The sequence below is a fragment of the Methylobacterium sp. HJ2 genome, from assembly GCF_056431005.1.
The window spans coordinates 1-50,788 of the sequence record NZ_JBWJYM010000005.1; the positions used below are offsets into that span (position 1 = coordinate 1).

68 protein-coding genes, 1 tRNA gene and 4 pseudogenes (1 of these 73 cut by a window edge) are annotated in these 50,788 nt (G+C 69.3%); 29 read left to right on the forward strand and 44 right to left on the reverse strand.

All coding sequences use genetic code 11. From position 1 onward, the window contains the following. A pseudogene (locus ACS5RC_RS13345) lies at positions 1 to 116 on the forward strand (IS5/IS1182 family transposase); the annotation flags it as partial. Positions 117 to 264: 148 nt separating this feature from the next. Here the strand turns inward: ACS5RC_RS13345 and ACS5RC_RS13350 are convergent. The 3 genes and pseudogenes from ACS5RC_RS13350 to ACS5RC_RS13360 all read right to left on the reverse strand — a co-directional run bounded on the left by ACS5RC_RS13350 (position 265) and on the right by ACS5RC_RS13360 (position 1,479). Continuing rightward, entirely contained in the window at positions 265 to 444 is a 180-nt protein-coding gene (locus tag ACS5RC_RS13350; protein WP_478344366.1) for a hypothetical protein, read from the reverse strand. 229 nt (positions 445 to 673) lie between these two features. After that, a pseudogene (locus ACS5RC_RS13355) lies at positions 674 to 1,114 on the reverse strand (hypothetical protein). 140 nt (positions 1,115 to 1,254) lie between these two features. Then, positions 1,255 to 1,479: a hypothetical protein gene (locus tag ACS5RC_RS13360; RefSeq protein ID WP_478344736.1), complete on the reverse strand. Its 225-nt coding sequence runs from the start codon at positions 1,477 to 1,479 to the stop codon at positions 1,255 to 1,257. Positions 1,480 to 1,890: 411 nt separating this feature from the next. Between ACS5RC_RS13360 and ACS5RC_RS13365 the strand changes: the two genes are divergently transcribed. Both ACS5RC_RS13365 and ACS5RC_RS13370 read left to right on the forward strand, forming a co-directional pair. Further along, positions 1,891 to 2,133 (forward strand): hypothetical protein, encoded by a 243-nt coding sequence (locus tag ACS5RC_RS13365; protein WP_478344367.1) that lies wholly within the window; start codon positions 1,891 to 1,893, stop codon positions 2,131 to 2,133. Between the two features lie 43 nt (positions 2,134 to 2,176). Next, a complete protein-coding gene (locus ACS5RC_RS13370; RefSeq protein WP_478344368.1) occupies positions 2,177 to 2,593 on the forward strand; it encodes a DUF1236 domain-containing protein in 417 nt (138 codons plus the stop codon). A gap of 96 nt (positions 2,594 to 2,689) precedes the next feature. Here the strand turns inward: ACS5RC_RS13370 and ACS5RC_RS13375 are convergent, their stop codons facing one another. After that, positions 2,690 to 3,415, reverse strand: a complete 726-nt coding sequence (locus tag ACS5RC_RS13375; protein WP_478344369.1) for a sigma-70 family RNA polymerase sigma factor — start codon at positions 3,413 to 3,415, stop codon at positions 2,690 to 2,692. Between the two features lie 1,511 nt (positions 3,416 to 4,926). Between ACS5RC_RS13375 and ACS5RC_RS13380 the strand changes: the two genes are divergently transcribed. After that, positions 4,927 to 6,162, forward strand: coding sequence for an MFS transporter (locus ACS5RC_RS13380; protein ID WP_478344370.1), 1,236 nt, complete (start codon positions 4,927 to 4,929; stop codon positions 6,160 to 6,162). Positions 6,163 to 6,610: 448 nt separating this feature from the next. Here the strand turns inward: ACS5RC_RS13380 and ACS5RC_RS13385 are convergent, their stop codons facing one another. Then, positions 6,611 to 6,760 carry a winged helix-turn-helix domain-containing protein gene (locus ACS5RC_RS13385; protein WP_478344371.1) on the reverse strand — a complete coding sequence of 50 codons (150 nt, stop codon included), beginning with the start codon at positions 6,758 to 6,760 and terminating at the stop codon, positions 6,611 to 6,613. 335 nt (positions 6,761 to 7,095) lie between these two features. On the opposite strand from ACS5RC_RS13385, the gene ACS5RC_RS13390 reads away from it, so the two are divergent. Then, positions 7,096 to 7,521, forward strand: a complete 426-nt coding sequence (locus tag ACS5RC_RS13390) for a hypothetical protein (protein ID WP_478344372.1) — start codon at positions 7,096 to 7,098, stop codon at positions 7,519 to 7,521. Positions 7,522 to 7,738: 217 nt separating this feature from the next. Here ACS5RC_RS13390 and ACS5RC_RS13395 read toward each other — a convergent pair whose 3' ends face one another. The 5 genes from ACS5RC_RS13395 to ACS5RC_RS13415 form a co-directional block, all read right to left on the reverse strand. Continuing rightward, a complete protein-coding gene (locus ACS5RC_RS13395; RefSeq protein ID WP_478344373.1) occupies positions 7,739 to 8,521 on the reverse strand; it encodes a hypothetical protein in 783 nt (260 codons plus the stop codon). A gap of 468 nt (positions 8,522 to 8,989) precedes the next feature. Beyond that, positions 8,990 to 9,211, reverse strand: coding sequence for a hypothetical protein (locus ACS5RC_RS13400; protein ID WP_478344374.1), 222 nt, complete (start codon positions 9,209 to 9,211; stop codon positions 8,990 to 8,992). Between the two features lie 7 nt (positions 9,212 to 9,218). After that, positions 9,219 to 9,413, reverse strand: coding sequence for a hypothetical protein (locus tag ACS5RC_RS13405; RefSeq protein ID WP_478344375.1), 195 nt, complete (start codon positions 9,411 to 9,413; stop codon positions 9,219 to 9,221). A 5-nt stretch (positions 9,414 to 9,418) separates the two neighbouring features. Further along, positions 9,419 to 9,616, reverse strand: coding sequence for a hypothetical protein (locus tag ACS5RC_RS13410; protein WP_478344376.1), 198 nt, complete (start codon positions 9,614 to 9,616; stop codon positions 9,419 to 9,421). A gap of 294 nt (positions 9,617 to 9,910) precedes the next feature. Next, positions 9,911 to 11,422 carry a sensor domain-containing diguanylate cyclase gene (locus tag ACS5RC_RS13415; RefSeq protein ID WP_478344377.1) on the reverse strand — a complete coding sequence of 504 codons (1,512 nt, stop codon included), beginning with the start codon at positions 11,420 to 11,422 and terminating at the stop codon, positions 9,911 to 9,913. Between ACS5RC_RS13415 and ACS5RC_RS13420 the strand changes: the two genes are divergently transcribed. Next, positions 11,319 to 11,588 carry a hypothetical protein gene (locus tag ACS5RC_RS13420; protein WP_478344761.1) on the forward strand — a complete coding sequence of 90 codons (270 nt, stop codon included), beginning with the start codon at positions 11,319 to 11,321 and terminating at the stop codon, positions 11,586 to 11,588. The two genes, ACS5RC_RS13415 and ACS5RC_RS13420, sit on opposite strands and share 104 nt — an antisense overlap. On the opposite strand, the gene ACS5RC_RS13425 is transcribed toward ACS5RC_RS13420, so the two are convergent. After that, positions 11,589 to 11,903: a hypothetical protein gene (locus ACS5RC_RS13425; protein WP_478344378.1), complete on the reverse strand. Its 315-nt coding sequence runs from the start codon at positions 11,901 to 11,903 to the stop codon at positions 11,589 to 11,591. Positions 11,904 to 11,973: 70 nt separating this feature from the next. On the opposite strand from ACS5RC_RS13425, the gene ACS5RC_RS13430 reads away from it, so the two are divergent. The 3 genes from ACS5RC_RS13430 (at position 11,974) to ACS5RC_RS13440 (ending at position 13,661) form a co-directional block, all read left to right on the forward strand. Then, complete coding sequence (locus ACS5RC_RS13430; RefSeq protein ID WP_478344379.1) at positions 11,974 to 12,198, forward strand: hypothetical protein; 225 nt, start codon at positions 11,974 to 11,976, stop codon at positions 12,196 to 12,198. Between the two features lie 487 nt (positions 12,199 to 12,685). After that, positions 12,686 to 13,213: a DUF4142 domain-containing protein gene (locus ACS5RC_RS13435; RefSeq protein ID WP_478344380.1), complete on the forward strand. Its 528-nt coding sequence runs from the start codon at positions 12,686 to 12,688 to the stop codon at positions 13,211 to 13,213. Positions 13,214 to 13,436: 223 nt separating this feature from the next. After that, positions 13,437 to 13,661, forward strand: a complete 225-nt coding sequence (locus ACS5RC_RS13440; protein WP_478344381.1) for a hypothetical protein — start codon at positions 13,437 to 13,439, stop codon at positions 13,659 to 13,661. Between the two features lie 141 nt (positions 13,662 to 13,802). Here ACS5RC_RS13440 and ACS5RC_RS13445 read toward each other — a convergent pair whose 3' ends face one another. After that, positions 13,803 to 14,006, reverse strand: a complete 204-nt coding sequence (locus ACS5RC_RS13445; RefSeq protein ID WP_478344382.1) for an Rmf/CrpP family protein — start codon at positions 14,004 to 14,006, stop codon at positions 13,803 to 13,805. 279 nt (positions 14,007 to 14,285) lie between these two features. Here ACS5RC_RS13445 and ACS5RC_RS13450 point away from each other — a divergent pair, with 279 nt between their 5' ends. Next, positions 14,286 to 14,438: a hypothetical protein gene (locus ACS5RC_RS13450; RefSeq protein WP_478344383.1), complete on the forward strand. Its 153-nt coding sequence runs from the start codon at positions 14,286 to 14,288 to the stop codon at positions 14,436 to 14,438. Positions 14,439 to 14,726: 288 nt separating this feature from the next. Here ACS5RC_RS13450 and ACS5RC_RS13455 read toward each other — a convergent pair whose 3' ends face one another. The 3 genes and pseudogenes from ACS5RC_RS13455 to ACS5RC_RS13465 form a co-directional block, all read right to left on the reverse strand. Next, positions 14,727 to 15,722, reverse strand: a complete 996-nt coding sequence (locus ACS5RC_RS13455) for a hypothetical protein (protein ID WP_478344384.1) — start codon at positions 15,720 to 15,722, stop codon at positions 14,727 to 14,729. Between the two features lie 205 nt (positions 15,723 to 15,927). Further along, positions 15,928 to 16,107: pseudogene (locus ACS5RC_RS13460) on the reverse strand (YrrC family ATP-dependent DNA helicase); the annotation flags it as partial. A 763-nt stretch (positions 16,108 to 16,870) separates the two neighbouring features. After that, a protein-coding gene (locus ACS5RC_RS13465) for an IS3 family transposase (RefSeq protein WP_478344385.1) occupies positions 16,871 to 18,053 on the reverse strand; the annotation gives its coding sequence in 2 pieces (ribosomal slippage) (positions 16,871 to 17,782 and positions 17,784 to 18,053; 1,182 coding nt in all). Between the two features lie 243 nt (positions 18,054 to 18,296). Between ACS5RC_RS13465 and ACS5RC_RS13470 the strand changes: the two genes are divergently transcribed. Both ACS5RC_RS13470 and ACS5RC_RS13475 read left to right on the forward strand, forming a co-directional pair. Continuing rightward, complete coding sequence (locus tag ACS5RC_RS13470) at positions 18,297 to 18,794, forward strand: Ros/MucR family transcriptional regulator (protein WP_478344386.1); 498 nt, start codon at positions 18,297 to 18,299, stop codon at positions 18,792 to 18,794. Positions 18,795 to 18,957: 163 nt separating this feature from the next. Then, a complete protein-coding gene (locus ACS5RC_RS13475; RefSeq protein ID WP_478344387.1) occupies positions 18,958 to 19,206 on the forward strand; it encodes a hypothetical protein in 249 nt (82 codons plus the stop codon). Positions 19,207 to 19,309: 103 nt separating this feature from the next. Here ACS5RC_RS13475 and ACS5RC_RS13480 read toward each other — a convergent pair whose 3' ends face one another. From ACS5RC_RS13480 to ACS5RC_RS13490, 3 genes are all read right to left on the reverse strand, one after another. Continuing rightward, positions 19,310 to 19,801, reverse strand: a complete 492-nt coding sequence (locus ACS5RC_RS13480) for a Ros/MucR family transcriptional regulator (protein ID WP_478344388.1) — start codon at positions 19,799 to 19,801, stop codon at positions 19,310 to 19,312. Between the two features lie 357 nt (positions 19,802 to 20,158). Continuing rightward, positions 20,159 to 20,542 carry a hypothetical protein gene (locus tag ACS5RC_RS13485; RefSeq protein ID WP_478344389.1) on the reverse strand — a complete coding sequence of 128 codons (384 nt, stop codon included), beginning with the start codon at positions 20,540 to 20,542 and terminating at the stop codon, positions 20,159 to 20,161. Positions 20,543 to 20,840: 298 nt separating this feature from the next. Further along, positions 20,841 to 20,917 (reverse strand) — tRNA-Arg (locus tag ACS5RC_RS13490). Between the two features lie 27 nt (positions 20,918 to 20,944). On the opposite strand from ACS5RC_RS13490, the pseudogene ACS5RC_RS13495 reads away from it, so the two are divergent. Beyond that, a pseudogene (locus ACS5RC_RS13495) lies at positions 20,945 to 21,388 on the forward strand (GGDEF domain-containing protein); the annotation flags it as partial. Between the two features lie 63 nt (positions 21,389 to 21,451). Here ACS5RC_RS13495 and ACS5RC_RS13500 read toward each other — a convergent pair. After that, positions 21,452 to 21,760: a hypothetical protein gene (locus ACS5RC_RS13500; protein WP_478344762.1), complete on the reverse strand. Its 309-nt coding sequence runs from the start codon at positions 21,758 to 21,760 to the stop codon at positions 21,452 to 21,454. Positions 21,761 to 22,688: 928 nt separating this feature from the next. On the opposite strand from ACS5RC_RS13500, the gene ACS5RC_RS13505 reads away from it, so the two are divergent. Continuing rightward, positions 22,689 to 23,372 carry a TetR/AcrR family transcriptional regulator gene (locus tag ACS5RC_RS13505; protein ID WP_478344390.1) on the forward strand — a complete coding sequence of 228 codons (684 nt, stop codon included), beginning with the start codon at positions 22,689 to 22,691 and terminating at the stop codon, positions 23,370 to 23,372. 138 nt (positions 23,373 to 23,510) lie between these two features. Here the strand turns inward: ACS5RC_RS13505 and ACS5RC_RS13510 are convergent, their stop codons facing one another. Both ACS5RC_RS13510 and ACS5RC_RS13515 read right to left on the reverse strand, forming a co-directional pair. Beyond that, complete coding sequence (locus ACS5RC_RS13510; RefSeq protein WP_478344391.1) at positions 23,511 to 23,924, reverse strand: hypothetical protein; 414 nt, start codon at positions 23,922 to 23,924, stop codon at positions 23,511 to 23,513. Positions 23,925 to 24,033: 109 nt separating this feature from the next. Continuing rightward, a complete protein-coding gene (locus ACS5RC_RS13515; RefSeq protein WP_478344392.1) occupies positions 24,034 to 24,267 on the reverse strand; it encodes a hypothetical protein in 234 nt (77 codons plus the stop codon). A gap of 207 nt (positions 24,268 to 24,474) precedes the next feature. On the opposite strand from ACS5RC_RS13515, the gene ACS5RC_RS13520 reads away from it, so the two are divergent. Then, positions 24,475 to 24,855: a TonB family protein gene (locus tag ACS5RC_RS13520; protein WP_478344393.1), complete on the forward strand. Its 381-nt coding sequence runs from the start codon at positions 24,475 to 24,477 to the stop codon at positions 24,853 to 24,855. A 153-nt stretch (positions 24,856 to 25,008) separates the two neighbouring features. Here the strand turns inward: ACS5RC_RS13520 and rfbA are convergent, their stop codons facing one another. The 5 genes from rfbA to ACS5RC_RS13545 form a co-directional block, all read right to left on the reverse strand. Next, the gene (gene rfbA, locus ACS5RC_RS13525; protein WP_478344394.1) at positions 25,009 to 25,893 is read right to left on the reverse strand and encodes a glucose-1-phosphate thymidylyltransferase RfbA; all 885 of its coding nucleotides are present in this window, start codon (positions 25,891 to 25,893) and stop codon (positions 25,009 to 25,011) included. A 13-nt stretch (positions 25,894 to 25,906) separates the two neighbouring features. Further along, positions 25,907 to 26,806 carry a dTDP-4-dehydrorhamnose reductase gene (rfbD, locus tag ACS5RC_RS13530; protein WP_478344395.1) on the reverse strand — a complete coding sequence of 300 codons (900 nt, stop codon included), beginning with the start codon at positions 26,804 to 26,806 and terminating at the stop codon, positions 25,907 to 25,909. A 7-nt stretch (positions 26,807 to 26,813) separates the two neighbouring features. Then, positions 26,814 to 27,893, reverse strand: coding sequence for a dTDP-glucose 4,6-dehydratase (gene rfbB, locus ACS5RC_RS13535; RefSeq protein WP_478344396.1), 1,080 nt, complete (start codon positions 27,891 to 27,893; stop codon positions 26,814 to 26,816). A gap of 29 nt (positions 27,894 to 27,922) precedes the next feature. After that, positions 27,923 to 28,474 (reverse strand): dTDP-4-dehydrorhamnose 3,5-epimerase, encoded by a 552-nt coding sequence (gene rfbC, locus ACS5RC_RS13540; protein WP_478344397.1) that lies wholly within the window; start codon positions 28,472 to 28,474, stop codon positions 27,923 to 27,925. Between the two features lie 179 nt (positions 28,475 to 28,653). Continuing rightward, entirely contained in the window at positions 28,654 to 29,817 is a 1,164-nt protein-coding gene (locus tag ACS5RC_RS13545) for a mandelate racemase/muconate lactonizing enzyme family protein (RefSeq protein ID WP_478344398.1), read from the reverse strand. A 204-nt stretch (positions 29,818 to 30,021) separates the two neighbouring features. On the opposite strand from ACS5RC_RS13545, the gene ACS5RC_RS13550 reads away from it, so the two are divergent. The 4 genes from ACS5RC_RS13550 (at position 30,022) to ACS5RC_RS13565 (ending at position 33,023) form a co-directional block, all read left to right on the forward strand. Then, positions 30,022 to 30,921, forward strand: a complete 900-nt coding sequence (locus ACS5RC_RS13550; RefSeq protein ID WP_478344399.1) for a LysR family transcriptional regulator — start codon at positions 30,022 to 30,024, stop codon at positions 30,919 to 30,921. 45 nt (positions 30,922 to 30,966) lie between these two features. Continuing rightward, positions 30,967 to 31,245, forward strand: a complete 279-nt coding sequence (locus ACS5RC_RS13555) for a hypothetical protein (protein WP_478344400.1) — start codon at positions 30,967 to 30,969, stop codon at positions 31,243 to 31,245. A gap of 196 nt (positions 31,246 to 31,441) precedes the next feature. Next, positions 31,442 to 31,654 (forward strand): hypothetical protein, encoded by a 213-nt coding sequence (locus tag ACS5RC_RS13560; protein ID WP_478344401.1) that lies wholly within the window; start codon positions 31,442 to 31,444, stop codon positions 31,652 to 31,654. A gap of 283 nt (positions 31,655 to 31,937) precedes the next feature. Beyond that, positions 31,938 to 33,023: a PAS domain-containing protein gene (locus ACS5RC_RS13565; RefSeq protein WP_478344402.1), complete on the forward strand. Its 1,086-nt coding sequence runs from the start codon at positions 31,938 to 31,940 to the stop codon at positions 33,021 to 33,023. Positions 33,024 to 33,104: 81 nt separating this feature from the next. Here ACS5RC_RS13565 and ACS5RC_RS13570 read toward each other — a convergent pair whose 3' ends face one another. The 5 genes from ACS5RC_RS13570 to ACS5RC_RS13590 all read right to left on the reverse strand — a co-directional run bounded on the left by ACS5RC_RS13570 (position 33,105) and on the right by ACS5RC_RS13590 (position 36,970). Beyond that, entirely contained in the window at positions 33,105 to 34,445 is a 1,341-nt protein-coding gene (locus ACS5RC_RS13570) for an NRAMP family divalent metal transporter (protein ID WP_478344403.1), read from the reverse strand. A gap of 25 nt (positions 34,446 to 34,470) precedes the next feature. Further along, complete coding sequence (locus tag ACS5RC_RS13575) at positions 34,471 to 34,686, reverse strand: hypothetical protein (RefSeq protein ID WP_478344404.1); 216 nt, start codon at positions 34,684 to 34,686, stop codon at positions 34,471 to 34,473. Between the two features lie 145 nt (positions 34,687 to 34,831). Continuing rightward, positions 34,832 to 35,782, reverse strand: coding sequence for a LysR family transcriptional regulator (locus tag ACS5RC_RS13580; RefSeq protein ID WP_478344405.1), 951 nt, complete (start codon positions 35,780 to 35,782; stop codon positions 34,832 to 34,834). A 69-nt stretch (positions 35,783 to 35,851) separates the two neighbouring features. Next, positions 35,852 to 36,253, reverse strand: coding sequence for a hypothetical protein (locus ACS5RC_RS13585; protein ID WP_478344406.1), 402 nt, complete (start codon positions 36,251 to 36,253; stop codon positions 35,852 to 35,854). Positions 36,254 to 36,463: 210 nt separating this feature from the next. Next, entirely contained in the window at positions 36,464 to 36,970 is a 507-nt protein-coding gene (locus tag ACS5RC_RS13590; protein WP_478344407.1) for a Ros/MucR family transcriptional regulator, read from the reverse strand. Between the two features lie 275 nt (positions 36,971 to 37,245). Here ACS5RC_RS13590 and ACS5RC_RS13595 point away from each other — a divergent pair, with 275 nt between their 5' ends. Then, positions 37,246 to 37,671, forward strand: a complete 426-nt coding sequence (locus ACS5RC_RS13595) for a response regulator (protein ID WP_478344408.1) — start codon at positions 37,246 to 37,248, stop codon at positions 37,669 to 37,671. A 327-nt stretch (positions 37,672 to 37,998) separates the two neighbouring features. Beyond that, positions 37,999 to 38,460, forward strand: a complete 462-nt coding sequence (locus ACS5RC_RS13600) for a hypothetical protein (RefSeq protein WP_478344409.1) — start codon at positions 37,999 to 38,001, stop codon at positions 38,458 to 38,460. Between the two features lie 4 nt (positions 38,461 to 38,464). Here ACS5RC_RS13600 and ACS5RC_RS13605 read toward each other — a convergent pair whose 3' ends face one another. The 4 genes from ACS5RC_RS13605 to ACS5RC_RS13620 form a co-directional block, all read right to left on the reverse strand. Further along, the gene (locus ACS5RC_RS13605) at positions 38,465 to 38,665 is read right to left on the reverse strand and encodes a hypothetical protein (protein ID WP_478344410.1); all 201 of its coding nucleotides are present in this window, start codon (positions 38,663 to 38,665) and stop codon (positions 38,465 to 38,467) included. Positions 38,666 to 38,676: 11 nt separating this feature from the next. Continuing rightward, a complete protein-coding gene (locus ACS5RC_RS13610) occupies positions 38,677 to 38,970 on the reverse strand; it encodes a hypothetical protein (protein ID WP_478344411.1) in 294 nt (97 codons plus the stop codon). Between the two features lie 47 nt (positions 38,971 to 39,017). Next, on the reverse strand, positions 39,018 to 39,581 hold the full coding sequence (locus tag ACS5RC_RS13615; RefSeq protein ID WP_478344412.1) for an SRPBCC family protein: 564 nt from the start codon (positions 39,579 to 39,581) through the stop codon (positions 39,018 to 39,020). A gap of 268 nt (positions 39,582 to 39,849) precedes the next feature. Continuing rightward, complete coding sequence (locus tag ACS5RC_RS13620; protein ID WP_478344737.1) at positions 39,850 to 40,938, reverse strand: alpha/beta hydrolase; 1,089 nt, start codon at positions 40,936 to 40,938, stop codon at positions 39,850 to 39,852. A 290-nt stretch (positions 40,939 to 41,228) separates the two neighbouring features. On the opposite strand from ACS5RC_RS13620, the gene ACS5RC_RS13625 reads away from it, so the two are divergent. Next, positions 41,229 to 41,429 carry a hypothetical protein gene (locus ACS5RC_RS13625; RefSeq protein WP_478344413.1) on the forward strand — a complete coding sequence of 67 codons (201 nt, stop codon included), beginning with the start codon at positions 41,229 to 41,231 and terminating at the stop codon, positions 41,427 to 41,429. Between the two features lie 120 nt (positions 41,430 to 41,549). Here the strand turns inward: ACS5RC_RS13625 and ACS5RC_RS13630 are convergent, their stop codons facing one another. The 4 genes from ACS5RC_RS13630 to ACS5RC_RS13645 are packed head-to-tail and all read right to left on the reverse strand — an operon-like array spanning position 41,550 to position 44,746. Next, positions 41,550 to 42,302: a molybdopterin-dependent oxidoreductase gene (locus ACS5RC_RS13630; RefSeq protein WP_478344414.1), complete on the reverse strand. Its 753-nt coding sequence runs from the start codon at positions 42,300 to 42,302 to the stop codon at positions 41,550 to 41,552. Further along, positions 42,299 to 43,006: a cytochrome b/b6 domain-containing protein gene (locus ACS5RC_RS13635; RefSeq protein WP_478344415.1), complete on the reverse strand. Its 708-nt coding sequence runs from the start codon at positions 43,004 to 43,006 to the stop codon at positions 42,299 to 42,301. The genes ACS5RC_RS13630 and ACS5RC_RS13635 overlap by 4 nt, the downstream gene beginning before the upstream one ends. After that, positions 42,999 to 43,616, reverse strand: coding sequence for an SAM-dependent methyltransferase (locus ACS5RC_RS13640; protein ID WP_478344416.1), 618 nt, complete (start codon positions 43,614 to 43,616; stop codon positions 42,999 to 43,001). The genes ACS5RC_RS13635 and ACS5RC_RS13640 overlap by 8 nt, the downstream gene beginning before the upstream one ends. Beyond that, positions 43,613 to 44,746 carry an acyl-CoA dehydrogenase family protein gene (locus ACS5RC_RS13645; protein WP_478344417.1) on the reverse strand — a complete coding sequence of 378 codons (1,134 nt, stop codon included), beginning with the start codon at positions 44,744 to 44,746 and terminating at the stop codon, positions 43,613 to 43,615. Before ACS5RC_RS13645 ends, ACS5RC_RS13640 begins: the two co-directional genes overlap by 4 nt. 207 nt (positions 44,747 to 44,953) lie before the next feature. On the opposite strand from ACS5RC_RS13645, the gene ACS5RC_RS13650 reads away from it, so the two are divergent. From ACS5RC_RS13650 to ACS5RC_RS13680, 7 genes are all read left to right on the forward strand, one after another. Beyond that, positions 44,954 to 45,310 carry a hypothetical protein gene (locus ACS5RC_RS13650; RefSeq protein ID WP_478344418.1) on the forward strand — a complete coding sequence of 119 codons (357 nt, stop codon included), beginning with the start codon at positions 44,954 to 44,956 and terminating at the stop codon, positions 45,308 to 45,310. Between the two features lie 275 nt (positions 45,311 to 45,585). After that, on the forward strand, positions 45,586 to 47,121 hold the full coding sequence (locus ACS5RC_RS13655) for a DEAD/DEAH box helicase (RefSeq protein ID WP_478344419.1): 1,536 nt from the start codon (positions 45,586 to 45,588) through the stop codon (positions 47,119 to 47,121). Between the two features lie 131 nt (positions 47,122 to 47,252). Further along, a complete protein-coding gene (locus tag ACS5RC_RS13660) occupies positions 47,253 to 47,438 on the forward strand; it encodes a YegP family protein (protein ID WP_478344420.1) in 186 nt (61 codons plus the stop codon). Positions 47,439 to 47,618: 180 nt separating this feature from the next. Next, the gene (locus tag ACS5RC_RS13665) at positions 47,619 to 47,903 is read left to right on the forward strand and encodes a hypothetical protein (RefSeq protein WP_478344421.1); all 285 of its coding nucleotides are present in this window, start codon (positions 47,619 to 47,621) and stop codon (positions 47,901 to 47,903) included. Positions 47,904 to 48,116: 213 nt separating this feature from the next. Next, entirely contained in the window at positions 48,117 to 48,251 is a 135-nt protein-coding gene (locus ACS5RC_RS13670; RefSeq protein WP_478344422.1) for a hypothetical protein, read from the forward strand. Between the two features lie 152 nt (positions 48,252 to 48,403). Next, the gene (locus ACS5RC_RS13675; RefSeq protein ID WP_478344738.1) at positions 48,404 to 48,763 is read left to right on the forward strand and encodes an acyl-CoA thioesterase; all 360 of its coding nucleotides are present in this window, start codon (positions 48,404 to 48,406) and stop codon (positions 48,761 to 48,763) included. Positions 48,764 to 48,841: 78 nt separating this feature from the next. Then, positions 48,842 to 49,033 (forward strand): hypothetical protein, encoded by a 192-nt coding sequence (locus tag ACS5RC_RS13680; protein WP_478344423.1) that lies wholly within the window; start codon positions 48,842 to 48,844, stop codon positions 49,031 to 49,033. Positions 49,034 to 49,057: 24 nt separating this feature from the next. On the opposite strand, the gene ACS5RC_RS13685 is transcribed toward ACS5RC_RS13680, so the two are convergent. The 5 genes from ACS5RC_RS13685 to ACS5RC_RS13705 all read right to left on the reverse strand — a co-directional run. Beyond that, entirely contained in the window at positions 49,058 to 49,264 is a 207-nt protein-coding gene (locus tag ACS5RC_RS13685; protein ID WP_478344424.1) for a hotdog family protein, read from the reverse strand. Between the two features lie 51 nt (positions 49,265 to 49,315). Next, entirely contained in the window at positions 49,316 to 49,585 is a 270-nt protein-coding gene (locus tag ACS5RC_RS13690) for a hypothetical protein (RefSeq protein ID WP_478344425.1), read from the reverse strand. Positions 49,586 to 49,686: 101 nt separating this feature from the next. Continuing rightward, a complete protein-coding gene (locus ACS5RC_RS13695) occupies positions 49,687 to 50,130 on the reverse strand; it encodes a DMT family transporter (RefSeq protein WP_478344426.1) in 444 nt (147 codons plus the stop codon). 99 nt (positions 50,131 to 50,229) lie between these two features. Further along, positions 50,230 to 50,595, reverse strand: a complete 366-nt coding sequence (locus tag ACS5RC_RS13700; protein WP_478344739.1) for a hypothetical protein — start codon at positions 50,593 to 50,595, stop codon at positions 50,230 to 50,232. 84 nt (positions 50,596 to 50,679) lie between these two features. Continuing rightward, positions 50,680 to 50,788 carry the end of an alpha/beta hydrolase gene (locus ACS5RC_RS13705; protein ID WP_478344427.1) on the reverse strand. It continues 716 nt past the right edge of the window, so the window shows 109 of its 825 coding nt (coding positions 717-825); the start codon falls outside the window, past its right edge; the stop codon is at positions 50,680 to 50,682.

Genomic DNA, 50,788 nt, shown 5'->3' on the forward strand with positions numbered 1-50,788 from the left:
CCCAGTTCCGTCGCCTCGCCATACGCTACGAGCGACGGGCCGACATCCATCTCGCTTTCTCCACGCTGGCGGCCGCCCTTATCGTTTGGCGCTTCATCGAACGATGGTTTTGTTAGGCGCTCTAAATCTACGAGCCTGCCAACGATCGCCATGGGGCGCTCAGAACGCGGCAGACTGTGGTGCCTTGCCTCGCATTGGCGGTTTGGCTGCTGCGGTACTATCGCTGCAGCCGTTCTAGGCCTTTCGCCACGACGATGCCGGCGTTCAGCCCTTCTTGCCTTGCTTGTAGCTCTTGATGGCACCCTGGCAACCAGGCGAAAGCTTCGACATGTTCTTCTCGAAACAGGCCTGCGTCTCGGGGCCTTCATCGGGCGGCATGTCCCCGCAGAAGGTGGTGAAGTCCCCCATGCACTGCTGCTGTAGGAGCTCCTTGTCGGCCGACATCGGCGCCGCGAGGGCGGCGCTCGTGACACCCGCGAGAAGTACGACGGATGTCGCAAGGCGTATCGGCCTAGTGTGCTCCTGATCCGTTCGAAGAAACCGGGACGAAAGCCGCGACGATGGCAAAGCGTTGCATGCGGCGAGGCCGTATTCGAAAAGATCGGCCCCCTTAGTCGGTGTCTGCGTCCTGGGATGCCAGGCCGGTCGCGTGCGCGAGAAGTCTTGGCATCGCCTACTCTATCCCGGCGTCGCCGTCGTCGGTGGCCTTCTCATCGTCCCGCACGGAAGGCTCGGCGGGCGGCGCGGCCTCCATTGGGCGCACAGATGATGGGGCACGTGAGTGCGATGCCGGTTCGAAGGGCATCATCGCCGCGCCCGAAGCGACCAGACCTGCCATGCTCCGCAGATCGGCAGGCTGGCGCGGGTCCTGAGCCACCCGTTCCGCATCCGCTTGTAGGCGAAGGTTGCAGGCCTTCGACGGCAAAGCGCCGTCTGGGGCACAGGCATCGTGGCGCGCGCAAGCGGCATCCAGAGCGTCGGTGGGTGCCAGCGGCGCGTTGTTGCCCGGACCGCAGTAATTTCCGTGCAGGAGCATCTACTGAGCGTCGGGCGCGGCGTGGGCCGGAGCGGCCAAGCAAGCTGCGAACAGGATCGGCACTGCCAGTCGGGATATCGTCATGCGCTAACCTCAGCTTCGGCCGGTTGCCCACTCGGGCGACGCGTTCCACTCCGCGAACAGTGAGAGCGGTCGGAATGCCGAGGTCGCTGCCACGGTTCCAATCCGGTCATCGCCCGTGCCGGCGCGAACGCGGCTCAGGCGAGATCCAACTCAAGGGCCAGGTCGGTCAGGTAGAAGGCGATGCGACGGCTCGCCTCTCGGTCCGCACTTTCGATGCTGAAGCCGACCGTGAGGGTCTCGCCCTCGTAGCGGCGCATCACCGACTCGGCCATGAGAGCGGCCTCGCGCTCCGCTGAAGCGCTTAGCACACGCCGACCATCACGAGTCTGCAACGTCACCCGGAAGTGCTTCTGGGGCATCATGGCATCCGTCCTTCCGACCGCGCCGGCGGACCCGCGAAAGGCCGTTAACGACTGGGCGTGGAAATCCGATCCAGCGCGCTCGGCGAAAGGGATCTGCCCGGCGCCTGCGTCGAGGCGCGAAGCCTGGACCCCATCAGTCGACCGACGCGCTGACTTCGCAATCCAGGCTCACAGGCGTGCGCGGCATGCTTGTGCCCTCAAGCACCACGCAGAGGAGGCGCACGGCAACGGGCGCCCCGCAAACACCTCAAGTCACGCTTTGCAAGCTTTTATCCGTGTTCAGCCAGCATTCACGAAGACGCGGACGACCAACATCTACTGCCGAAAATTTGGGCGGAACCGCTAGCCGAGGCTCGGTGTTGCTAGCGCGAATTCGCCTGCAAGTAGCAGGCAGCAACGGAGATCCACATGCGCAAGACCATCACCCTTGGCTTCGTAGCCGCCGCCCTGGTCGGCCTGGCCGCCCCGGCCTCCGCCGAAGAGACCACCGTCGTCCGCCGCGACAGCGCCCCGAGCGTGTCTGTCGAGCGCCGCGAGGGCGTGGTCGAGCACCGCGAGGTGACCACCGGCAGTGTCGATTGCGGCTCCAAGACCGTCCATAAGGAGGACGGCATGGGTAACTCCAAGACTGTTCACAAGGAAGGCTGCTGACGCCCCGCAGCCTCATCCCTTTGACGCATCAGGAGAACCACACATGACGAACAAGCTACTTCTTGCGCTGGCCACGGCCGGCATGCTCGCCCTGCCCGTGGCAGCCCAAGCGCAGGGCACCGTGCGCGGCGCGGCCGAGGGCGCCGAGGCGGGTGCCGCGGCTGCTGGTCCGGTCGGCGGCATCGTCGGTGGTGCGGTCGGTGCGGCCACGGGCACGGTCGGCGGTATCCTGGGCGTGGACGACCGTCCGCGCTTCCGCAGCTACGTCCGCGAGCGCAACGTGCGCTCCTACGACTACGACGGTCGTATCGCCGTCGGCACCACGCTGCCGGCGTCGGGCGTGACCTACTACGACGTGCCGGACCAGTACCGCGTGAAGCCGGGCTACCGGTATACGGTGGTGAACGATCAGCCGGTGCTGGTCGACCGCAGCCACCGCATCGTCGAGGTTATCGACTGAGGTGACGGGCGCTTGAGGGGCGCCGACACGACCGTGGAGAGCCCGCCCGGTGCCAAGCCGCAGCGGGCTCTTCCGTTGAGGGGTGAACCGTTCGGATCAGACGACCGCGTGTCGGCTGTCTAGGCCGAGCGAGTTCGCCAGGAGGTTGCGCGCGCGGCTGACCCGGCTCTTCACGGTTCCGACCTGGCAGCCGAGAAGCTCGGCGGCGTCCTCATAGGTCAGTCCCTGCGCACCCACGAGCAGCAAGGCCTCGCGCATGCTGATGGGCAGTTTCGCCAGGTGTTGCCGCACCCGGTGCAGATCGCTGGCTGCCTCCTGTGCGGCCGGTGCCACCATCTGCCCTGCCACGGTCCCGTCCGCGTCTTCCACCTCGCGCTTGCGCTTGCGGAGCTCGCTGTAGAACTGGTTGCGCAGTATGGTGCAGAGCCAGGCCTGCAGATTCGTGCCGAGCTGGAACCGCTCCTGGTGCTTCCACGCCTTCAACAGGGTTTCCTGGACGAGATCGTCGGCAGCGGCTTGGTTGACAGTCAGCGACAGGGCGAAGGCGCGCAGGCCTGGGAGGGCGCCCAGGAGGTCGGCCCGAAACGCTTCCGCGGCGGCCGCGTTCGAGGCGCCCAAGGCATCGGTGAGGCGGGCGATCAGGTCGAGCAGCGCAGGCGGCTGCCCCTCCGTTAGGACAGAGGCGTAGAAGGCGCGCAGTTGCGAGCCGAGGTGCCGGCGAACCGGCTCCGGGATCTCGCCTCGGGTCCCTGGGCCGGCCCCCGGATCTCGCGTGGAGGCCGCGTAGTGGGCCGACAACGTCAGTGGGTCGTCTGCAGCCATGTGTGCTCCCTAGCCAACGGCACCGGCCCAATCCGGGACAGTCCGGCAAAGAGAGCGGGGGCTTCTGGCAGGTGCATGCTGGACGCGATCTAACGAAACCTTCAGCGAATTGTCGAGGGAGCTCGGCAGTTCGGCCACATCGGGCAGTAGGAGCGGTCCGGAACCCTCCCAAGGTCGCGTGCCAGTTCGCCGTCTCCCTCGCTCTGCCTTCAATCCCCGGTTCCGAATAGGGCCCCGGGCACCCGGCAGTGTTTCGCTAACCGTTGCCGGCGATAGCGCAGCCTGTGCTGGGGAAAAACTGAGCCGCCTTCAAGTTAAGGTCGTCCCCCGGTCGAAGCCCTGCTTCGGCTCACGTTGCAGCAGCACTGGAATTCCGCGGGGTCGGTAGTTCGCTGCAGAACCAAGCTTTCCCCTTGGCGTTCGGGAGGCGATTCAACCAGGAGTTAGTCCATGCTGAAGTCGCTGAGCACCCTTATTCCCGCCCTGGCCCTCGCCGCCGCCGTGGGCGCCACGCCCGCCGCGGCCAAGACGGTCATCATCAAGCGTCACTGACCCGACGCGCGCCCCTGCGGCCCGCCCGGGGGGGCTCGCGCCCGCGGACGGCGTCGACACGCTCTCCGACCTGGACGGCGAGGCGCTTCCACTCCTCGGGGAGGTTGTCCCCCAGCAATTCGGAATAGGCGTCCTCAAGGCCATGCCCCACCCCGTGCAGGCAAGGGTCCTGCGTGGCGGAGGCAAGGCGCGGATGCCGGAGACGGCACTGTCGCATGACTACCCCGTCGGGCCGAGGCGATTTCGCCGACCCTGTTCCCGTTGATGCGCCTAAGGTTTCGAGAACACTAATCGGTACCGCCCCGGTTCGTTTCATCGCCGCAGCCCGGCCGAAGGCGCTATTTGCAGAAGGCCACCGCGCTACCTTAAGGCGGCTTCCGGAAACTTAAAAGAAGAAGGGGCGCCCTACCGGACGCCCCCGAATCTATTCTGACCAGCGCGGCTCAGTCGTCCCAATCATGGTGACGGTGGTAACCGTAGCCGCGACGCTCGATCACGCGGACGCCTGGACGGTCCCAATCGCGATGCCGGAAGCCTATGCCCCGGTACCCGTCGCGATAACCTTCTCGGACAATGACGCGTGAATGGCCGTAGCCCGGTCCATAGCCATAACCGCCACCCCACTCATGCGCCTGAGCAGTCGAGGCGGCGCCCACGAGAGCGGCACCGGCGGCAAGGGTCAAAGCGATTGTCTTCAAGCTCTACCTCCGTTTCGATGATGGCCTCAAGAACGTCGTCGCCTCAAAAACCGTTCCCTGAAAGTACGTCCCCTGGTTTTTGGGCAACCGCTAACCTTGCTCCGGCCCAGACCCTCCGGCCGGCTACCTGCAATCATGTGCAGCGCGCCCGATGCGGAACGGTTTAGGTTGTTCTGGCGTCTCTCGTGACTTGTCTTCGCGCATCAAGCGCGGGCCGCGCTACCGTTCTTCCGCGGTGTCGCGACAGATCGGCCGTGGACCATGCTCGCCACCACGCACCTTGCACTCATCAACGTCTTCACCGGTGACATCCAGGGCGGCCTCGGTCCCTTCCTGGGAACCTGGCTTGCCGAGACGGGAGGATGGTCACCGGCGCGGGTCGGGTTCGTCACGACGCTGGTCGGCGTCGGCGCCCTGTGCCTCAGCGGGCCAGCCGGTGCCCTTGTCGACCGGATCGGGCGCCCCCGTGTCCTGATCGCCGCCGCCTGCGCCGCCATCCTGGCCGGCACGCTGCTGATCATGCCGGCCAAGTCCTTCCCGGCCGTGTTCGCCGCCCAGATGGTGGCGGCGGCCGGAGGCGTGCTGATGTTACCGGCTATCACCGAGCTCACCCTCGGCATCGTCGGCAAGGACCGCTTCCCGAAGCAGCAGGGCCGCAATCAGGCATACAACCACCTTGGCATCCTCGTCGCGGCGGGCCTCATCAGCTTCGGCACTGGCTGGCTCGGTCCGGCCGTGGCCTTCTGGGTGCTAGGCGCCATGGCGGTGCTGGCGATCGTCGCGGCCTTGACCACGCCCGGTCACTGCTACAACGGGCGCCGCGCGGTCGGCTGGAAGGAGGACGATCCGGACGACAAGTCGGAACGGGCGACTACCCGCAGCGTGCTCTCGAACCGCAAGCTGATGGTGCTGGCGGTGGCGCTCGCGCTGTTCAACCTCGGCAACGGCGGCATGCTGACCCTGCTTGGACAGAAACTCGTGGCGGCCGGTTCCGACGCCACCGCCTGGACCGCCCGCTACGTCATGGTCGCGCAGTTGGTCATGATCCCGGTGGCCCTCTTCGCTGGCTCGCTCGCCGACAAGCGCGGGCGCCGCAAGCTCCTGCTGGTCGCCTTGGCGGTGCTGCCCGTACGCGCGGCCCTGTCCGCCTTCATCGACGACCCGATATGGCTGATCTCAGCCGAGATCTTCGACGGGGTGGCCTCGGGCATCGTCGGCGTGGCCGTGCCAGTCGTAGTGGCGGACCTGACCTGGGGCTCGGGCCGGACCCAAACCGCGCTCGGCACCGTGAACGCCGTGCAGGGCATCGGCGGCGCGCTCTCGGCTTGGTACGGCGGACTTGCGCAATCGCTTTTAGGCTGGACCGGTTCGTTCCTGGCTCTCGGGGCGCCCGCGTTGATCGCGCTGGCCCTGGTCATCTGGCTCGACGCGACCTCCGAGCCTGGTCGCCGCACCCGCAGGCGAGAGCGTCTGGCCGCCAGCCTGCAGCCCGCCTGACCAGGACACACGAATTGGCTGACTTCGGGCGCGGGCATCTTGGGGCCTGATGCTCACCAAGGATATCGTGTGCTCGGATGACGGACCCAAGGTTCCGGAGGTCGCGCGCGCATGCGAAGCGGCAGGAGGACGAGCTTCACGGCGGCCCGTGCGAGCAGGACCGCCAGTACGGCCAAGACGAACAACATCGTGTTGAACTTGGGGTTCGTGCCTGCCGCCGCGAGCGCGACCCGACGATGCCGGATGGGGCCCAGCCTAGGCGACGAACACGGCGAGGTGGTGGACGCATCCACGGGGTCGGCGCTCGTCCCCCAAGCCCTTCCCTTTCGGACGCGTCGGATCGCAGCACGTGGCTGGTGCGATGGCCGGCTCGCCGACCATGTCCGCCCTGACGACGTCCGCACACAACTCGGGCGGCCGCGGCAGCATCTGTCGAGGAGGTACCTCATCAGCCAGCCGAGCGCCGCGGGCACCGCCGTGTAGATAACGAGTTCGCCTGACGCCGCGACTGGGCTAGGCCCGCCTGCTCCAAAAGCGCGAGGTGGAACGACATCGTGGAGGGCGTACCGTCCACCTCCTTGGCGATGCGTCCGGCCACGAGACACTGGGGGTTAGCTCCGCACCAGCGCGCGCATCACCCTCAGCCGGGTGTCCCGCGCCAGCGTCAGCCTGCACATTGAGGCTTAGGTTCGTCGCGGCGAAGTCAGCCCCGGCCTTCCCGCCATAGGGCTTCACAGCACGGGAGGCATCGACCGTGACGGGTGAGCTGAGCTGCGACCATGTCCGCTTCTAGGAGGACATCCTAATCCGATGAATGACCGAGATGGGCGCGAAGCTGAATGTCCGGTCCTGTGCGCTCTAGCAATCCGACGTGACGCAAGCTGGTTAGAAGCAGCCGGGCCGCTTCGTGGAACAACTTGTGGGAGAGCAGACGTGCGCTTCCGCTCAACGGGCCTCAAACTCGGCAGGTGTGGCATGGAGACACGCTCGAGTACTTACGGACGCCTGCAGCCGGCCGGTATCGTCCATGCGGGCGAGTACGTGTTCGATGCTGCCTCAACCCGGCGCCTCGGCCTCGGCACGCTGTACGCGCTGCGATCAAGGATGCCAGGCTATGCCGGCGGCGGCTTCGTGGCCATGCCAAACGGCCGGCGCGCGCCCGTGGGACCGGTCCCAGCGGCCAACAGCAATTCGGCCGGCAGCACCTATGCGCCGAGCTACGCGATCGACCTCCGCGGCTCGACCCTGACGGAAGCCCAGGTCCGCAGCGCCCTCGGCCAAGCGATCAGCGCCAACAACGCAGAGCGGGATCGGACCTCACAGGAGCGCAATGAGATGCTGAGACGAGCGGCATTCTGATCGGCGCCGGACACGACTGGGTGCGTGCTTGGGCGATGGACGGGTCCTTAGGTTCCGCAGATCCCACATCCCTGGCTTAACCCGCCTGGCCTAGCCGCGGCGGGATTTCTGTTTGGAGCGGTCATTCAGTGGAGGCAAGTAAGTCGACGGGGAGTGGCAGCAGCTTGGTACGGCTGGCGCTCAATTAGGAAATAGTGCTCTACCCGCACGCTGCCTGCTAATCCAAAATTTTTTGCTCATACTCGGCCTTCTTCCCAGACACGACGTTAATAGAATTGCTTATAAATTGACGTGCGTTCGCAACTCCATAGTATGCTCTTCTGTATTTCCGGGTTTCATCATAATTACCCGTAGGCTCATTAGGTGCAGGCGTTTCCATCAAGGAATCCGAAATCTGCTGCGCTACAAGTCCATTATCATTGCCAATACACTTCCTCAAAATGATTTTAGTATTTTCGATTGATCCTTCTGGAGTAAATCCCATTCGATTGATCAATGAAAAACTACTCGCATTTTGGTGAGTAAGTATCCCTAAATACGCCTTTGCTTGATTCTCAAATTGATCGGATGCCTGTTTGATTTCGGCTATACATCTATCGAGCTTCAAAACCTGGATCGGAATTTCAACACGTCTTTGCAGATTAGCAACATTGGCCTTCAGGTCGCTGATTATCCGAAGTGTTTCCGGCGGGAATGTGCCAGGCTCACCTTTTTGGCCTTGAATGCCTATTGGCCCCTGTGGCCCAGCAGCAAGCCCAAATGTGACTATAAAAATTGGAGGCCAATAAAGCAGGCTGGTAGCCAAGAAAGCCCATGCAAACACCTTAATCGGCGGTCTCATTTTTTTCTGACTTCTGTTCGAGCCAACTCCTACGGCATTGTTTTCTACATTAATCTGTGGTTTATTTTGATAAGCAGATACTACGAGCTGGGCAACCGTAGCTAAAACGCCAAGATATGTTCCGATTAAACTATAAAAAGCGATTTCTTTCTCGGACAAGAGCCTTACCTCGTACCAGCCCATTTGCGTGGACGAGCAAACGCGTTTCGTGTAGCTCTTGCTGCACGACGGGTCCGACCGTTGCTCTTCTGCCCCTGCGAAGCTGGCACTTCGCGGGGGCCTATTACCTTACATCAACGATTGACTTTTCGGGTAGTGCAACACGAGGGCTCCGCTCGCGTCTAGGCCCTTTCGACCGACGGACCAAAAACTCGGGAATGATCACCGTTTCGCGCCGTGCTCGCCGCCTCTATAAGGCCGCCTTGCTTGGGCGGCCTTTCGTGTTTTAGGACCTCCGCCATACGTTTAGCTTGTGTCTTGCCGCCACTCCTCCCCGGCCACCAACTGTAAAATCACAAAACCCAGTCGAGCTAGAACAGCAGGTCGTTCGCGGTAGGTCGGCGCATCGTAACCCGCTCGCCACTTCGCGAGCGCTTCCACAAGCGCCCGGCCTAACTTTTGATGGCTCTAGGTTGCGCTGTGGCCTTCAGCCGCCGCCGTCAGCGCCCGCGCGATCTCCTTGGCGATGGCCAGCGCCTCGGCCTTCCTGAACCGCCTCACCGCGTCCCGGCGCTGCTCGCTGTTCTCGAAGTACACGTAGGCGACCGCGCGGCCGGCCCTGTCTTCGATCGCGTAGCTCTTGGCGGCTAAGCGGAGGGTGAGCGGGAGCTTGATGGCAAGGTCGCTCACGCCCTCACTACTTCATCATGCCGATGGCCGCCCACCAAGCTTCGTCATGCGAAGCCTGGTCGAGGCGGCGCAGCGCCTCGGCCTGGCGCTCAGTTGCCCGCGTTTGATCCCGTAGTGCATTTTCACCCACGTCCTGCGCGCAGGCTGGGAAGCCGGCTGACATCAGGGCGAGGACGGCAAGGAAGAGTGGGGCGTAGCGCATCGGGTCTAACGACTGATGATCTGCCACTGCTTCGCACGCAAGACGGCCAGGGCCTCCATCTCGCGCCACACCGCCTCCTCGATCTCGGTCGTGTCGTAGCCGGTGTCCATCAGCATCAGGAGGGTCGTGACCTGCGCAGAGGCTCGCGCCTCGCTGGCCCGGATCAGTTGGCCCATGTGTTCGATGATCTTGTCGTCAGCCACTGCCGTTCTCGAGCCCGCACTGATCCTCAGGGCAGATGATTATCTGAGACCTGCCGGACTTGGCCAGTGCGCAACATGGGTAAATGCCGAACAAGCGGTGGTGCGTTCTAATGAGCGTGGGCCGGATCGAGGAAGCCCTCTGGCATGGGTCGGTCCGCGAAAGCCGCTGCTACAACCGCGAACACCCAGCAGCGGGCCACAGATGTCCTGACTGGGCTCAGAGCCTAGGACTTGGCCGGCCCAGCCCACATCGCGTTCAAGCCAAGGGTGTAGGCGCGGACTGGCTAGAGTGCGTCAGGCAGCAGCCCTGGTGTGCCTCGCGTGGTCGATGCTCGTTGGGGCGCAACGCGTTTGATTTCGCCCGCTGGCCTTGGCTTCGTAGAGCGCTGCATCGGCCTCCCGATAGAGGCTTTGAAGGCCTACGTTGCCCGTCGCCAATCCGATGCTGACAGTTAAGCAGCCTGGATTAATGCTAGCCGAGGGAATCGCGACCTTGGCGATCAGATCGTGCAACATGCCGGCGATCCGCAGTGCGCCCGGCCCGTCGGTATCCGGAAGAAGGAGCACGAACTCCTCGCCCCCAACCCGGCAGACGAGGTCGCCGGGTCGGTGCACGCTCGCGGTAAGGCAGCGGGCGAGAGCCTTGAGCACTTCGTCGCCGACGGCGTGGCCATAGCGGTCGTTATAGCGCTTGAAATGGTCCGCATCGACGACGAGCAACGACAGCGGCTTGCCTGAGCGTTGCGCGTCATCGCCGAGCCGAACCAAGGCATCCTCGAACTGGCGCCGGTTCGCCAGCCCAGTCAGCGCATCCGTCCGTGAGAGATGTGCCATCTCGGCATGCATCTTCGCGCGGTGGCGAAGCTCGCGGCCAAACAACAGCGTCAGGGTGACGGTCAGTCCGCACAGCACCAGCACCACCGCGGCAATCCCGAGCGCCTTCAACCGCCACTCGGCCTCGACCTCGGCGGTGCCAACCGCAACGTTGAGGACCAACGGCAGCTCCCCGACCTGGGTGAAGGCATAGTGGCGCTCGACCCTGTCGCGCACGGACATACCCACGAAGGTGCCCCGCCCCTCGCGCACGAACCGGTCGAAGTTCGGCGTGCCGGCGATGTTCACCCCGACGTCCGCCTGGACATAGGGGTAGCGCATGAGGCGGGTGCCATCCCGCAGGTACAGGTTGATCGCACCGTCGCGGCCTAGGCCGATCTGGTCGAACAGCCGAGTGAAGTAGGAGAGCTTCAGGCTGCCCAGTACGATGCCGCCGAAGGAGCCGTCGGGCTTGTTGATGCGGCGGCTCAGCACGATGATCGGCGCGCCGAGCAAGCGCGAGATCACAGGCTTGCTGATGTAGAGACCGAGGTCAGCCCGCGCCTTGTGCGCCTGGAAGTATTCCCGATCAGCGTTGTTGACCTTCCTGGCTGGCACAGCCGTGGCATCGAAGATGCTGTCGCCGTTTTCGTCGAGCACAAGCATGACGCCCAGGTCCTTGGCCGTCGCGGCGCGGTCGAACAGGATCATCTGGCGCGCTTGTGGGGTCACCTGGGCGGTCTCAGGCGCGCGCAGGTTGTCGACCACGGCTTGCAAGGACAGGTCGATGATCTCGAAGTTGCGGGCGATGTCGCGCTCGATGACCTGCAGCAGATTCTTTGAGGTCTGCTCACTCCTGTCCCAAGCGTCTCGTCTGAGATCGAGCAGCATGAAGGTAGAGACGATCAACATGCCGATGGGCGCTAACACACCCAATGCGATCCAAAGGCGGTTGGACCTGAAGACGCTCAGCGGTCGATGCGGCGGGGACATAGGTGTGCGCTTCCAAGCATGGTTCGCTGCCTGGCATCTGGCACGCCAAAACCCAAGGGTTTTGCCTGCGAATCGCTGGTTTGGCCGCCCAGAGATCGAGTTGCTCACGCTTTTTACGGACAATCGCGAAGCTTTGATCGCTGGAAATTTCTCGTTCGCTCCTTAGCTATTGCGCTGATTTTAGTCCTCTTACCAGCAACCCTACGTCGGTCAGCGAACCTTCGTTGTTCGTCGTACCGTCCGCCGACAGCTTGCCCTTCACCGGCCTCGCCAGCAGGATCGCAGTGCGGGCCATGTTGCGCTTGAACCTATCGGTGCGGTCGGGATCAGCAAAGGCCAAGGCTGACGGCCTGTGCGCCTCGACCGCCGCGGCGAGGTCGAGCAGGTATCCGCCGCCGACCGGATGCTGGCCAGTCTCGGGCTTGGCGAGGATCTCGTCGACCGCAGCTTCGATCTCATCGGACGAACTGGTGACCTGCATGGGCCTTCAGCTTTGGAACTCTCCGCTCTTCTGGACCTTCGCTTCAGAGACGGACATCGCAGAGGCTATCATGACCGACCGCACCGACGCTGAGAAGCAAGCCATGGGCACGGTGCCGCCAGGACGCCCGCTTGGTGAAGCCAAAAAGCCGGACGTGACCGTGGGTGGCAGCGGCCCAACCTCGCCGGGTAGCCCAGAACCCACGGGTAACGAGGGGCCAGAGAGCGGTGGCTACGACAACCGGCCGGCAACCCCGACGCCCAATAACGCCAAGGGCGGATACGGCGCAGGTTGAGACCTTCAAGGCCAAGTCGGGACTTTGGCTGCTTCAACAACCGTTCTGCCTCATCGGAGATGGTCCACCGTGGCGGTTCTCGAACAGCAGCCACCCGTCAGGCGTGGCATGCTGAGTGTTCTGCAGAGCAGCCCCACGATCGTGTGCGAAGCCCGGGCCGAGGATGGCCGGAGAGGCGTCACCGTGACCGAGGCATTCGGAAGCTATCGCTCAGCACCGAAGCACGGCCCGAACCTCCGACTTGGCGCCGATCTTATGGGAGGTAGAGGCCAGCGGCGCGGCGTCGCTGCCGGAGAAGGCAGCGGCGGTCAACGCGTGGGGGCAGCCCGGCGCCGTCGTATGCGGAATGGTCGGCAACGCAGGTGCGGCGGGTGCGCTACCCCTCCTGATGCAGAAAACCTCAGTCTCTCGTTGGTCAGTGCGTCGACACGTGACGGGAACCGCGCACGCCTCCCGAAGCGTTCCAGCGGCATCAGAGGAGAGTCCCATGAAAAAGCTATACCTTGTCGCTGCCTGCGTGTTGCTCGGCAGCCCCGCATACGCTGAGTCCGTGTCTGAGAAGACGGGTTTGAACTCCCTCGTGGGAGCCAGCCCGAACACGGCGGATTTCGTTAAAGAAGTGGCCATCAGCGACATGTTCGAGATGCAATCGAGCCAAATGGCTGTCGAGCGCGGGAATGATGCAACCAAGAAATTCGCACAGCAAATGATCTCGGATCACCAAAAGACCTCCGGCGAACTCAAAGGCATGGTTCAGAACGGCAAGGCTAAAGTTGAGATCCCAACCGCACTAGACTCGTCACATCAGAGCATGATCGACAAGCTGAAAGGCTTGAAGGGGGACGACTTTAACAAGCAGTACCACAGCGACCAAGTGAAGGCGCACAAGGATGCCGTCGATCTGTTCCAGCGCTATGCGAAGGGTGGCGACAACCAAGATCTGAAGGCTTGGGCTGGGAAGACCGAGCCAGCGCTAGAGCAGCATCTGAAGATGGCACAGGACCTGAACAAATAGGGAGATTAGGGTTACGCAAGCAGGTCCGTCATCGGATAAGCATAGACCCGGTTCAGGCCCGGACGCGCTGCAGCGCGTCCGGGCCGCTGAACAAGGTCAGGTTGTCCATATCGAGGCGGACGGGATAGTCACACTACGAGGAGAGGCTTCGCCGCTCGCGATATAGCGCTGTGGCGAGGCAGGTTGGCGTATCGTTCCGCAAGAGTCGTCGTAGGATCGACCTATGCCCTACACCGTAGAGATCACCCTGGCGGAAACATCTTCCGAGAGTGCGGAGGACGATCTTGCGATGTACCAAATGCCAGAGATCTTCGACACGATGGCCGATGCAAAGCAGGCCGCGGTAAGCCATGTTGCTGGGCTAGATCGCCACCCAGCCACCGTCTTTTTCACTGTCCTAGACCAAGCGGGTCTGATCATTCTAACCAGCGCGGACAAGTCAGGATAAGCCGTTAATGCAGGGACGAAAAAGCCCGCCACGGCGGCTGCCGGGCGGGCTGAGTTTTGAGCCAGGCCAGTGGGGGACCGGCGGCTCTCAAAGGCTCAAGCCAGGGTTGAGACTTAGGTTCCGGCAGCACGAGCTAAAGCATCACCGGCGATTGCTCACATCGTCGACCGTGCCCAGGTCGATGTCGGCCTCAGGCGTGCTGGCCTCGTCGAAGGCCTGAAGCCACGCCTCGCGGTCCTCTGAGCCTTCAGGATAGGGGCAGCTCTCCCGCGCCTTCCCGTACAAGTGAGCGTTGCGTCCCTTGATGAAGGGGCTGTCGCTGGCTGTTGCGCCTTCTGATGACACGATGGTCTCCTGTTAGCTCAGGCGTGAACTCAGGCCTTGCGCTGTGGCTTGGCCGAGGGGTTTGGGTCGGCTGTTAAAGCTGTTTCAGTTCCCCTTTCATTCGGCTGAGTTCGAAGGCGGCAAAGCCAAGCGGCGGCAGAAGCAGAAGCAGAGCGAAGAAGAGGGCCATGTCTGTTTTCCTGTCAGATGAGCAGGAGAAATGCCTCAGGGCCTGAATGGGTCCGGGCCGCACCTGATTTGCTTCAGTATCGCGATCCTATGACGCGATCGTGGTTCTTCGTGGCCTATGAGGTTGAGTGGATCGACGAGAACCTGATGCGCACTGAGCCGTCCGACGCCGAGCGCGGCCGGAGGGTCGCCCGGCGCAAGGCGATCTACGAAATGCTGCGTCCAGAGGCGCGAGTCGAGCATGCGCGCGCGAGACCGATCTGACGCTGTCAGCCGACGGCCTGGTGGGACGCATAAAAGTCGGAACCAGCTCGATCAGGCTTGCGTTCTGAACTCATGCCGACCTGAAAGGCGCCCGAGGAATGATCAAATGAATTCTGCAAGCAACGCAGAAGCACAGGTTCCATCCCTCCTGCTTGCGCTGTTCGGTTTTTCTGCATCAGTAACCGCAGTCATTGGGATTATAGCTGCGCTTGGATCCGTGCCCTGAGTTGAATGCTGCCTATATCTAATAGGCTCGTTCTAGTCACTGGACCCAGAAATCCTGCCTAGCTAGAATTCCATGCCGAGCTTCACACGCAGATTGTGGCGCTCGAACTGGTTCAAGCCTAGTCCGCGCCGAGCATAAGAGGGATCGGTGTCTCGCCCCCAGACTTGGCCTGCGTAGGCCACCGTTAGCCAGATCTTCTCGGTGAAGCGTCGATGCAGGACCGGCCCGACGAGCACCGCCTCGCTCTCCAGCCGATTGAGAAAGACCCCGTCATAGCCGCGCAGGTAGCGCACCTCCGGACCTATGAAGGTACCATCCGCAATCTGCCCGACCACTGCGTTTGACCAGAGAAAGGTCGAGGAGCGGTAACCCTGGCCGGCAAAGCCCCGTTGGCGCCCAGCAGCTGGCTCGAAGCTGATGTTGCTGCCGTACCAGATCTTGCCGGGCACGAGTTGCACGTCGAGCTGGATAAGGCTCTCGATGTCAAACACGTTGGCGCCGTTGCCCTCGATAGGCAGAACCCGGGTGAAGCGGGGGCGCAGCTCGACGGCGATCCCCAATGGCTGCTCGGCTGATCCTTTCAGAAACTGATACTTCAATTCCACCGAGGCGCCATCGAAGGTACCGAAGGATTTATCGTCGAGGTCTGCGATGTTGCGCTGTCGACGCAAGTTGCCGAAGGCGCTGAGCTCAATGCTGAACCGGTCGGCAGGGTTGAACTGGTAGGAGAGCCGTGTGTCGAGCACGCGGTAGCTGGAGGGGCCAGGGCCGTCACGACGCTTGCTGAAGCGAGAGATCGTGTCGACGAGCACTTCCTGCTCGCCCTTCTCACCGGCGTCAGACCCTTCAGTGAAGCCGAATAGGTGCTCGGTATCGATCTCCTTCTGCTTGTCTGACTTGTCGCTCTTGCCCCCAGAGCCACCGCTGCTCGACGAGGATTTGGCCTTGTCGTTCGCCTGTTCCTCGGCAAACCCAGGGACGACGGCGAGACCCAAGGTCAGCAATAGGGCCAAGGCGAGTTGCGAGATGGGTCTCGCCAACGAAGCTTGCCCGATCATGATCCTGTGCCGTCCCCTGTGCGATGCGCACAACCGTGAGTAGACGTGGAGACGGGCCCGTGCCTGTTACAGAATGGCAACGCTTGGCTGCAACTCTGCGGTGACGGGATGAACCCGCTGGTCGAGACGTAAGCCGCTCGGCTCAACTGCCGCGGTTCTGCCCTGGGCCTACGAGTACCAGCTAGTGACCTTGACCCCCGACAAAGCCAAGGACGGGCACGAGGTCGCGCTTGCCGCGGGCCTGCACCTCCAGGACGCAGAAGCCAGTCTCGGCATTGTGGAAGGTGACCCGCTCGATCGTGCCAGCCAGCGCCTCGACAGGTTGGCCGCCGCCGGAATGCTGCGGCGTCCTTGAGGCCGTCACCGATCTGTCTGCCCGATCCATGCCGCCGCGGCCCACGTCGAGTACCGAAGCTACATATCGGCTCGATGGCTGAACCCCGAAACACCCTCCTGTGGTCGCATGATGCTGACCTTCATGGGGGGCAGACCACGCCGAGCGACGCTGCACCGCCTAGTTGATCAAGCAGAAGCCGCCCTCGGCTCCGCTGAGCCCGCCGACGCGACGGTCCGCTGCGCAGGCTGGCGTGGCGGCACGCACTTCTCGGACAGGCGGCGTCACGGGCATTGGCGGGCGGGAGGGCGCTGAGGCGAGCTCAGGCGAACTGCGGAGCTCTGCGGCTGCAGCAACGGGCTCCGCAGTTGCCGCCGCCACTGCGACCGTCCCACTGGGAGTAATGGCGACCCCTGGCAGATAGCCAACCGTGGTTGCCGGTCTCGCCTCGGTGCGAGGGGTGACCGATGGGGTCACAGCGGCGGGCCGATATGTCACTGGCGCTCGGCCGGAGAACAGCCGGCCGAAACCAAGTCGGCGTGCTTCAGCAGTCTGTATGCTGCCGACAAAGGCCAGGATCGCTGCGCCCACTACCAACCGTGCCCGCATGGATCATCTCCACCACATGCGAGTAGGCTGCACGATGCCCCTTAAGCCGGCGGCAACCTGATGCCTCGCATTCGAGTGATGCCCAGTTTCCACACCGCCTTCGTCTCAAGCCGACCGCTCCTCTGCTTCACGTCGGACTGGTGCCGCAGATGTGCGAGCTATCGAGAGAACTGATCGGCCCCCACGAGGTGGTCCGCGGGTAAAGTTAGTGCACGGTTGGCCGCTCCGCCACGAGTCGCTTGGCCGGCGGAACTGGTCGGGCGAGCGCAGCTGGCCACGCGGAGAAGGCTGGCACGAACACCTCCGGGGCCGGCGGCCGGTATCCGAGCGAGGCATGCGGGCGCACGCTGTTGTAGTGACGTCGCCAGCTTTCGATCACGATCTCCGCCTCTTTAAGTGTGTAGAAGATCTCGCCGTTGAGGAGTTCGTCCCGTAGGCGGGCGTTGAAGCTCTCAACGTAACCGTTCTCCCATGGTGAGCCTGGCGTGATGTAGGCCGTCTTTGCTCCGACGCCGGTAATCCAAGCTTGGACAGCCTTCGCAACGAACTCCGGGCCGTTATCCGAACGGATATGGACAGGAACGCCACGCAGGATGAACAAATCCGAGAGCACGTCGATGACGTCGATCGCCTTTAGCTTGCGGGCGACGCGGATCGTCAGGCATTCGTGCGTGAACTCGTCGACCACGTTGAGCATCCGGAACTTACGTCCATCGTGCGTGCGGGCCTCGACGAAGTCGTACGACCACACGTGATTGCGGTGTCCCGGGCGAAGACGAACACAGGAGCCGTCGTTGTCCCAGATCCGCCCCCGCTTGGGCTGTCTGGCTGGGACCTTCAGACCCTCACGCCGCCAAATGCGCTCGACGCGCTTGTCGTTGACGAACCATCCGGCTGCCTTCAGCAATGCGCTGATCTTGCGGTACCCGTAGCGTCCGTACTTCTCGGCCAACGCCACGAGATCGGCCGTCAGCGCCTCTTCGTCGTCGCGGCCCCGCGGTACCTTGCGCTGTGTTGAGCGATGCTGTCCGAGCGCCCGACAGGCGCGGCGCTCGGAGACGGTCATCGTCCGCATGATGTGCTCGACACAGGCGCGTCGGCGAGCGGGGCTCGAGACGTCTTCCCCGGGACGCCTCCTGCAAGATCAGCTTGTCGAGGGTGAGATCCGCAATCGCCTTTCGAAGCCGAGCATTCTCGGCCTCAAGACTCTTCATCCGTCGAACTTGATCCGACTTGAGCCCGCCGAACTCACGTCGCCACCGGTAGTATGTCACCGAACTCACACCGAGCGCGCGGATTGCATCGGCCACGCTCTGGCCCTGTGAGATCAGCACGTCCGCCTGCCGTAGCTTGGCGACGATCTCCTCGGGCTTCGGGTGCTTTGCCATCTTGTCCGTCCTCCAGGCTCAAAAGCCATACCAAAGGGCGGACCACTTCAATGGGGGCGGATCAGAGCAGCGTTCGAGAACTCTAATTCTATTTGCAGACGTTCCGCTAGATTTAGGCCTGCTGGACAAGTGGCGATCGCCATTTTGATCGATTTTGTCTGAAAAGTCAGCGAATGCGTGATCCAGCCGATTGAGATCGTGCTTGGTTTATGAATTGTCTCTGCCCGCAACGCAGAGGACGCTATGAACGACAACATCAAATTGGCAGACGTTGGACACGTCGAACTGACGGCCAGCATCGTGGCGGCCTATCTCACCAGCAACCACATTCAGGCGGGTGAGCTTCCTATCCTCATCACCAGCGTTCACGCCGCCATCGCGGGCCTTGGGCAGCCTGCCAAGACGACCGAGCCGGAGTTTGACAAGCCGACGCCGGCCGAGATCCGCAAGAGCATCACGCCCGACGCGCTGATCTCGTTCGTGGACGGCAAGCGCTACAAGATCCTGAAGCGGCACCTGTCGAAGCATGGCCTCGACCCGGCAAGCTACCGCGCGCGCTACGGCCTGCCGCTCGACTACCCCTTCACAGCGCCGAACTACTCGGCGCGGCGCTCGGCACTGGCACTCAATCTCGGTCTCGGCCGGAAGGATGACCAATCAGCTCCTGAGACGGTGCCTGCGGCAACTGCATCGGACGCTCCGAAGCGCCGCGGCCGGAAGAAAGCTGACGCAGCCGAATGAGGCTTCGCCGTTCAGCGGGCGAGCGTCCCGCAGCCCCGCCGCGGCGGGATACCGCTGCGGCCGCAAAGGGTCGGTACGGTTCGTGAAAGCTTGCAGGCTGATCTCACGAGGCTGTGCCAGTCCGGCACGAGAATCGATCACCTTGAACGCTCTGGAGACGACGATGGTCCGCAAGGGCGAATTCCTGATCGTGCTGATCGCATCCTTCGTGCTCACAGCCGCGGCCTTGAAAGTCATGCCGCAGCGTACAGTCGGCGACGTGGCGCTAAACCCGCCAGTCCGAAGCCCGGCGCCCAGCATCGAGGTGCCAAGCATCCGCGTGGTCCACCCCGGCTATGAGCGCAGCGCTTCGGTTGAGCGCAAGCGCTGGGCCGATCCCTACAAGCTAGCCCCAGCCGCTGTGGCTCCGTAGCGCGATAAGCCGGCGGGCCGATCAAGATCAACAAACGAGAGAGCCCCTGCTGCTATGGCAGCGAAGGGCTCTTCTGCTGTTTGGCTCTGATCCGCTTGACGCGTCAGGCGCGACGCCGGCCGCGCGCTTGTGGGGCTTCTTCGTTGCTGGCCTGATCGCGTTCTGCCTGAGCACCGGGCCGGCCGAGGCCGATATGCTTAGCGAGCGCTGAGCGTTGCGCTGCGTAGCTTGGCGCCACCATCGGGTAGTCGGCAGGAAGGCCGTAACGTTCGCAGTAAGACCTCGGCGTCAGGCCATACCGGGTCAGGTGGCGCTTGAGCGTCTTGTAGGTCTTCCCATCCAGAAAGCTGACGATGCCATCATCCGTCACGGAGCGCCGAATCTGCGCAGGTGACGGCCTCTCGATCTCCTCAGACGGGACAGACTGCGAGACGCTGGCCCCACCATTGGTCAAGCCGACAAGCGCGGTGTGCACGCGCCCAAGTAGAGCGCCAAGCTCAGCGGCGGGCAGTGAGTTGTTGGAGACGTAGGCGCAGACGATGTCGCCTGCGAGCTCGATGAGGTCAGCTGACTGACCTGCCATTTCTTGTGTCATTAACTCTGTCCGGTTCGAAGCCCCCCCGCGCCGCTAGATCTACCTTCAATGTTCCGAAATCAAGCAGCAGGCGAACTGGTTATCCATGAAAGTTGTGCAGGTGGCGGCAATCGCCGCGCAAAATCTGGGACTTGATGCCTTAGAGCCGAGCGCACCGCGCTGTGCCAGCTGCTATATTTCACGGGCGGCGTACGACTGGTCGGGGTGTCGAAGGTTTGACAGATAGGGCCAACATGCCGCAGCGCTGAGCCCACGACGAGGGCTCATCTGGCCTTCCAACACAGCCGGCTGGGAGTGCACCAACCCTCAACCGTGCCGGGTCGTTGATCAGCGATAGGGATTAGAAGGCTGCGAGGGTTAGAAGCGCGTGCCGCACACGCGCTCGACGGCATCGCCACTGTCCTCCGGCCTTGAATTGAAGGCGATCGGAAGCCTCGGCGCGACATCTCGGCCCGTGTTGTTGAGGATCTCGCATACCGGCAGGTGCCGTGGCCAAGAGCGCAACCCGGCGCCGGTCACGAGGCAATCGTAGGTGCTGGGGGTGAGCATCTGCTTCAGGATCGGGCCGGCCTGATCGTCCGGCCGGACGAAGCAATGCTCGGCCGTCCAACCGCGGGCGCGCATGTCCTCCAGCGCGATCTTGATCCCATGGTGGATCTTCTCGGCGTTGAGCCCGGGCGGGAGAGCGGGGTCCGAAAAGTCGACCGCTTCGGGCTCGTATCCCACCATCAGAACACGCATCGGATCCTCCAGCGTTAGGCCCCGGCCTTGGCCGGTCTCATGTCAGCTAGCGGCCAGGATGGCGCTCACAAGGCTCACCCTTGGCCTCCAAGATCCGCTGTCGGCTCTCTGGTGCGAGGTTTGGATGGCGACCCGCGGCCACGTTTTCCGTGTTCCACCAGTGTTGCACGGACCCGCCTACGGCCCACCGTAACCCATTGTAAAATCAGGGATCGTGTTGCAGCGTGTTGCAAGCCGAAAGGGCAGGGGAGGGGGTGTTGAAAAACCCGCCAAGTCATTGACCTAGCGGGCTTATTGCTGGCGACCCCGGTAGGGCTCGAACCTACGACCTGCCGCTTAGAAGGCGGCTGCTCTATCCAGCTGAGCTACGGAGTCTGGGACGTCAGCGCGGGCCGAAACACCATGCCCTGCGGCCAGGGTCAAGGGCCCCTCCGCCCGGGGAAAAAGCCGGCCGGGCGGAGGGGCGCGCTCTCGGAAACAGGCCGCCACGACGCAGGGGACGAGTCCCGAGGGCCGCCCTCAGGCGCCCCGGGGCGGCGGGGTTGGGGGAGCCGTGGGCGACGACATCTCCGGCCTGCCTCCACGCAAGGCCGGAGCCGAGGGGCGCCAGCTCTGTTCGTCGTCGATGCCGACCCGTTCAAGCGCTGCAACGACCTCTGCGGCCAGGCCATGGGTGACGAGGTGCTCAAGGGTCTAGCGCGCTGCCTCGCCGCGAGCGTCCGCCGGCCCGGCGACCGCGTCTGCCGGATCGGCGGCGCGGCGTTCGTGCTCCTGTTGCCGGGCACGAGCGAGCCCGGCGCGCGGCATGTCGCCGGAACGGTGCACGCCGCGATGGCCGCGCTGGCGATCCCGGGGACCGGCATCGGCGCCGGTCGGTCGCGGACGCTGCGGCCGTCCCGGATTCGGGCCCTACCGCGGCGCGCGCGGATGCTCGGCTGCGAGGTCGGCCAATCCGTCGATGGCGACGGCCAGATCCAGAAGCATCGACCCGACCGCGGGGTCGAACAGCCGGATCTCCGCTTCGCCCAGGAGAGGCTCCTCCGCGGCCTGACGCAGTTCGTGAGCGATCTCCCGGAAGGTCATGGCGGCGGCATGGATGTGGGGCACGCGCGTGCCGAGATCCGGACCGGCGTGCTGCACCTGCTTCAGCGGGTCCGCCAGGCGCCGCCGGCCGGCCTCCGAGAGGGTGCGCGTCGAGAGGAGAGGCACGTCCGACATGAGGATCCTTACAGCGCCCAGGCTGGCGCGACAGCCACACGCCCCGGCGCGGTCTCGGCCCCGTCGCCGCGCGCGGATCCGGCGAGCCTCGCCCCGGCCGGCGGCCGGTGCCCGGCGGCAAGGGGCAGGCGCGGATGCCTGCCGATCGGTGCGCACGCCGCTGCAGGGCGGGGGTGGATGAGGGTGGTCACGGTGCTTGCGGTGCAGGTCCAGGCTTCGACTGGGTTCGAGGAGCCGGAATCTTGCCGTTCGCCGACGTCCGAGGCGATCGACGTTAGCGTCCCGCCATTGACGTCCCTTTAAGGCAGCCCGCGAATCGTCGATCCGCATGCCGCTAAATCCGTCATAGGATCGAATACGGGAGTCAAAACCGAGAATTAGTTCATCGCTGCCGAGTCTATCCGAGCGTATGTCATCTTCAAGGGCTGGAAGTCACCGCCTACGACAGGCGTCGATAGCACGACCTGCACATCGGACTCCTCTCCACGTGCGGACGAATGCGCCTCCTCTCGCAGGATGACATGAATACCATCATCGCAAGTGCCGCGACGGACATGTGGCCACGTCACGCATCGAGACCGTGCGGACCGCTCGTGAACGGCCGCCGGTCCATCGGATCGCCCATCGTCGCGAGGCCGCGCCCGCGGCCGACCGGCTCCAGGCCGGCGCGGGAGCACGCCCACACCGCGAGCCCCGCCGCCCGAGCCGCCGTCATCGCGCCCGGCGTTCCGGCCGAAGCGTCCGCCCGCCAACGAGGAGGGATCGAGTAAGGAAACCCCGACGTTCCTTATCGATCCCGTTCCGCCTCACGCAGCCGCACCCGACGGGCAATCCCGGCGCACAGCAACGGCCGGCGGCGGCCCTATCCCCGCCCTGCCGCCCGTGCATAATGCCCGCTACACGTTTCCGTGACGGCGCGAGACAGCCAGTGAAGGCCCGGGAGACGATCCCCAGGACGCCGAGCCGCGTCGGCCGCCCCCCACGGGGGTCCGAGGGAGAGGCGACGCTCCGCATCCTCGCGGCGGCGAAGCCGGTCTTCCTGAAGGAAGGCTACGAGGCCGCGAGCATCGACGCCATCGCCGGGTCGGCGGGCCTCTCCAAGAAGACCATCTACGCGCGCTTCACCTCGAAGGAGGACCTCTTCGAGGCCGTCCTCGTCCGGTTCATCGAGGAGAACGTGCCGTCCATCGAGCGGGCGGCGGCGCTGGAGGGCCCCATCGCGGAGCGGCTCCACCGCGTCGCGCTCGCGCTCCTGGAGGCCGCCCTCACCGTCGATGCCATCGCGGTCCGCCGGGTCATCGTCGCGGAAGCCGCGCGCTTCCCGGAATTCGCCCAGCTGCTGCACGATTTCGGGGGCGCCCGGGTCGCCCCGCTGATCGAGCGGTGCCTGGAGGAAGGAGCCGCCAGCGGCGAGATCGGGGTGGACGATGTCAGGCACGCCGCCGACCTGTTCCTCAGCATCGCCGTGCGGGGTTTCATCGACAGGGCGGAACTCGGCCTGGAGCGCCCCGGCCTGTCGCATGTGAAGCGGGAGAGCCTGAAACGCGCCATCGCCTTCTTCATGGCGGCGTGCCGCACGCGCGACGCGGCGATCGACGGGGCGGCTCCGTAGGACGGGGCCCGCGCACCGTGTCGCATGGCGTGCCTCATGCCCCGAGAGATCCGGCGGACGACGGCCACAGGCCCGGCACGCTCCCGCCTGCACCCGCCGCGCCGGCCCGGCCTCGGACGAGCCCTTGGGCTCCTGGCCTCACTCCGCGGTGGAGGCGGGGAGAAGGCGGGGGGAGGCGATCGCGGTGCGGGCGGCGGACGGACCGCCACGGGCGGGCGGGGCGGACGCCATCATGGCGGCGCCGGAGGCGACCAGCCCGGCCATCATGCGGAGGTCTTCGGGCTGGCCCGGGTCGGAGGCGATCTGCTCGGCCTCCGCCTGCAGGCGCCTGTTGCAGGCCTTCGAGGGCAGGCCCTCGTCCGGCGTGCAAGCATCGTGGCGGGCGCAGGCCGCATCCAACTGATCGATCGGCGCGGCGGGGGCGTTGTTGCCGGGCCCGCAGTAATTGCCGTGCACCAGCAGCTTCGGCCTCCCGACCGGGGACTCCTCCTGGGCGTGCGCGGGCAGGGCGAGGGCCGCGAGGAGCCCGAGGGCAAGGACGGGTCTGATCATGGGGTCTCGTCTCACGGGTCGCATCCGGGTCCAGGCGGCCGAGCCGCCATCGGGATGGGGGAGGATTGGGCGCACGCCGCCCGGTGCCGGGCGGGCGGAGCGCCGGAGGTCACCGGCCCCGCGGGCCGGCGTCGATGACGGCCCTGCAGCCGGGGCTCAGGCTGACTCGCTGCGCCCTCATGCAGGCCACGATCCGCCCGCGGTCGGGTATCGCCGTCAGGCAGAGGCGCAGGACGTCGTCGCGGCACAGCGCCGCCTGCTCCTGCTCACCGGCCCTCGCCCCGTTCGGGCCGGCGGCGAGCAGGCCCAGGACCACGGCGCAGGGGACGGAGGGCTTCGCCATCGGATCGGTTCCGTCTCGGTCGGCCCGGGCATCCGCCCGGGGCAGGGGTCCGACAGGGAACGGTAAAGATACTGGTCTGTTCCGTTGTCGTTGCGGACAGGCCTCCGCCTTCGGTATCGCAGGGTCCGAGGCGCGCCGCCTTGTCCGGTCGCGGCGGCGGCATGCCCGTCATCGCTGCGGTCCGGATGTCACGGGAGATGGACTGACATGCTGGCACGCATCGCGGCGGGTGCCTTGGGCTTCATCGTTCTGTTCGGCCCGGTCTCGGCCAAGGATGCGGTCGGCCGTGCCGCCCGCGCCTGGGTGTCGGGCGTGGTGGAGCGCGTGGGAGGCACGACCGCTGCGGTGGCGGGGGGCCCCGGGTCGCGCCCGGCCCGGACCGTCGACGTGCGCCTGCGCGTCGCCGCGGACGGCACCGTCCTCGACGTCACGTTCGGGAGCCGGCCGCCCCCCGAGGCCGTGCTGAACCGCCTGAGGACCGCCATCTCGGCGGCTGGCCCCTTCGGTCCGCCGCCGCGGGAATTGCTCGCCCCCGACGATTCCACCGAACTGGCCTTCCCGCTGAGGATCGCCGACCGCCCGCGGTGAGGGCCCATCCGTCGCCGCCGCCGACCTGGACGGCGCGCTCTGGCCCGAACCTGGTGCCCCCGTCGCGGCGATCGCAGGCGTGCGACCGCGCCCGATCCGGTCGGCGTATCGATGAGATGCGCGGGCGTCCCGGGACTGCCCGCGCGGCGCGGATCAGGACGCGCGGCCCTCATGCTCCTTGGCGAGCCGGAGGAGATTCCGGCCGTAGGCGGTCTTCTGGTAGAGCTCGCCGTGGGCGATGAGCTGCTCGCGCCCGATGAAGCCCTGCAGGAACGCGATCTCCTCCAGGCAGGCCACCTGCAGGCCCTGGCGGTTCTGCAGCGTGCGCACGAACTCGGAGGCCTCCAGCAGGCTGTCGTGGGTGCCGGTGTCGAGCCAGGCATAGCCCCGGCCCATCCGCTCCACGTGCAGCTGCCCGCGTTCCAGATAGGCCTCGTTCACGCTGGTGATCTCGAGCTCGCCGCGGGCCGAGGGCTTCACCGCGGCCGCGATGTCGAGCACCTGATTGTCGTAGAAATACAGGCCCGTGACCGCCCAGGTCGATTCCGGCTCGGCCGGCTTCTCCACCAGCCGCAGCGGACGCCCGGCGGCGTCGAGCGTCACCACGCCGTAGGCCTGCGGGTTGTCGACATGGTAGGCGAACACCGTCGCGCCCGCCCCGCGGCCGGCCGCGCGCGCCAGGAGCTCGCTCAGGCCCGCGCCGAAGAACAGGTTGTCGCCGAGGATCAGCGCCACGTCGTCCGCGCCCACGAAGTCGCGCCCGATCACGAAGGCCTGCGCCAGGCCCTCGGGCCGCGGCTGGAGCGCGTAGCTGAAGCGGACGCCGAACTGCTCGCCCGTGCCGAACAGGCGCTGGTAGTTGCCCAGGTGCTCCGGGCTGGAGATGATCAGGATCTCGCGGATCCCGGCCAGCATCAGCACCGAGACCGGGTAGTAGATCATCGGCTTGTCGTAGACCGGCAGCAGCTGCTTGTTGATCGACAGCGTGGCCGGGTGGAGCCGCGTGCCGGAGCCGCCGGCCAGAACGATGCCCTTCATGGTGCCAGGCCCTTCATGGTGTCGCCTCCGGATCGGCCGGCCCGACGAGGCGATCGAGGATGTCCTCGAGCGCGGCGGCCCAGGGCCGCATCGTGATGCCGTAGGCGGCCGCGAGGCTCTCGGTCGAGAGCACGGAATTGGCCGGCCGCCGGGCCGGGGTCGGGTAGGCGCTGGTCGGGATGCCGGCGACCGGCACGCTGCGCCCGCCGCGGCGCGCGCTGCCGGCCACGATGGCCCGCGCGAAGCCGCACCACGTGACGGCCCCCGCGTTCACGCAGTGGAAGGTGCCGGTCGGCGCCCGCTCGTCCTCGGCCAGCCGCAGCGCCACCCGCAGCAAGGCCGCCGCGAGGTCGGCGGCCGAGGTCGGGCAGCCCTGCTGGTCGTCGACGACGCCGAGCGCGTCGCGCTCGGCCGAGAGCCGCAGCATCGTCTTCACGAAGTTGCCCCGGTGCGGGCTCACCACCCAGGCGGTGCGCAGGATCGCGTGGCGCGGGTTGGCGGTGCGGACCGCGAGCTCCCCGCCCGCCTTGCTCGCCCCGTAGACGCTCTGCGGCGCGATCGGATCGCCCGGCTCGTAGGCGCCGGACCGGCTGCCGTCGAAGACGTAGTCGGTCGAGACCTGCACGAGCGGGACGGCGCGCCGCGCCGTCTCGGCCGCCAGGATCGCGGGCGCCAGGGCGTTGAGCCGCCACGCCGCCGCCACATCGGACTCGGCCTTGTCGACGGCGGTGTAGGCCGCCGCGTTGATCACGGCGCCGTAGGCGCGCGCGTCGAGGGCGGCGGCGACGGCGTCCGCATCGGTGATGTCGAGCGCGTCCCGCGTCGGCGCGTGGAGCGCGACGCCGTCCGGACGCTCCAGCGCCCGCAGCTCCGTGCCGACCTGGCCCGCGCCGCCGAGGATCAGGATGTCCATGCCGGGCTCAGCCCGCCTGCGCGGGGCTGTGCGGGCGCCCGGCGGTCAGGCCGAGGCGCTCGCCCGTGTAGCGGCCCTCGCGGATCGGGCGCCACCACGCCGCGTTGGCGAGATACCACGCGATCGTCGCCTCCAGCGCCTCTTCGAAGGTCCTGCGCGGGCTCCAGCCGAGCTCGGCCTCGGCCTTGGCGGGGTCGATCGCGTAGCGGCGATCGTGGCCGGGCCGGTCCGTGACGAAGGTGATCAGCCGCTCGTGCGGACCGGCCTCGGGCCGGAGCCGGTCGAAGGCCGCGCAGAGCGCCTTCACCACCGCGAGGTTGTTGCGCACCGCCTTGCCGCCGAGGAGGTAGGTCTCGCCGACGCGACCGCGCTCGAGCACCGCGACGAGCCCGCGGGCGTGGTCCTCGACGTGGATCCAGTCGCGCTCGTTCAGGCCGTCGCCGTAGACCGGCAGGGGTTTGCCCTCGAGCGCGTTGAGGATCATCAGCGGGATGAGCTTCTCGGGGAAATGGCGCGGCCCGTAATTGTTCGAGCAGTTGGTGACGAGGACCGGCAGGCCGTAGGTCTCGTGCCAGGCCCGCGCGAGATGGTCGGAGGCGGCCTTCGAGGCCGAGTAGGGCGAGCGCGGGTCGTAGCGGCTCGCCTCGGTGAAGAACGCGCCGGGCTGGAGCGAGCCGTAGACCTCGTCGGTGGAGACGTGCAGGAACCGGAAGGCCGCGCGGGAGGCGCCCGACAGGCTCTCGTAATGGGCGCGCGCGGCGTCGAGCATCACCTGGGTGCCGATGACGTTGGTGCGGATGAAGGCGCCCGGATCCGTGATCGAGCGGTCGACATGGCTCTCGGCGGCCAGGTGCATGACGGCGTCGGGCCGGAACTCCGCGACGATGCGGGCGATGGCCGGGCCGTCGCAGATGTCGGCCTCGATCAGGCGGTGGCGCGGATCGTCGGCGAGGGAGGCCAGCGAGACCGGGTTGGCCGCGTAGGTCATGGCATCGACGGTGGTCACGGTGTGGCCGAGGTCGTGCACGAGGTGCAGGACGAGGGCGGAGCCGATGAAGCCGCAGCCGCCGGTCACCAGGACACGCATGGGAGAGGTTCCTTGTACCTGCGCGGCCGTCAGAACATCGGGCCGAGATCGGCGAGGCGCGGCGCGCGCCGGTCCTTGTCCGACAGGATGGCGCTGGCGGCCTCGACCGGCCAGGCGATGGCGACGTCGGGATCGTCGAAGGCGAGCGCCTTGTCGTGGGCGGGCGAGTAGTAGGCGTCGACCTTGTAGGCGATCATGACGTCGGGCGTCAGCGTGCAGAAGCCGTGGGCGAAGCCGTGCGGGATGAAGAGCTGCTCGCCGCTCTCCGCGTCGAGGGTCACGGCGACGTGGCGCCCGTAGGTCGGCGAGGCGCGGCGCAGGTCGACCGCGACGTCGAGGATGGCGCCGCTGAGCACGCGCACGAGCTTGGCCTGGGCCTGGGGGGCGATCTGGAAGTGCAGGCCGCGGATGGTGCCCTTGGGCGCGGAGAAGGATTGGTTGTCCTGCACGAAGGCGCAGGCGATGCCGGCCCTCTCCAGCGCATCGGCGCGGTAGGTCTCCGAGAACCAGCCGCGCGCATCCCCGTGCCGCATCGGCCGCACCAGCTTCACCGCCGGGATAGCGGTCTCCACCACGTCCACCGGTGTCCCCTCACGTTCCGTTCGCGCGACGGCAGGATCGTCGCGCGCCGTCTCGCATCAGCGGGGCTTCGGCGGATAGACGGACGTTGTCAAGCCGCGCCACGGGCAAGAGGCGGCACGCGATCGCGTGCGCGATGGACCTGCCGGCCCTCGCCTCGCGAGGCGTTCGTGGGCATCGCCTAGGCGGCCAGCGCGCGCATGACCGCGATCAGGTCCGCCTTGCCCTCGAAGCCGATACCGGGCAGCTCCGGCATGACGATGTGGCCGTCCTCGACGCGCACCCCGTCCGGGAAGCCGCCATAGGGCTGGAACAGGTCCGGATAGCTCTCGTTGCCGCCGAGCCCGAGGCCGGCCGCGATGTTGAGCGACATCTGATGGCCGCCATGCGGGATGCAGCGCGACGGCGACCAGCCGAACTGGTGCAGCACGTCGAGGGTGCGCAGGTACTCCACGAGCCCGTAGGACAGGGCGCAGTCGAACTGGAGCCAGTCCCGGTCCGGGCGCATCCCGCCGTAGCGCAACAGGTTGCGCGCGTCCTGGTGCGAGAACAGGTTCTCGCCGGTCGCCATCGGGCCCGGATAGAACTCGGACAGCGCCGCCTGCAGGGCGTAGTCGAGCGGGTCGCCGGCCTCCTCGTACCAGAACAGCGGGTATGGCCGCAGCATCTTGGCGTAGGCGACGGCCTGTTCGAGGTCGAAGCGGCCGTTCGCGTCGACGGCGAGTTGCGCCCGGCCCTCGATCTCCCTCAGCACGGCCTCGATGCGGCGCTGGTCCTCCCCGATCGACGCGCCGCCGATCTTCATCTTCACCACCGTGTAGCCGCGGTCGAGATAGCCGCGCATCTCGGCGCGCAGCTGGGTGTCGTCCTTGCCCGGATAATAGTAGCCGCCCGCCGCGTAGACGAAGACGCGCGGGTTCGCCGCGACGCCCTTCCGCTCGGCGAGCAGGCGGAACAGCGGCTTGCCGGCGATCTTGGCGGTGGCGTCCCAGATCGCCATGTCGAGGGTGCCCACCGCCACCGAGCGCTCGCCGTGGCCGCCGGGCTTCTCGTTGGTCATCATCGCCGCCCAGAGCTTGTGCGGATCGAGGTTGTCGCCGGCCTCGCTCAGCACGCTCGTCGGATCGGCCTGCAGGAGGCGGTCGCGGAAGCGCTCGCGGATGAGCCCGCCCTGGCCGTAGCGACCGTTCGAGTTGAAGCCGTAGCCCACCACCCGGCGGCCGTCGCGCTCGACGTCCGTGACGACGGCCACGAGGCTCGCGGTCATCTTCGAGAAGTCGATATAGGCGTTGCGGATGGGGGACGAGATCGGCTTGGTGACCTCCCGGACGTCGACGATGCGCATGGGTGCTCTCCTGGGATGCCGGGGCGGGTCGGGAGGCCGCGAGGGATCGGGCTTCGAGATCGGGCGGCTCGGACGCGGCGAACGCGGACCCGTGGCCGGGCCTGCGACGGCGGGGCCCCTCTGGCGGAGGCTTGCCGTACGCCTGGACGCCGTCGCCCGGCCAATGCCATGTTCGGAACACGCTATGCGCAAACGGCATCGGGCATGGACACCGACTGGCTGAGAGACCTCCTGGCCTTGGCCGAGCAGCGGACCTTCTCGCGCGCGGCCGCGGCGCGGAACGTGTCCCAGCCGGCCTTCAGCCGGCGCATCCGCGCCCTGGAGGAGTGGGTCGGCACGGCGCTGTTCGTGCGGGGCGCGCAGGGCGCGACGCTCACGCCCGCCGGCCTCAGCTTCCGGCCCGCCGCCCACGAGCTGATGCGCGACCTGGAGCGGGCCAGACGGGACGCGCAGGCCGCCGGCGCGCGGGATACGGCGACGCTGTCGATCGCGGCGACGCATGCCCTGTCGTTCACCTTCTTCCCGACCTGGATCCGCGGGCTGATGCAGGGCCAGGCCCTCGGAGGGCTCAACCTCGTCTCCGACAGCATGGAGGCCTGCGAGGCCATCATGCTGGGCGGGGAGGTCCACTTCCTGCTCTGCCACGCCCACCCCGATGCGCGCACGCGCTTCGAGCCCGAGCGCTTCCCGAGCATCCCCGTCGGCCGCGACGTGCTGGTGCCGCTCTGCGCAGCGGACCCGGATGGCCGGGCGCGGTGGTGCCTGCCCGCGGCGGCTCCCGCGCCGGTCCCCTATCTCGCCTACAGCCGGGCCTCGGGCCTCGGCCGCATCCTCGCGGCCTGCCGGGGCCACGACCGGAGCCATATGGCGACGGCGCTCACCTCGCATCTCGCGGCGACGCTGATGACGATGGCGCGGGACGGCCACGGCGTCGCCTGGCTGCCGCAGACCCTGGCAGCCGACGACCGGGCGCGCGGCCTGCTCGTCCGGGCCGGTGGCGAATCGTTCGACATCCCGATCGAGATCCGGCTGTTCCGATCCCTGGCGTGCCGCAACCGAGCCGCCGACGCGCTCTGGGATTACCTGGCCGACCGCGCGTCCTGAGGCCGTGCCCGGGATGAGAGGCGCCGGGTCCGACGTTTACCCCAGGTGAGCGTCGCCCGACGGATCGGGCCTGCTCCGATCGGCGCGGCGACCCGGGGGCTGTCGGTGACGCAGGAGATCTGGATCGCGGTCGTGATCGCCGCCGGGTTCACCCTCGGGTGCATCGTCATCCATCGCGCGCGGCGGCACGCGAACGCGGTGACGCTGGTCCTGGCCATGATGATCGGCCTGATGGCCACCCTCGTGACGGGGCGCCTCGGCCACCTCAACCCACACGGGTCCGACCCCGGCCAGCACCTGCTGCTCGCCCATCGGATCCCGTAGCCGGCGCGGCCCCGGCGGTCGGCGACTCGGAGCCGGCTCGGCGGCAGCCTGGCGAGGGAACCGGCAACCGGTTCGCGGGACGACGCCCCGGGCTCGGCCGGGAGCGCGTCCGCGGAGGATGCGTCGAATCCGTGCGATGCATGAAATCCTTTGATGACGAATGTCGTGCTCCCATCGCCTCCGGGAGGTCCTGGCCATGGCGCTCACCGTATCCCTGAACGTCGTCGGCCTGCTGCGCGCGACGGCCCTGGTGCAATCGGCCCGTGCCGAGGCCGCACGGGCGCCGGCCCGAGGCGCCGACACGGCCACGGTGGAGATCTCTCGCGCCGTCGATCCCGCCGTCGAGGATCGCGCGGGGAGCCGGCCGGTCGCGCCCTCCCAGAAGCGGGTGGTCGATATCCAGGTGTGAGCGAGGCCTCGGCGTGGTCCCGGACGCGCTGCGCCGAGCCGGAACCTCGCGGCGGCCGGATCTCCGCGCCGCCCGGCCGCGTTCGCGCGGCCGGACGGTCCGTGCCCAGGAGCGCGGATGCGGCGCGGCCCCGGCGAGCCGCCGGCGATCCCGTCGGGGCGATTCGCGTGGTCCATCGGCCGCATCCGCCGCCGCGTGCTGATGCCTTTCCTGGCATTTCGGATTCGTCTACGCCTATCGTGGCTGATATTTCATCATTCCTCGCCGAAGCCGGGACGCCGCGATGCCGACACGTTCGTTGATGCGCCCGCAAGCGGCCGGCGCCCAGGGCGCGACGCGCGCCACGTCCTCCCGGCATTTCCTCAAGATGGTCGAGGATACGGGCGAGGTCGGCTTCTGGTCGGCGGATTTGCGGCGGGACACCCTGGAGGCCTCGGTCGGGCTCTACCGCATCCTGGGGCTCGACCCGTCCGAGCCGATCACCTTCGCCTTCGGGCTCGACATGATCCACCCCGAGGACCGGGCGACCCATGGCGACCAGATCGCGGTGCTGCGCTCCGGCCAGCCCATCAACCGCGAGTTCCGCATCATCCGTCCCGACCGCACGCAGCGGTGGATCCACCACCGCGCGGAGGTGCTGATGGGGCCGGACGGACAGCCCCACCAGGGCATGGGCGTGGTGTTCGACGTCACCGCCCGCCACGACAGCCTGCGCTCGGTCGAGCAGCGCTTCGACCGCTACAATGCCCTGATCACGGCGACGGCGGCGGTCGTCTGGATCGTCAGCCCGGGCGGCGAAGCCCTGGAGATGCCCCTGTGGCAATCCCTGACCGGGCAGAGCCACGCGGCCATGCAGGGCCTGGGCTGGCTCGACGCCATCCATCCCGAGGACCGCGAGCGGACGGAGGCGGCCTGGCGGACGGCGGTCAGCCACCTCGCGCCCTACAATACGGATTACCGGGTCCTGTGCGCGGACGGCATCTACCGCTGGTTCAACTCGCGCGGGGTCCCGGTGCTCAACCGCGACGGCGCGATCCGCGAATGGGTCGGCGTCTGCCTCGCGGTGCCGGGCCGCAACCGCTACGCCGCGCCGCGCGCGCACGAGGCCGAAGCGGCGCCGGCGCGCGGCGCGGATCCGGTGATCACGCCCGCGCAGATCCGCGCCGCGCGGGGGATGACCGGGCTGTCCAAGGACGAGCTGGCGCGCCGCGCCGCGGTCTCGGTCTCCACCGTCATGCGGCTGGAGGATGGCGGGTCCGGCGTCCGGCCGAGGCCGGACACGCTCCTGGCGGTGCGCCGGGTGCTGGAGCAGGCCGGCGTCGTGTTCACCTTCGACAAGGACGCGAAGCCGGGCCTGCGAGAGGCCTGACCGGCCCGCCGCCGGCTCCGGGGCCCGGGCGGGACGCGCCTTCCCTCGACGGCACCGGCCCTTGCGGCGTCGGAACGCGCTCTAGGCCGCGCCCAGCACGATCGTCCCGAGCATGGCGAGGACGGCGAGCAGCATGCAGCCGGTGGCCACCCATCCGAGCAGCCGGAGCGGACCGCGCACCGCGAAGGCGCCCATGATGTCGGCGCGCGCGGCGGCGATCATCATCACCGCCATGACCGGCACCGCGATGACGCCGTTGACGACGGCGCTCCAGTACAGCGCCCGGATCGGGTCGACCGCCCCGAGGCTGATGATCGCGCCCACCACGGTGGCGAGCGCCACCGTGGCGTAGAAGGCGCGCGCCTCCAGCATGCGGCGGCCGAACCCCACGGGCCAGCGCCGCGCCTCGCCGACCGCGTAGGCCGCCGAGCCCGCGAGCACCGGCACCGCGAGCAGCCCGGTGCCGATGATGCCGAGCGCGAAGACGGTGGCCGAGAGCGGACCCGCGAGGGGGCGGAGCGCCTCGGCGGCCTGGGCCGAGGTCTGGATGTCGGTGACGCCGCGCGGATGCAGCACGGCGGCGGTGGTGACCATGATGGCGAGGGCCACGAGGTTCGAGAACGTCATCCCGACGACGGTGTCGGCCGCGATCCGGCCGAGCGCGGCCCGCCCCTGCTCGGGGGCGTGCAGGAGGTCACGCCGGCGCGGGAAGGCGTGCAGGTCCTCGGCCTCCTCCGCCGCCTGCCAGAAGAACAGGTACGGGCTGATCGTCGTCCCGAACAACGCCACCAGGGTCGTGAGCGCCGGCCCGCCCGGATCGATGCGGGGCAGCGCCGTCGCCAGCGCGAGCTCCGCCCAGGAGACGTGCGCGAACACCACCACGCCCAGATAGGCGAACAGGCTCAGCGTCAGCCATTTCAGGACGGCGACGTAGCGGGCGTATTGCAGGGCGAGCTGCATGACCGTGCAGAGGCCGGCGAACAGGACGACGTAGAGCCACCGAGGCCCCGGCAGCAGCAGGTCGAGGGCGTCCGCCATCGCGCCGAGATCGGCGCCGAGGTTCAGGACGTTGGCGGCCAGCAGCAGGAGCACCACGGTCTGGAGCAGGCCGTTCGGGTAGTGCCGGCGCAGCACGCCCGCGATGCCGTGGCCGGTGGTCCGCCCGATCCGGGCCGAGACCATCTGCACCGCCGCCATCAGGGGCAGGGAGTAGAGCATGGTCCAGCACAGGCCGTAGCCGAGCTGTGCCCCGGCCTGCCCATAGGTGGCGATGCCGCTCGGATCGTCGTCGGAAGCGCCGGTGATCAGGCCCGGCCCGAGCAGCCCCAGGAGCCGCGGCTTCGAGGGGCCGACGGTGGGGCTCGGCGCCTCGGGATCCGTCTCCGCGACGGCGGTCGGCACGGCGGGGGCCGCCCCGCTCATGCGCCCCGCCCGCAGGGCAGCGGCCTCACGCCGCCGCCCCGGCCAGATCGACGACCTCGCAGGTATCTGCCCGCTGCCGCCAGTCGACGATGCCCGCCGCCTCGCAGAACATCCGCTTGGCCGTTTCGGCGGCGCAGTCCTCGGTCTGCGCGCAGACGACGGCCTGGCGCTGCAGGACGGAACGGCTGTGGCCCGCATCGTCCGAGACGGTCTTGCGGAAGTTCACCAGATACTTGTGCATGGTTCGGCTCCGGCTCGCTGACCGGGGCAGCCTTGGCACCCGCCGCGGCGGGCGGCCTTGATCCAGCGCAAGGGATCCGCCGGGAACCGGCCCGCGAGGGCGGCTCGCGGGACCGGCGGCGACCGGCAGGAACCGGATCCGCGGATCACGGTTGCGCGGGGCCCTGCTCCGACTCGATGGCGAAGCGCCGGGTCAGGGCCTGCCGGACATGCTCGCGGAAGACGCGGACCCGGGCCGGCAATTCGCGGCCCGCGAGGCTGACCGCGCGCAGGGCGCCGCCCCGGCTCGCCCAGGGCTGCAGCACGCGCACGAGCTCCCGGCGCTCCACGGCGCAGGCCGCCACGAGACTCGGGATGTGCCCGATCCCCGCCCCCGCGAGCGTCAGGCGCAGCACCGTGGCGAAATCGCTCGCCCGGATGGCGGGGTTCGGGGTCAGCTGCGCCGAGGCGCCCCGGCCGTCGGTCAGGGGCAGGGCGGCCATGCCGAGGCGCTCGCGGGCCAGGATGACGTCGTGCGCGGCGAGGCCCGCGAGATCGGACGGCGGCGGGCAGCGCGCGAGATAGGCCGGCGCGGCGTAGAGGCCGATCCAGAGATCGAGGATCAGGACCGCCCGGTAATCCGTCTCGGTCGCGCCCCCGAGCCGGAGGGCGAGGTCGATCCGGTTGGCCGCGAGGTCGAGCCGCGCGTCGGTGTTGATCATCTCGACGGTGATCTGCGGATAGGCTTGCCGGAAGCTCGCGACGATCTCGGGCATCACCTCGACCCCGAAATCGATCGAGGTCGTCACGCGCAGGTGCCCGGCCGGGACCGTGCGGGCGTCGCGCGCGATCTCCGAGGCCTCGTCGAGCAGGCTCAGGCTCTCCTGCGCCTTGGCGTGGAAGGCGAGCCCCTCCGCCGTCGGCGAGACGGCACGGGGATTGCGCGCCATCAGGGTGGCGCCGAGCGCCGTCTCCAGGCGCGAGATCCGCCGGCTGACGCTGCCCTTCGATTCCCCCAGGCTCGCGGCCGCGGCGGTGATCGTGCCGAGATCGACGACGGTGCAGAAGGCGCGCACGTCCGAGAGACGGCCGCCGAAGGTTTCCGAGCGCGCAACCATGCCCCCGCGGTAGCAGGGCCGGCGCTCCCGGGGAACCGGGATGCCGGATCGGCGGCGCGCCGCGCGGGCCTATTTCGAGGGGACGGCGGGACTCTGGCCGGAGGGCGAGGGCGTGCGGTGGTCCATCGGCGCCTGCGGCTCCGTCGCGGCGGTCCCGGTGGGGTTGGCCGGCTCGACGGGGCGGTCACGGTTCTCGGCAGTCGAGTGGCCGCCGGGATTGGGCGCGTCCTTGGCGGCGGATTCCTCGCGCGGCACCGGCGCCTGGCTCCAGCCGTCGTTGAAGCTGCGGGACTTGTCGCCCATCGCGTCGATGCCCTTGATCTCGCCGGGCTTCGTCTGGGCCGCGGCGGGACCGGCCCAGGCCGATCCGACCGCCAGGGCCGCGAGGAGCGCGGCAGGGCGCAGGACGGACCGGCGGACCGGGCGGAGGCCGGGGCGGGCGGTCCGCGGCGTGGGGAGCGGGCGGGTCATGGGAGCATCCGGTGATGGGAGACACGTCGTCCCCACCAACAGCGCCCCGGCCCGAGCCGTTCCGGACACCCGGCCGACGGGGCCCTCGCCGGAGATCGCCTCGGCGAGCCCTGGCCCCGCTCCGCCTCGGCGCCCGGGGGCGGCGAGAGATCGCGGCGACGGGTCCGCGGCGACCGCGGCACCGGACGGCCGTCGACCCGGGACGCCGCCTCAGGCGGCCTCGGCGCCGGCCTTCTTGCGCCCGCGGCGCTTCGGAGCGGCGGCGACGGGCTCCGCCTCGACCGCCGGCTCGGGCGCCGGTGCGGCCACGCTCTTGCGTCCGAGGCCGAGGCCCTTGGCGAGCTGCGAGCGGGCCGCCGAGTAGTTCGGCGCCGTCGACGGGTAGTCGGTCGGCAGGCCGTAGCGCTCGCGATAGGCGGGGAGATCGAGCCCATGCTTGGTCAGGTGCCGCTTCAGCGTCTTGTAGGGCTTGCCGTCGACGAACGAGATCAGCGCATCGGGCGTGACCGACTTCTTGATCTGCGCGGCGGTGGGCTTCTCCGGCGCGGCCTCGGCCGTCTCGGCCGGCTTGTTGAGGCCACCCAGAGCCGCGTGAATACCACTGATCAGAGCTGGCAGATCGCCGGCCTGGACATGGTTGTTGGAAACGTAGGCCGTCACGATATCGACGGTCAAATCGATGTGATCGGGCGCTTCCACTGGGTTACCGTCTTCCATTTTCCACTCCTGAACGTAGCAGAGCTACAACGCGCACGCGACATTGCGCCGTCAAGTTTAATCTGTCGCTTACGCGCGGTTTGAGCACAGTCTTTTTGGCTGACTCTGTTCTTCGTGAGCTTCGGGTCGGCTGTTTCTTCCCTCAGGTTGCGTCCGTCCTACTGCGCCTGGATCAACGGACCAGCTGCGGATGTTCGACGAATGGGACGGTTCGGACGTCCGCGACGTTGATGTCAGGCGCCGTATCGGAATCGGCCGCGGCCGGAGGGACGATCATGACGGAGAGCCCCAGGCAGGAGGCGCTCGACGTGCTCCTCGTCGAGGATGCGCCGCTGCAGCGGATGGCGGCGGCGAGCGCGCTGCGCGAGGCGGGCTGCCGGGTGACGGAGGCCGGAACCGTCGCGGCGGCCTTCGAGGCCCTCGACGCCGAGCGATCCATCGACGTGCTGGTGGCCGACATCGATCTCGCGGACGAGCCGCTGACCGGGCTGACCCTGGCCAAGGCCGTCGCCGCGCGCTGGCCGGAGGTGTCGCTGCTGCTCGTCTCCGGCATGATCCAGCCGGATCCGGACACGATGCCGGCGGGCGCGCGCTTCCTGCCCAAGCCCTTCGACCCCGAGACCCTGGCGGGTGCCGTGCGCGACCTCGCGACCGCCCGAGCCGCCGGCACGCTCGGGCTCGACGCTCCGGAAGCGCCCTGATCCCGAGCCGGTTCGGGTCTGGCATCCGATCGGCCCCGGACGACGGGGCGCCCGAGCCCCATGCCCTGGCTCAGCGCCACGGTCCACGACGGCTCTATCCGCGGCGCGGGTCCCAGCCGCACCCGCGTTCCGAGGTTCCCCTGGCCGCGGCGCTCCGGGATGCGGGGCCGCGTGGAAAAGGGAGGTCTCGGTCCGCGCCGTCGTGTAGCGTGGCGTTGCGAGAGGGACCGGTTCCAGACCCTTGAGGCGACGGCTCTTCCCTCGCCGAACCGGCCTCCACTGCGGCACTCAGCAGCCAAGACTCTTCGGACCAAGACACCCCGGACCATGCCGCCAGCCAAGCTCGACCGCGCGCGCTTCGCCAAATGCCGGGCCCTGATGGAGCACGGCCTCACCGCGGGGGAGCGGGCGGCGGGCGCGGCGGCGGCGGAGCGCGTCGCCGCCGCCGCCGGCCTCAGCCTCGGCGAGGCGCTCCGCCTGTCGGAGGCGGGCCGCCTTTCCGAGGTGCGCCCCGCACCCTCGCCCCCGCCGCGCCGGCCCCCGCCCTGGCAGGCCCCGCCCCTCAGCACGGACCCGATCAGCGTGGAGGAGATCCTGGCCCAGAAGGAGGCCACCGGGGCCTACCGCAAGCGCCGGGCCGCCCGCGAGCGGACCCGGCTGCGCGAGGATCTCGCACGGCAGACGGTCGCCCAGGCGGAGATGCGGGCGGCGCAGGCCGCGCGCGACCGCAACTGGGCCGAGAGCCGCGGGGCGGGCGCCCCGACCGAGGAAGGGGGAGAGGATTCCTGAGCCGCTACGCGCCGGCCGCGGCCCCGAAATGCGCCAGCGCCGCGGCCCCGGCCTTCGCCGCCGCCTTCGCGGACGGGTAGGTCTCCGGCGCGGCGCGGACCGGCGTGCCGGCCGCGTCGGTCAGGTGCCAGCGGAACCGGCCGGGCTCGCCGGCACAGGCCTCGACCACGACCGCGACGGGCGTCGGATCATCCGCGCTGGGCATCTCGGCGCGCCTCAATCCGGCCGGCCCGGCCGCTCGGACCGCCGGCGACGCGGCGTCGGCCGCTCCTCGGCGAAGCCCGGCGGCACGCCGACGGCCTGCCCGCTCCGGATCGCATCGCGCACGTTGCCCGGTCCGGCCCGTCCCTGGGTTCCGCCGGGCGCCGTCGCGGGGGCCTGGCCCGCGGGCGGCGTGTAGGAGCCGCCCGACAGCGCCAGCGCCGGGCCGCCCCACGCGGCGGCGGCGAGCGCCAGAACGAGCCCGGCCGGTCGCGCCCCGGTTCCCGCCCAACCTCGAAATCGCGTCATCCTGCGCTCCCTGATCCCGTTTCCCCGGCGCCGCGTCGCCGCGCCGCTCACCGCGCGGCCTCCCGGGCGATCCCCGCGAGACCGGCCTCGTAGACGCCCTCGATGTCCGCCCGCGCCGCGTCGTCGCTCATGCCGGACGCGTCGAAGCGTGCCATCCAGACCACGGTCGAGCCCGCGCCGTTCGGCCGGACCAGGATGGTGGCGTTGTAGGCCGAGACCGGCAGGGGCCCCGAGACGAAGGCGTAGCTGTAGGTCATGCGCGCCTCATCGCGGGCCGTCTCGACCTCCACCAGGGTGCCGAGGCCGCCGCTCACCACGAGGCCGCGCACCGGTGCGCCGCCATCGTCGTCCGGATCGCTGCCATCCCGGCTCCGCCCCTCGGCCTTCCGCCCATCGGCCCCCTGTCCGGCATCCTGGTCGTAGGCGATGCAGCGCTCGACCTGCGGATGCCAGCGCGCGATCGCGCAGAACTCGCCGATCAGCGCCCAGACCGCCGCGGGCGGCGCTGCGACGTCGCGGCTGCGCACGACCTCCAGCGCCGCGGCGGGGGACCCGGCCGCGAGGAGGCCGACGAGGAAGACCGCGATACATCCCGGACCGCGCCCGTTCATGGTCTCTCCCGTCCGCCCGCACGGCGTCTCATGGCGCCAACCGCTCGGACGGGCGGAGGTTGCCGCGACAGGCCGGCGCGGCTCTCGCGGGCGCCGGCGCATCGAAACCATCGCGGCGTGCCGTGGGCGCGCAGGCGGTTCCCCCTGTCGCAGCGCGATCGGGACCGGCTCCGGGCCGCAATCTTTCGACGACGCGGTTGCCGGTTCGTCGAAAGACCGCGGGTCTCGACCAAGGCCTCGCGACGCCGACCCGATCGGACCGGCGCCCCTAGCGGCCCAGATGGGCGTCGAAGAAGCCGGCCATCTCGCCGAAGACCTCGCGCACCTCGGGCGCGTCGGCGCTCATCAGATACTGCGCATGGCTCATGCCCTCGAAGACCTGAAGCGAGGCCTCGACGCCGGCCTGACGCAATTTGCGGTGCGTTCGAACGGTATTCGACAGGAACAGGTCGCGCGTGCCCGAGATCAGGATCGTGGGCGGGAAGCCGTGGAAGTCTCCGTAGATCGGCGAGAGCTGCGGGTCCTTGAGATCGCGGCCGTCCGCGTAGAGCTTGGCCGCGTGGCTGATATAGCCCCGGTAGCTGACCAGCACGTTGTCGAGCCACTCGTTGGTCCGGTAGCTGTCGCCGGTCTCCGTGAGATCCGACCACGGCGTGCCGGCCCCGATCGCGGCCGGCAGGGCGACGCCCTCGGCGCGCGCCCGCAGCACCAGGGCCAGGGTCATGCCGCCGCCCGTCGAGGTGCCGAACACGCCGAGGTTCTCGGGCTTCTGCAGGGTGAGCGCCGCCTTCCAGACCGCCATCGCGTCGTCCATCGCGGCCGGGTAGGGCGCGTCCGGCGGCATCCGGTAATCGACCGAGATCACCTTGAAGCCGCCGAGCCCGGCCATCAGAACCGCCTCCAGGGTGCCGGCCTCGCCCGGGTTGTAGACGTAGCCGCCGCCGTGGATGTGCACGAGCAGGCGGTTGCGGTTCGCCTCCGGGATCTCGCGCGGCTGGACGATGTAGGCCTTCACGCCCCCGATCACCGCGGGCTGGCTCGTCACGCCCAGTTTGTCGCGGAGCGCCGGCAGCGCCGCGGCCCCGGCGGACGCGAGCCTGTCGACCAGGGCCTTCCAGGCGGCGGGGCTCTCTGGGTTCGCGTTCCAGGCCGGCGCCCGGTAGGGCGCGGCGATGAGGGCGCGCAGGGCCGGGCTCACGGTCTCGGGCAGCGGAATCGTGCGGGCCGGGAGGGTGCGCGGTCCCGGCGCGGCGTTGGCCGCGCCCTGGGTCGCTTCGAGAGCGGCGAAGCCGGGATCCGGCGCCGCGGCGGCCGGCGCGGGCTGCGCCGCGGCCGGGCCGGCCAGCGCCGCGCCCATCAGGCAAGCGGCGGCGAGGGCCTCGAGCAGGCGTGCGGGACTCGGCATCGGGTCGGTTCCTCCGGCGGGGTCGTGCGCCCCGTCTCTCCGGCTGAGGTAGGGCACGGGACGGTGGCGGGGACACCGACCGCGCCGCGCGGACCTTACGGCGCGCGGGTCCCCGTCAAACCGCCCCGACCTGCGGAACCGGCGGGCGCGGAGCCCGTTGACTCCTAGATTGGACTTGTTCTAATTCGCAACTGAAAGCGGCCCGCCCGGAGCGGCGGCCGCCCGAGACAGGAGCTACGGTCATGGCGAACGCCCACTGCGAGAGCTGCAAGTTCTTCGACGAGCACAAGCTGAACGGCGCCCAGGCGTCGGGTGAGGAGGGCCTGTGCCGCTTCAACCCGCCGGTGACCCAGCCCGCGCCCCAGTCCAAGGGCCTGTGGCCGGTGGTCGCCTCGTCCGACTGGTGCGGCCACTACACCGCCGAGATGACGGCCGCCGAGTAACGGCCTCGCCCACGGCCCCCGCCGCATCGTCGCGTGCAGGGGTAAGGGCTACCGGAATGTCGAAAGGGGTCGGCCGCGAGGCCGGCCCCTTTCGCGTGCGCGGCGGGCGCGTCGGCCCGGTCATATCCCGGCGTACCAGGAGAACCCGAGTTCCGAGACCATGCTGCCGCGGCCCTGGCCGAGGCCGTCGACCCGGTCGGTCGCCTCGATGCGGGCGATGTACTTCAGCGATTTGTAGCCGAGCTGCCGCTCGACCCGCAGGCGGACCGGCGCGCCGTGCGCGACGGGCAGATCCCCGTCGTTCATGCCGTAGGCGAGGATCGTCTGGGGGTGGAGCGCGTCGAACAGGTCGTAGCTGTCCCACCAGCCGTCGACCGTGCGGATCACCACGAAGCGGGCCTCGGGCCTCAACCCGACCCGGGCGAGGACATGGGCGAGCGGCACCCCGGTCCAGGCCCCGATCGCCGACCAGCCCTGCTCGCAGCTGTGCAGCGTCACCTGCGTGCGGGCCGGCATGGCCTTCAGCTCGGCGAGGGAGAACGCGGCCGGCTCGGCGACGAGGCCGCCGACGGGCAGGCGCCAGTCGGCGAAGCCCTGCGCCTTCGAGCGGCGATAGGCCGGATCGTCCGGATCGGTGGTGTTGATGGTGGGAAAGACGGCCGAGACCGCGTCGCGCGGAAATTCGCGGGCGAGCGGCTGGTCGCGCAGCAGGAAGCGCTGGGTGGCGAGCGTCAGCGTGTCGCTCAGCCCGTAGAGCCCGCCGCGGCGCGGCCCCCCGGCCAGGCCCGGCAGCCAGTCGCAGCCGCCCGCGAGTCCGCCGAGGCCGAGGGCGGAGGAGCCGAGGATCAGCCCGCGGCGCGTGGGACCCCTCATGACGACCTCTCCGTCGGCGGCCGGGCGAGCGGCTCCGCCCGCGTTTCGAGCCGGGTCCGGCCGGTAATCATGCCCCGCATCAGCGTCACCGGCCCGTTGGCGAGCACCTGCCAGAGATGGACCGCGCAGAAGAGCCCGACGAGGGCGGCGGCCAGGAAGTGGAGCGTGCGCGCCGATTGACGGCCCTGGAACAGCCAGAACAGCTCCGGCCAGGCCGCGGTGACGCCGGGCGACATCGTCAGGCCGGTGAGCAGCATCAGGGGCGCCAGCACCAGCAGCACCGCGAGATAGGCGAGCTTCTGCAGGGCGTTGTACGAGCCCCCGGGGCCGGGGCCGCGCAGGCGCAGATGCGCCCGGACCTCGCCCGCGAGGCTTCGCGGCCGGAGTTCGTCGCGGCTCGGCCAGAGGCGGGCCCGGAGCCGGCCGCCGAGGAGCGCGAGGAGGAGATAGGCCGCCCCGTTCAGCACGAAGATCCAGGCGGCGAGGAAGTGGAGGTTGCGGCCCCAGCCGGTCTGCCCGAGGTTGACCGGGAGCGGCAGGACGATCCAGGCCGGCGCGCCGTTCGCCCCGGTCTCGCCCCAGAACAGGCGGGGCAGGGCGAGCAGGATCGCGAACCCGCTCACCATCAGCGCCAGGACGGCGCCCGCGCCGATCCAGTGGGCTAGCCGGACCCAGACGGGGTGGCGCGGCGGCGCCTCAGCCATCGGAACGGGCGCTCCCGTCCGGTGCCCGGGCGCGCAGGACGTCGAGGCGGTAGCCGTCCGTCCGCTCCTGCCGCACGAGGTCGGCGAAGCCGGCGGCGCCCGCGATGAAGCCGTCGGCCGCCTCGTCGCCGGAGAGGGGGAAATCCTGAGGCCCGAGCCAGTGCACCAGGACGCAGTCGCCCCCGGGCTCGAGCGCCTCCCCGACGCGGGCGACGAGGCGGGCGAGATCGGCGCGGTCGAGGAAGTAGAGCACCTCGCCGAAGAGGATCAGGTCGAAGCGCCCCAGCGGCCAGGCCCCAGGCACGGCACCGAGGGCGAAGCGCACGTGGTCCTGCCCGGTGCAGGCCTCTCGCGCCGCGGCCAGCGCCGCGGGCACCACGTCGAGGGCGAGGAGCGCGTCGCAGCGCGGCGCGAGCGCCCGGGTGAAGACCCCGATGGAGCAGCCGACCTCCAGCGCCGCGGCGTAGCGGGGGCGCGGCAGGGCCGCGAGCGTCGCGGCGTACTTGGCGCGCTCGTAGTCGCTCGTGGCGAAGCGCCAGGGGTCGGGGTCGGCGGCGTAGATGTCGAGGAAGTAGCGCGCCGGGAGGGAGGCGGCGTGGCGATCGGTCATCGGGCGCGTCCCTCGGCGGGGCCGGGCATCCCCCACAGGGCGTGCACGGGGGTGTCGGCGGAGAGTGCGTGCGCGGCCGCGCTCGTCAAGGCGTAGTCGGGGGCGGGCTGGCGCAGGTAGGTGGCGAGGTCGCGCATCCGGACCTCCAGCGGGTGGTCCTGGTGGAAGCCGGCGAGGCCGATGGAGCGCTGGGCGAGGGCGATCACGTCGAGCCCGGCCTGCTCGACGACGCCGCGCGCGAGGTTGACGTAGGCGACGACGCCCGCGGCCGGCCCGGCCTCGGCGGCGGCCCGCATCGCGGCGGCGTCGACGAGGAGGCGGCTCGTCTCGGCAGCGGCCAGGGCCCGGGCGAGGCGGGCCTGCTGGTGCGGGTCGCCGCCGCGGCCGGTGGCCACCAGATGGGCGCGGTGGGCCTCCACCACGGCCTCGATGCCGCCGAGCTGCACCGCGAGGAAGCGCCACGCGCCGGCGAAGAAGAAGGGCTGGCGCTGGTAGTCGCCGGGCTCGCCCACGCCCAGGCAGTCCCGCAGGTGCAGGCCGCCGAAATCGACACTGCCGGTGGCCGTGGCGCGCATGCCGTGCGCGCGCCACGCGGACAGGTCCGAGCGCCGGCCGGGATCGAGGGGCACCACCAGCATGCGCGCGCCGGCCTCGGGCCCCTGCGCCGTCACCAGCGGCCGGGTGACCCGGCCGGCACCGGAGGCGAAGGTCTTCATCCCGTCGAGGAAACCGTCGGCGCCGAGCACGAGGCCGCCGACGGCGGGCTCGGTGTTCCAGACCCCGAAGAGATGGCCCTCCCGGGCGTCGCGGGCGAGACGCGCGCGCGTCTCCGGATCGGCGTAGCGCAGCATCAGGGCGAGGGCGTTGACGTGCCCCTCGTAGAGCCGCCCGACCGGCAGGCTGCCCCGGCCGACCGCCGTCAGCACCGCGCGGAGCACCGGCGCGGCCTCGGCCTCGCACAGCCCCGCGCCGCCGAGGTCGGCGGGGAGGGGGGCTGCCAGCAGGCCGGCGCGGTGGAGCCGGTCGATCGCCGCCTCCGGGAAGGCGTCGTGCCGGTCGAGGGCGGCGGCCCCGTCGCGATCGACCGCGACGGCGTCCTCTGCGGCGCGGATGTGGGCGTTGGGCGGCACGGTCTGCTCAGTCTGCTGGTCTGGGAGGCTCGGGCGACGGGGCGCGAAGCGGGCTCGGCCCACACGAGGGTAACACCGCCTCGCCGCGTGCGCAGACCACCCGCGGCGCTAGAGCGCAGGCGGGGCGCGCGGGCAACCGATCCGCGCGGCCGGATGCGGGGGCCCCAGTCCGTTGCGGACGGCGTTCCGCGCGGGGATAACCGGGGCATGCGCGCCGCCCTTCTCGCCCTCGCCCTGGTCCTCGCGTTCTGCGCCCTGTTCCTGCGCAGCTACACCCTGCCGCCGGCCCCTGACCGGCGGGGCGGCACCACGGTGTCGCTCAGCCTGCCGAACCGCCCGCTCTTCGGCAGCCCACGCGCCGATTGCCTCGGCACGCCCGCCTCCGAGCCGGTGATCGGCTGCCTGATCGCCTCGGTGAACCGCGCCCGCGACGCCGGCATCCCGCTGCTCACCCTCCGCTTCTGCGCGCCCTGCCACGATCTCGGCCAGCGCATCGCGCTCCTCGGGCGCGACGAGGCGGCGGCGCGGGAGCGCCTCGCCCAGATCGCCCGCTTCGGCTGGTAGGCCCGCGCCGGCCCGGCATTCCATTGACTTCGCAGGCGCGAGAGCGCATATCGCACCTGCAGCGTCAGCGGCCAGATGGGTCGCTTGAGGGGGCTGCGTGACGGATTCGAGGGACCGCAAGGCGGCTCGGAGAGTCCGGCCCCCCTCTTCATTCGTGCATGCACCCGGGCCGCCCCATCACGCGGGCAGCCCTCCTGCTTAGAGGACCATCCGTTCCCTCCGCGCCGCTCGCGAGCCGCGCCGGAACCGGTCCTGCTGCCTTGAGAAGTTCCCACTTGACCCAATTTACCGATTTCGGCCTCGCCCAGCCCGTGCTGCGTGCGCTCGATGAGGCCGGCTATCACACCCCCACGCCGATCCAGGCCCAGGCGATCCGCCCGGCGATGGAGGGCCGCGACCTCTGCGGCATCGCCCAGACCGGCACCGGCAAGACCGCGGCCTTCGCGCTGCCGATCCTGCACCGCCTCAGCCTCTCGGACCGCCGGCCGCCGCGCCGCGGCTGCCGGGTGCTGGTGCTCTCGCCGACGCGCGAGCTCGCCAACCAGATCGCCGAGAGCTTCTCGGATTACGGCCGCCACCTGCGCTACACCAACACCGTGGTGTTCGGCGGCGTCACCATCGGCCGCCAGGAGCGGGCGCTGGCGCCGGGCGTCGACATCCTCGTCGCCACCCCGGGCCGGCTGATCGATCTCGTCGACCGCCGCTCGCTGACGCTGGAGGGCGTCGAGATCCTCGTCCTCGACGAGGCCGACCAGATGCTCGATCTCGGCTTCATCCACGCCCTGAAGCGCATCGTGAAGATGCTGCCCGCCAAGCGCCAGAGCCTGTTCTTCTCGGCCACCATGCCGAAGAACATCGCGGGCCTCGCCGAGCAGTATCTCGACAACCCGGTCCAGGTCGCGGTGACGCCCGTCGCCACCACCGCCGAGCGCGTCGAGCAGCAGGTGATCTTCGCCCATACGGGCGCCAAGCAGGCCCTGCTCGCCCACATCCTGCGCGACCCGAAGATCGAGCGCGTGCTGGTCTTCACCCGGACCAAGCACGGCGCCGACCGCGTGGTGCGCGGCCTCGACAAGGCCGGCATCGTCGGCTCGGCGATCCACGGCAACAAGAGCCAGCCCCAGCGCGAGCGGGCGCTCGCCGCCTTCCGCGACGGCTCCTGCCGGGTGCTGGTGGCGACCGACATCGCCGCCCGCGGCATCGACGTCGAGGGCGTCAGCCACGTCGTCAATTTCGACCTGCCGAACGTGCCCGAGAGCTACGTCCACCGCATCGGCCGCACCGCGCGCGCCGGGGCCGACGGGCTCGCCATCTCGTTCTGCAACGACGAGGAGCGCGCCTACCTGCGCGACATCGAGCGCCTGACCCGCCAGAAGGTGCCGGTGGTGGGCTTCCCCGACGGCTTCAGCCCGCCCTCGCGGCAGGAAGCCGCCGAGATCGCCGCGGACGAGGAGCGCCGTCCCCCGCGTCAGCCGCAGGGCCGGCCGGGCCAGCGCAACGGGCAGCGCCCCGCGCAGGGCCGTCCGCATGCCGGCGGCCGTCCGGGCGAGCCGGGTCGCGGGCCGCAGGCCCGGCCCTCCCAGGGTCGTCCCCAGCAGGGGCGTCCCCAGCAGGGCCGCCCGCAGGAGGCCCGCGGCGACGGCCAGCGCCAGGGTCAGCCCCAGGCCCGTCCGCAGGGCGAGCGCGCGAACCACGCCCGCCCGAACGCCGCGCCGGAAGGCCGCCCGGGCAACCGCTCGCGCGGCGGCGGTGGTGGCAACGGCACCGAGGGGCGGGCCATCGGCTGGCTCGAGCGCGCGCCCCGCGCCTGAGCGCCGCCCGCGAAACCGTTAACCGAACACGCGCCGCCCCGGCTCTCCGGGGCGGCGTTTTTCGTGGGCGGCCCTAGCCGTCGGCGCACGTCGCGCCATCTCCCCGGCGTGTCCACGGGAGGAAGCGGACTATGCGGTTCGAGCTGTACCGGGATTCGCAGGGACAGTGGCGCTGGCGCCTGCGGGTACAGAACGGCAACGTCGTCGCGGATTCGGCGGAGGGCTATGCCCGCCGCGAGGATTGCGAGCACGGCATCGCCCTCGTGAAGCAGAGCGCTGCGGCCTCCACCGTCGACATGACCACCAAGATCGCCTGAGGCGGTCGCGCGGATGCCGGACGGCCGGGACGAGCCGGCCGCCCCGGACGCTCACGCGATCGTTCGACCTGTCGCCCCGGGGCTCGGCATTCGAACCCCGAACGCTTTGCCCGGATCGTGCGTTTCGAGGGCGTCGAGACGTCGTCCTGCTCGAAACTCCCTGACGAAGGAGCTGTGAACGTGTTGAGGAAACTCCTGCTGGCCGCCCTGCTGGTGCTCGGCTTCGCGGCGGCTGCGCCGCACCAGGCCTCGGCGGCCCCGATCGGTCCGGGCCTCGCGCTCGCCACCGAGGCGGCGCCCGCCGCCGTCGAGAAGGCGCAGTTCTACTATGGCCGCCCCTATTACCGCCGCCGGTTCTACCGCCCGCGGCCGTACTTCTACCGTCGGCCCTATTACGGCCGCCGATTCTACGGCCCGCGCCGCTTCTACGGCCGTCCGTACTATCGCCGCCGGTTCTTCTACTGATCCCAGTCCGGATCGGTCGGCTCGATCGAGCCCCGCGTCTCCTCGAGACGCGGGGCTTTTTCGTGAGCGCGGCGGGCGGCAGGCCCGGCCTGAGACAGAACGGGCGCCGCCACCGGCTCGCGGGCCGGGTCCGGATTGCCACCCGCTCGGGCTCGGCTCTAGACTGCGTGCGGGGACGGACGGCGCCAGACCGCCCGCCCCGGAGGAACGCCCATGAACAAGGTCGCGGCCGCCGAGGCCGATCCCCCGCGCGAGGCGCTGTGGCAGCATGTGCCGCTCGAGTGCTTCGTCTGCGCCTTCGCGGTCATCCTGGCCGGCCTGCTGAAACTCTGCGGCGTGATGCCCTGACGGTCCCGCGGCCGGGTACCGGGGTGCGGGCGGAGGACGAGGCGATGCGGGAGACGAGAGGCAGCGGAGAGGAGGCCGTGGACGACCGGCCCGGCGGCGATCCGCCCGGTGGGGACCAGCCGAGGGGTGATCTCACGGTCCGGACCATCGCGATGCCCGCCGACACCAACGCCAACGGCGACATCTTCGGCGGCTGGGTGCTCTCGCAGATGGATCAGGCCGGCGGCATCGCCGGGGTCGACCGGGCGCAGGGGCGCGTGGTCACGGTGGCGCTCGACGCGATGACCTTCATCCGTCCCGTCCGGGTCGGCGACGTGCTCTGCGTCTATACCCGGATCGGCCGCGTCGGCCGCACCTCGATGAAGATCGAGGTCGAGGCCTGGGCCCGCCGCTTCCAGACCCGGATCCGCGAGAAGGTCACGGAGGCCACCTTCACCTTCGTGGCCATCGACGACGCGGGCCGGCCCCGTGCCATCCCGGCCGGCGCCGACGAGGCCGCCGCCCAAACCTGAGGCGCGCAGGAACGGCGGGCGCGAGGCGCGGTTTCCCGGACGAGGCGGCCGGCGCGGACCGCCGGACGGGAGCGAGCGATGCCGCCTGCGAAGTCTGGACAATCCGGCGAGCCCGGCGGTCAGGCCCCCGGCGACGAGGCGCCCCCCGGGACGCCCGGCACGGGCGAGAACCTGTGCCGCCGCTGCGGCGGAAGCGGCCGGATCGAGGCCGCGGCCTGCCCCGAATGCGGGGGCACCGGCAAGGTCACGACGGGGATCGGCGGCGCCTGAGCGCCGCCGATCCGGCCTTCCGTGTCAGCCGATGACGAGGCGGACGAGGAGAAGCGCCACGGCGGCGCCCGTCACCGCGAGTCCGAGCAGGATGGGGCTGCCGACCTGATCGACGCTGTCGACATCGTGGCCCGCACGGTGACGCGGGCTGTCGGCGGCGCTGCCGCGCACGGTCGGGGCGGGCTCGCCGGTGGTGCCGACGGCCGGGATCGGACGGGGCTCAAGCGCCATGGACGCCTCCGCTCCGCACGTCCCGGTCCGTCCGGGCGGACGGGGCCGGCATCAGCGGCTGCCGCCGCCATTGGCGCTGCCCTGCGGCGTGGCGCGCTCGGGCTGGCCCGCATTGCCCCCGGCCGCGGAGTTGGTGGTCGCGGTCTCGGCCCCCGTGCCTCCGCGGGAGATCGTCACATCGCGGTCGTTGCCCGTGGTGTTGGGCTGGCCCTGGACCACGGTGCCGGTCGAGCCGGGCGCGCCGGGCGCGGTCCCGGTCTGGGCGAGGGCCGGTCCTGCGATGAGGAGCGCGGCGGTGGCGAAGGCTGCGAGTTTCGTCATGGGATCTCTCGTCTGAAGGGTCCGGCCTGTCGGATGGACAACCCCAGCGTGCACAAGAGGTTGCCGCGGGTGCGACGGAGCGCCGCCCGGACCGCGCCGGATCAGGTGGCCGCGACGAGGGCGACGCCCCCGATCATCAGCAGGCCTCCGGCGATCCGCCACAGGCTGGCGGGATGGGTCTCGAACCCGATCCAGCCGAAATGGTCGAGGGCGATCGAGGTGACGACGCCCGCCGTCACCAGCAGGCCGACGAAGGGCGCCGCGCCGATCTGCCGGGCGACGAGGAGCTGCGTCATCACGATGCCGCCGCCCAGCACGCCGCCGCACCACGCCCACCAGGGGACCTTCGCGGCCTCCGCCGCGCTGGGCAGGGCGAGCCGGCCCGAGACGAGGCCCACCGCCAGCACGGTCAGGATCGTGCCGAGGCCGACGATCAGTCCGGCGGTCAGGGGTTGCGCGAAGCTGCGGGCGAGCACGCCGTTCTGGCCGGGCTGGATCGCGTTGGCGATCCCGGCGAGCAGCACGACGCCGTAGAGATACCACATGGCGGATCCTCGGACAGGAGCGCCCCGGCCGGGGGTCCCCTGTCCGCAACACCCGGATCCCCGCTCCGTATCCCGCCCGGGTCCCGGACCGGAGGCGCGTCAGTGCCGCGGCATGCCGAGCCAGGCCGTGACGGGATCGAGCACGTAGGCGGCGACCGAGGCGGCCCAGCTCCGCGCCCGCGCGGTGAGCGAGCGCTGCGGGCCCGGCGTTCCCGCCGCCTGGGCGGCCATCACGGCGGCGACGTAGGCGTCCTCGCGCTCCCGGCACTCGTCGAGGGCGTTGCGCTCGTCGCCCGCCCGGCTCTGGCCGGCGGGCTGGCGCGCGTAGGCCTCGCGCAGGCAGCCGTGCCAAGCCTGCTCCAGCCGGTCGAGATCGGCGGTGGCCGGATCGATCGCGGACACGACCGAGCCGGCGCCGGCCGGTCCGGCGACCGCGAGCACGAGAAGGAGGCTGAGCACCGGCATCCGCATGGCAGGGGTATCGCCGATTCGGGCCAAGCTCGGCAAGAACGAACGGACAACACCCGCGGGCGCGCGGTGTCCCGCGCCTCAGGCCCGCGGCAGGGCCAGCAACCAGTCGCGCAGGGGCTCGGCCGCGGCCTCCCAGCGCGGCTCCAGCATCAGCGTGTGGGCGAGCCGCGGGACGATGACCGGGGGG

Coding starts and splice junctions, on each gene's coding strand:
- ACS5RC_RS13350 (WP_478344366.1), bottom strand. CDS start 444: ATGTCGGCCGACAAGGAGCTCCTACAGCAGCAGTGCATGGGGGACTTC.
- ACS5RC_RS13360 (WP_478344736.1), bottom strand. CDS start 1,479: ATGCCCCAGAAGCACTTCCGGGTGACGTTGCAGACTCGTGATGGTCGG.
- ACS5RC_RS13365 (WP_478344367.1), top strand. CDS start 1,891: ATGCGCAAGACCATCACCCTTGGCTTCGTAGCCGCCGCCCTGGTCGGC.
- ACS5RC_RS13370 (WP_478344368.1), top strand. CDS start 2,177: ATGACGAACAAGCTACTTCTTGCGCTGGCCACGGCCGGCATGCTCGCC.
- ACS5RC_RS13375 (WP_478344369.1), bottom strand. CDS start 3,415: ATGGCTGCAGACGACCCACTGACGTTGTCGGCCCACTACGCGGCCTCC.
- ACS5RC_RS13380 (WP_478344370.1), top strand. CDS start 4,927: ATGCTCGCCACCACGCACCTTGCACTCATCAACGTCTTCACCGGTGAC.
- ACS5RC_RS13405 (WP_478344375.1), bottom strand. CDS start 9,413: ATGCGCTACGCCCCACTCTTCCTTGCCGTCCTCGCCCTGATGTCAGCC.
- ACS5RC_RS13420 (WP_478344761.1), top strand. CDS start 11,319: ATGAAGGTAGAGACGATCAACATGCCGATGGGCGCTAACACACCCAAT.
- ACS5RC_RS13415 (WP_478344377.1), bottom strand. CDS start 11,422: ATGTCCCCGCCGCATCGACCGCTGAGCGTCTTCAGGTCCAACCGCCTT.
- ACS5RC_RS13425 (WP_478344378.1), bottom strand. CDS start 11,903: ATGCAGGTCACCAGTTCGTCCGATGAGATCGAAGCTGCGGTCGACGAG.
- ACS5RC_RS13430 (WP_478344379.1), top strand. CDS start 11,974: ATGACCGACCGCACCGACGCTGAGAAGCAAGCCATGGGCACGGTGCCG.
- ACS5RC_RS13435 (WP_478344380.1), top strand. CDS start 12,686: ATGAAAAAGCTATACCTTGTCGCTGCCTGCGTGTTGCTCGGCAGCCCC.
- ACS5RC_RS13440 (WP_478344381.1), top strand. CDS start 13,437: ATGCCCTACACCGTAGAGATCACCCTGGCGGAAACATCTTCCGAGAGT.
- ACS5RC_RS13455 (WP_478344384.1), bottom strand. CDS start 15,722: ATGATCGGGCAAGCTTCGTTGGCGAGACCCATCTCGCAACTCGCCTTG.
- ACS5RC_RS13470 (WP_478344386.1), top strand. CDS start 18,297: ATGAACGACAACATCAAATTGGCAGACGTTGGACACGTCGAACTGACG.
- ACS5RC_RS13475 (WP_478344387.1), top strand. CDS start 18,958: ATGGTCCGCAAGGGCGAATTCCTGATCGTGCTGATCGCATCCTTCGTG.
- ACS5RC_RS13480 (WP_478344388.1), bottom strand. CDS start 19,801: ATGACACAAGAAATGGCAGGTCAGTCAGCTGACCTCATCGAGCTCGCA.
- ACS5RC_RS13485 (WP_478344389.1), bottom strand. CDS start 20,542: ATGCGTGTTCTGATGGTGGGATACGAGCCCGAAGCGGTCGACTTTTCG.
- ACS5RC_RS13500 (WP_478344762.1), bottom strand. CDS start 21,760: ATGTCGGACGTGCCTCTCCTCTCGACGCGCACCCTCTCGGAGGCCGGC.
- ACS5RC_RS13510 (WP_478344391.1), bottom strand. CDS start 23,924: ATGATCAGACCCGTCCTTGCCCTCGGGCTCCTCGCGGCCCTCGCCCTG.
- ACS5RC_RS13515 (WP_478344392.1), bottom strand. CDS start 24,267: ATGGCGAAGCCCTCCGTCCCCTGCGCCGTGGTCCTGGGCCTGCTCGCC.
- ACS5RC_RS13520 (WP_478344393.1), top strand. CDS start 24,475: ATGCTGGCACGCATCGCGGCGGGTGCCTTGGGCTTCATCGTTCTGTTC.
- rfbA (WP_478344394.1), bottom strand. CDS start 25,893: ATGAAGGGCATCGTTCTGGCCGGCGGCTCCGGCACGCGGCTCCACCCG.
- rfbD (WP_478344395.1), bottom strand. CDS start 26,806: ATGGACATCCTGATCCTCGGCGGCGCGGGCCAGGTCGGCACGGAGCTG.
- rfbB (WP_478344396.1), bottom strand. CDS start 27,893: ATGCGTGTCCTGGTGACCGGCGGCTGCGGCTTCATCGGCTCCGCCCTC.
- ACS5RC_RS13545 (WP_478344398.1), bottom strand. CDS start 29,817: ATGCGCATCGTCGACGTCCGGGAGGTCACCAAGCCGATCTCGTCCCCC.
- ACS5RC_RS13550 (WP_478344399.1), top strand. CDS start 30,022: ATGGACACCGACTGGCTGAGAGACCTCCTGGCCTTGGCCGAGCAGCGG.
- ACS5RC_RS13560 (WP_478344401.1), top strand. CDS start 31,442: ATGGCGCTCACCGTATCCCTGAACGTCGTCGGCCTGCTGCGCGCGACG.
- ACS5RC_RS13565 (WP_478344402.1), top strand. CDS start 31,938: ATGCCGACACGTTCGTTGATGCGCCCGCAAGCGGCCGGCGCCCAGGGC.
- ACS5RC_RS13570 (WP_478344403.1), bottom strand. CDS start 34,445: ATGAGCGGGGCGGCCCCCGCCGTGCCGACCGCCGTCGCGGAGACGGAT.
- ACS5RC_RS13575 (WP_478344404.1), bottom strand. CDS start 34,686: ATGCACAAGTATCTGGTGAACTTCCGCAAGACCGTCTCGGACGATGCG.
- ACS5RC_RS13580 (WP_478344405.1), bottom strand. CDS start 35,782: ATGGTTGCGCGCTCGGAAACCTTCGGCGGCCGTCTCTCGGACGTGCGC.
- ACS5RC_RS13585 (WP_478344406.1), bottom strand. CDS start 36,253: ATGACCCGCCCGCTCCCCACGCCGCGGACCGCCCGCCCCGGCCTCCGC.
- ACS5RC_RS13590 (WP_478344407.1), bottom strand. CDS start 36,970: ATGGAAGACGGTAACCCAGTGGAAGCGCCCGATCACATCGATTTGACC.
- ACS5RC_RS13595 (WP_478344408.1), top strand. CDS start 37,246: ATGACGGAGAGCCCCAGGCAGGAGGCGCTCGACGTGCTCCTCGTCGAG.
- ACS5RC_RS13600 (WP_478344409.1), top strand. CDS start 37,999: ATGCCGCCAGCCAAGCTCGACCGCGCGCGCTTCGCCAAATGCCGGGCC.
- ACS5RC_RS13605 (WP_478344410.1), bottom strand. CDS start 38,665: ATGCCCAGCGCGGATGATCCGACGCCCGTCGCGGTCGTGGTCGAGGCC.
- ACS5RC_RS13610 (WP_478344411.1), bottom strand. CDS start 38,970: ATGACGCGATTTCGAGGTTGGGCGGGAACCGGGGCGCGACCGGCCGGG.
- ACS5RC_RS13615 (WP_478344412.1), bottom strand. CDS start 39,581: ATGAACGGGCGCGGTCCGGGATGTATCGCGGTCTTCCTCGTCGGCCTC.
- ACS5RC_RS13620 (WP_478344737.1), bottom strand. CDS start 40,938: ATGGGCGCGGCGCTGGCCGGCCCGGCCGCGGCGCAGCCCGCGCCGGCC.
- ACS5RC_RS13625 (WP_478344413.1), top strand. CDS start 41,229: ATGGCGAACGCCCACTGCGAGAGCTGCAAGTTCTTCGACGAGCACAAG.
- ACS5RC_RS13630 (WP_478344414.1), bottom strand. CDS start 42,302: ATGAGGGGTCCCACGCGCCGCGGGCTGATCCTCGGCTCCTCCGCCCTC.
- ACS5RC_RS13635 (WP_478344415.1), bottom strand. CDS start 43,006: ATGGCTGAGGCGCCGCCGCGCCACCCCGTCTGGGTCCGGCTAGCCCAC.
- ACS5RC_RS13640 (WP_478344416.1), bottom strand. CDS start 43,616: ATGACCGATCGCCACGCCGCCTCCCTCCCGGCGCGCTACTTCCTCGAC.
- ACS5RC_RS13650 (WP_478344418.1), top strand. CDS start 44,954: ATGCGCGCCGCCCTTCTCGCCCTCGCCCTGGTCCTCGCGTTCTGCGCC.
- ACS5RC_RS13660 (WP_478344420.1), top strand. CDS start 47,253: ATGCGGTTCGAGCTGTACCGGGATTCGCAGGGACAGTGGCGCTGGCGC.
- ACS5RC_RS13670 (WP_478344422.1), top strand. CDS start 48,117: ATGAACAAGGTCGCGGCCGCCGAGGCCGATCCCCCGCGCGAGGCGCTG.
- ACS5RC_RS13675 (WP_478344738.1), top strand. CDS start 48,404: ATGCCCGCCGACACCAACGCCAACGGCGACATCTTCGGCGGCTGGGTG.
- ACS5RC_RS13680 (WP_478344423.1), top strand. CDS start 48,842: ATGCCGCCTGCGAAGTCTGGACAATCCGGCGAGCCCGGCGGTCAGGCC.
- ACS5RC_RS13685 (WP_478344424.1), bottom strand. CDS start 49,264: ATGGCGCTTGAGCCCCGTCCGATCCCGGCCGTCGGCACCACCGGCGAG.
- ACS5RC_RS13690 (WP_478344425.1), bottom strand. CDS start 49,585: ATGACGAAACTCGCAGCCTTCGCCACCGCCGCGCTCCTCATCGCAGGA.
- ACS5RC_RS13695 (WP_478344426.1), bottom strand. CDS start 50,130: ATGTGGTATCTCTACGGCGTCGTGCTGCTCGCCGGGATCGCCAACGCG.
- ACS5RC_RS13700 (WP_478344739.1), bottom strand. CDS start 50,595: ATGCCGGTGCTCAGCCTCCTTCTCGTGCTCGCGGTCGCCGGACCGGCC.